The following is a 57,671-nucleotide window of genomic DNA, read 5'->3' as shown; positions in this document are numbered from 1 at the left end:
AGTGAGCACCACCACCGCTGAGCTCCTCAAGGGGGCCGCCGAGCTGTTCCCCGACGAGGTCGTCACGCAGGCGCACGTACGCCACCTCGACCTCCCCCAGGGTGCCGGGCGCTTCGCGCTGATCACGCTGGACAACGGCTTCGACCACACCAAGCCGACCACCTTCGGCCCGGCCTCGCTGGCGAACCTCAACGCCGCGATCGACCAGGTCGAGAAGGAGGCGGCCGAGGGCGCGATCGTCGGCGTCGGCATCACCGGCAAGCCGTTCATCTTCGCCGTCGGCGCCGACCTCAAGGGTGTGGAGCTGCTCAAGCACCACGAGGACGCGCTCGCCATCGGCAAGGGCGGCCACGAGGTCTTCAAGCGGCTCTCGGGCCTTGCCGTGCCGACCTTCGCCTACTACAACGGCGCCGCCATGGGTGGTGGCGTCGAGGTCGGTCTGCACTGCACCTACCGCACCGTCTCCAAGGCGCTGCCCGCCTTCTCGCTGCCCGAGGTCTTCCTCGGCCTGGTCCCGGGCTGGGGCGGCTGCGCGCTGCTCCCGAACCTGATCGGCGCCGACAAGGCCGTCTCGGTCATCATCGAGAACTCGCTCAACCAGAACCGCCAGCTCAAGGGCAAGCAGGTCTTCGAGCTCGGCATCGCCGACGCCCTCTTCGAGGGCGCCGACTTCCTGGAGCAGTCGCTGATCTGGACGGCGTCCGTCCTGAACGGCTCGACCGAGGTCGTCCGGCCCGAGATCGACCGCGGCGAGGGCTGGGACGCCGCCGTCGCGCGCGGCCGTGCCATCGCCGACTCGAAGGTGCACGGCGCCGCTCCGGCCGCCTACCGCGCCCTGGAGATCATCGCGGCCGCCAAGGACGGCGACCTGCAGAAGGGCTTCGACGCCGAGGACGTCGCGCTCGCCGACCTCATCATGGGCGGTGAACTGCGCGCGGGCATCTACTCGTTCAACCTCGTGCAGAAGCGCGCCAAGCGCCCCGCGGGCGCCCCGGACAAGAACCTGGCGCGCCCGGTCACCAAGGTCGGCGTCGTCGGCGCCGGTCTGATGGCCTCGCAGCTCGCGCTGCTCTTCCTGCGCCGCCTGGAGGTGCCGGTCGTGCTGACCGACATCGACCAGGAGCGCGTGGACAAGGGCGTCGGCTACGTCCACGAGGAGATCGACAAGCTGCTCCTCAAGGGCCGTATCAACCAGGACAAGGCGAACCGCCTCAAGGCGCTCGTCTCCGGTGTCCTGGACAAGGCCGAGGGCTTCTCCGACGCCGACTTCGTCATCGAGGCCGTCTTCGAGGAGATCGGCGTCAAGCAGCAGGTGTTCGCCGAGGTCGAGGCCGTCGCCCCGGCGCACGCGATCCTCGCCACCAACACCTCCTCGCTGTCGGTGACCGAGATGGCGTCGAAGCTGAAGCACCCCGAGCGGGTCGTCGGCTTCCACTTCTTCAACCCGGTCGCGATCCTGCCGCTCCTGGAGATCGTGCGCGGCGAGCAGACCGACGACGCCTCGCTGGCCACGGCCTTCGGCGTCGCCAAGAAGCTGAAGAAGACCGCGGTGCTCGTGAAGGACGCCCCGGCGTTCGTCGTGAACCGCATCCTCACCCGCTTCATGGGCGAGATCCAGAACGTCATCGACGAGGGCACCCCGGTGGCCGTCGCCGAGAAGGCCGTCGAGCCGCTCGGTCTGCCGATGTCGCCGCTGGTCCTGCTGGAGCTGGTCGGCCCCGCCATCGGTCTGCACGTGTCCGAGACCCTCAACCGCGCCTTCCCGGAGCGCTTCACGGTCTCCCCGAACCTCGCCGCCGTCGTCAAGGCCGGCAAGCGCGGCTTCTACGTGTACGACTCCGGCAAGCCGGAGCTGGACCCCGAGGTCGCCGCGCTCCTGAAGCAGGGCGACTCCGTCCTGACCGAGGAGCAGGTGCGCGACCGCGTCCTGGACGCCGTGGCGCAGGAGATCGGGCTCATGCTCGACGAGGGCGTCGTCGCCGAGGCCCAGGACATCGACCTGTGCCTGATCACCGGCGCGGGCTGGCCCTTCCACCTGGGCGGCATCACGCCGTACCTGGACCGTGAGGGCGTCAGCGAGCGGGTGAACGGCAAGCGGTTCCTGGCGCAGGGCGTCGCGAGCGTCCCGGCGTAACCTTTCGGCTCGGGGCCGCGAAGCCTCGAAGCGTCGATACGGCTGGGCCGTACGGGAGTTGATCCCGTACGGCCCCTTCGTGTTCCGGCCGTCCGTACGGCGGCGCGGTGGCCCCCGGCCCGCGCGGGTCCCGCGCAATCGGGACTTCCGTCCCGAGGAAAGGGACCTTCTCCCCGAACCCGCCGCCGCGGCGCACCGTCGAACTGGACGGGGCGTCGTGCGGCGTCCGTTCGGAAGGGACGATCATGGCCAGGCAACCCCGTGGGAAGAAGCGCGGGCGGACGGTCCGCAGAGTCGTGTCCGGGACCCTCGTCGGACTGCTCGTGCTCGGCGGGGGCCTCGGCTACTGGGCGTACCGGCATCTGATGGGCAACCTCAGCACCGTCGACATCAGTTCCGCGCTCGGCAAGGACCGCCCCGCCGACGACGACAACGGCACCCAGGACATCCTCGTCCTCGGCTCCGACTCGCGCTCCGGCGCGAACAAGGGCCTGGCGGGCGGCGACACCGGCGGCACGGCGCGCTCCGACACCGCGATGGTGGTGCACCTGCCTGCGGGCGGGGCGAGGGCGACCGCGGTGAGCATCCCGCGCGACACCCTGGTGACGCGGCCGCAGTGCGCCACGCGGTCCGGCGAGGACCTGCCCGAGGCGCGGCGCGTGATGTTCAACTCCGTGTACACCAGCGGCGGTCCGGCCTGTGTCGTCAAGACGGTCGAGGCCATGACCGGCATCCGCATGGATCACTACGTCGAGATCGACTTCGCCGGGTTCAAGGATCTGGTGGACGCGCTCGGCGGGGTGACGATCACCACCGACCGGGCCATCCACGACAAGGACAGCGGCCTCGACCTGGCGGCCGGCACGCACCGCCTCGACGGCACGCGGTCGCTCGCCTTCGTCCGCACCCGGCACGGCGTCGGGGACGGCAGCGACCTCGGCCGCATCGGGCTGCAGCAGAAGTTCGTGCTCGCGGCGCTCGCGGAGATCAAGCAGCAGGGGGTGCTGACCAACCCGGCGAAGCTGTACAAGGTCGCGAACGCTGCGACCAAGGCGCTGACCACCGACTCGGGGCTCGGCTCCTTCACGGACCTCATGGAGTTCGCCAAGGGGCTCGGCAGGCTCAGCCCGTCGACGACGGACACGGTCATGCTGCCGGTGGAGTACGACAAGCGGGACCCGAACCGCGTCGTGGCGGCGGAGCCGCAGGCCGATGAGGTGTGGCGGGCCCTGAAGGCGGACGAGCGGGTGCCCGCGGCGGCCAGGAAGTCACCGGCGCGGGGCGGGAGTTCATGAGGAGCCGCACCGCCTGAGCCACTGGCCTGGGCGCTGGTGCGGGTGGGCTGGTTCGGGGGCGCTGTTCGGGGGCGCTCGTGCGGGTGGGCTGTCCGGGGGCGCTGGTTCGGGTGGGCTGATGCGGCTGGGCTGATGCGGCCGGGTGCGGTTCTCCGTGGTCAGGCCCTGCCCCACGCCCCCAGCGCCAGCCCCGGCTCCGCCGTCTGGCGGGCCAGGCGCAGTGTGCCGTCGAGGCCGATCGCGGCCATCACCACGCGGCCCCGCGCGTCGAGCGCCAACGCCGGTGCGCCCAGGCACGGTTCGCCCGTCTCGGCCCACCACAGACCCGCCGCCTCGTCCTCCGTGGGGAACGCGGCGAGCGCCGGCCGGCCCGTGGTCGTGCGGTGGGCGAGGACCGTGCAGTCGTGGCCGTCGACCGTCGTCCGCAGGGCCGCCATGGGGCCCGGCCCCGGAGAACCGCCGAGGGGGATCGCGGGACCGCCGTCGGCAGGGCGCTGGGCGAGGACGCCGTCGCCGCCGACGGCGGCCGCGTAGTACGTGAGGCGGTCGGGGGCGGTCTCCAGGGCCGTGCCGGAGCCGGGGGCCGGGGCGAGCGGGATGTCGTCCGCGCGCCGCACCTCACCGCCCTGTTCCTCCTGGGCCCAGCGCAGCGTGGCCTTGGCGGCCGGGGCGAGGACCTCCACGCGGCCCGCCGCCGTGGCGAGCGCGACCGTGCCGTCCAGGGTGTCGCGGACCTTGAAGTCCTTCCACCCCTCCCACTTGCCGCCCTTGCCCTCGCGGCGCATCCGTACGCTGCCCACCGCGTCCCGCACGAAGACGTGGACGGTGCCCGCGGCGTCCACCGCGGCGCAGGGCGCCCCCAGGTGCGGGGCGCGCTCGACGAGCTTGGTGTGCGGATTGCCGAGCGAGCGCCAGTCCATGAGGGGCCGACCCGACTGGTACTGGATGGAGTGCACGATGTCGACGACGGCCTTTCCGGCGTCGGCTCCCTCGCCCCGGCGCTCCCTGCGCCCCAGGAAGTGCACGTATCCGTCGGCGCCTTGGGCCAGCGTGAGGTAGGTGAGGTCGGGCGCCTCGAAGAAGTCGGGGCCCGACCACTGCGGGCCGCCCGGCCTGGTCTCCGTCCAGCGCAGCAGCCCGCCCTTCGCGCGGGCGTACGCGCTGAGGCGTCCGTCGCGGCCGCGCAGCAGCCAGCGGGCGGTCTCCGGGGCACCGGTGCTGGTGGACCTCGACGGCATGGCTCGGCGCCACCCTTTCCACTTCCACGATCAGGATCGCCTGCGCGCAGGCACAGGGTTCTGCCGATTAGTTTACGTTTGCCGCATGACAACTCTCGTCGTCGTCGACGCCGCGAACGTGGTCGGCTCCGTCCCCGACGGCTGGTGGCGCGACCGCCGCGGGGCCGCCGAGCGCCTGCGGGACTCCCTCGTCGCGTACGCATCGGAAGGCCTGCCCGGGCACCCGGGCCCGCTGGACATCGTGCTCGTCGTGGAGGGCGCAGCGCGAGGCGTCGGGTCCGTGCCCGGTGTACGGGTGGACTCGGCGCCCGGCAGCGGCGACGACCGCATCGTGGAACTGGCCGCCGAGTCGGCGGGCCGGCCGTGCCTGGTGGTCACGGCCGACCGCGAACTGCGGCGCAGGGTGGGCGAGTCGGGGGCGGAGTGCGCCGGTCCCCGGACCGTGCGGCCCTGAAGTACCGCCGGAGCCCCTGGAACCGCTAGATCCGCTTGGCGCTGCGCAGCGTCGACGCGTAGTACCCGTTCCCGTCGAGGCGGGACGTGCCGCCCTTGTCGCCGATCGTCGGACCGTTGACCTCCTCGCGGCTGGAGATGAAGATCTTGTGGCCGTCGGCGTCGTGGCCGAGGAAGATGCCGACGTGGTCCAGGCGCTGCTTGGTGCGGGCGTCCAGCTTGAAGAAGACCAGGTCGCCCGGCTGCACCACGTCGATGGACTTGGGGCGGTCCGCCGCGCCGACGCCCTTGAGCTCGATGACGTCGGTGCCGACCTTGCCGCGTGCCATGCCGTTGGCGGTGCGGGGCAGGCCGTCGCCGACCTTGTCCGTGGCCATCAGGGGGTAACGGGCGCGGTAGCCGAAGACCGTGCGGATGAAGCCCGAGCAGTCCATGGAGCGGGCGCGCGCCTTCTCCGGCTGCATGGTGGTGCCGTTGCGGAAGGTGTACGGGATGCCGAGGTAGTCGTAGAAGTCGGACTCCTCCAGACGCAGGTCGTTGCCCGCGCTGCCGTTCGGGTTCAGCGGGCCGAAGTTGGCGTCGCCCGCGTACGCGATGCCTTCGTCGTCCTTCTTGACCGGGGCCCCCTCGACGTACTGGAACGCCGTCGCGAAGATGTCGTCCTCCTCGCTGCCGGAGAACTCCTTGTACCAGTCCTTGAACCACTTCTCCTTCTCCGCGCCCTCGCGCCACGTCTCCGGCATCAGCCGCACCCAGTCGTTCGTGACGACACGGGACTTGGTGTTGGCGGGCTCGGTGAAGGTGCGGCTCGGTCCGGTCAGCGTCGCGGTGCGCGCGCCGTCCGTGAAGGTGGCGAGGACCTTGCCGCCGTCGGTGCGCAGGACGGAGCGGTCGGGGTTCTTCAGGCGCTCCCAGGTCTGCTTGCCACTCCCCTGCTGCCCCGTGCTGTTGCTCAGCCCCGGGGTGTCGGTGACGGCCTGCACCTTGGGCGCCTTGGCCTCCTCGTCCTTGCGCAGTTCCACGGTCAGGTAGGCGCTGCCGGCGAGCAGGGCGAGCACGGTCGCCGCGTGCAGGACGGGACGCTTCTTCTTGGGCGGCATGAATGACTCCTGGGAATCAGGCGGACGGCATGAAGCCGAGGAGGATCCCGGCGGTGAGGACGACGTAGGCCATGAGCGTCACCGAGCCCGTGGCCAGCAGCGTGGGCCCCTTGGGCTGGCGCACGAGCTGGTAGGCGATCAGGCCCGGCACGATGAAGCCGAGCGTCTGGTTGCTGTACATCAGCGGGAACTCCAGCGAGAGCACGATCATGACGGTGGCCTGGAGCGTCACGCCGAGCAGCACGACCGCGGCGAAGAGCCGCTTGCCGTAGAGGATCACGAACCGCTGCATGAGCAGGGTGCCGACGTACGTCAGGACGGTGACGCCGACCACCATGGCCGCGCGCTGGAGGTCCTCGACGAGGGTCAGCGCCAGCCAGCCCGGCGTGATCATGCCGCCGGGCGAGAGGTTGGTCGTCAGATAGCAGACCAGGGAGAAGAGCAGCCCGAGCGCGATGCCGACCGCGGCGATCTCGGGGGTGAGGACGGAGGGAATCAACGGGGCTCTCCTGGGCTGTGCCACTGCTGGTAGTCGTCTGCGGCGGGCGGTGCGGGCGGCACCCGCGGCTCGAACAGGCCGCGGGTCCTGGGGGGTTCGGGAGGCTGGGCGTACGTCTCCTGGGGCGCGTAGGCCTCCTGGGACGCGTACGTCTCCTGAGGCGCGTAGGCCTCCTGAGGCGTGTAGGCCTCTTGAGGTGTGTACGTCTCGTGCCGCTGCTCCGGCACGTACACCTGCGGCAGCGGCTCCGTGTACCGCGTCTCGTACGCCTCCGGATAGTGCTGGTAGGGGTCGATGCGCGGCACGTACAGCTGCATCGTCTCCACCGGGTCGCCGGTGTTCCCCGCGGGCTGCGCGGCTGCCCGCGCGGGCTCCTCGCTCTCGTCGGCGGGGAGTTCGGCGAGGTGCTCCAGGAGCAGTTCGCCCTGGCCGTGGATGTTGCCGATCGCCACGAGCGAGGAGTCGGGGGCGAGCTGCGCGAGCATCTGGCCCACGAACTCCTCGGGGTCGCGCCGGTCGCCGCCGAGGTCGACGGCGCGCGAGCGCCAGTCGGCGGGGATCGCGTCGATCGCGGACTTGGCGGGGTGGCCGATGACGAAGACCTTCTCCGGCTTCAGGTCCGGGATGATCTCGCCCATCTGGCCGTTGCGCTCGACGCGGTCGGGACGGCAGTTGATGACGACGTTGAGCGGACGGTGGATGGCGCCGAGGTCGAGCAGCTGGTTGATGTTCATCAGCGTCGACTCGGGGTCGTTGGCCGCGAAGACGTTGGCGAAGCGGAGCTTCTTGCCGTCCTCGGTCGCGTACCGCTCCACGGAGAGGACACCGGGGTCCGGCGGAGCGTCGTACATGCCCTGGAGCGCCGTCTTGCGCTCCACGCCGAGGAGTTCGGCGACCTTCAGCGCGATGGCCACGTTCTCCTTGAAGGTGAACCAGCTGAAGCCGCGCAGCTCCTCGTCCGTCACCGTCTCCGGGTCGGCGTAGATCAGCTCGCAGTTCCGCGCGTCCGCTTCCTCCTTGAGGATGTCGAAGCGGTCCTTCTCGGCGGTGACGCAGATGCCGCCCTCCGGCATGGAGCGCGAGAGCGAGCGCGCCACGTCGTCGAGGGTCGGGCCCATCTCGGCGAGGTGGTCCTCACGGACGTTGCAGAGCACGCCGATCGTGGAGCGGATCAGCTTGGACTGGTTGATCTCCTGGAGCGCCGGCATGACCGCCATGCACTCGATGACCAGGGCGTCCGGGTTGTACGCGGCGGCGCGGCGCACGATGCCGATCTGCTCGACGACGTTGGCGATGCCGAACTTGCGGTACACGGGCTCCTCGGTGGCATCCGGGTGGATGAACCGGGCCGCGGTGCCGGTGGTCTTGGCGACCGTGGTGAGCCCGCCGCCGCGCAGCGCGCCCGCGCACAGGCGGGTGATGGAGGACTTGCCGCGGATGCCGTTGACCAGGACACGGGTGGGGATGTGCGCCAGGTTGGTGAAGTGCCGCCGCTGTTCGACGACTCCGGCGGCCAGCAGGATCGCGCAGCACACCACGAGCACGGTGTAGAGGAAGAGCACGGGTTCAGTTCCTTCCGGCGAGGCCGGCCGTGACGCCGTCCCGTTTGCGCTGCGTGCCCGTCGGCAGCTGCTGCCTGATGAGTTCGAGGCTGCGGGTGACGGCGCCGACCTCGTCGTGGTGGCGCGGGTAGAGGACGGTGCGGCGGTCCCCGTCGGCGAGCGCCTCCGCCTGGTCGGCGAGGTGCCTGAGCGGACGTACGACGACGATGTGCAGCCAGCCGAGGCAGGCGGCGGCGGCCGTGATGCCGAGCAGTCCCGCGAGGACCGTGCGGTTCTGGTAGCTGTACGCGGGGATCGCGAGGGAGGACGCGGGCTGCCAGCTGACCACGGTCCAGCCGAGCGAGCGGGCCGCGCCGCCGCCGACGAACGGCGCCGCGGCGGCGATCTGGATGTCGTCGCCGTCGCGGTAGAGGACGCCGCTGGGGCGGGGGCTGAGGCCGACCTTCTGTCCGGTGCCCTCGGCGAGCGCGTTCAGGCGGCCGCCGGGCAGCTCCTCGAACTCGCGGTACCCGGTGTTGGCGCCGATCACCCGGCGCTCGTCGTCGACGACGCGGACCTCGCCGAGTCCTGGGCGCTTGAGCAGCGAGTTGAGGAAGTCGATGCGGAACTCGCCGACCACGGCGGCCCCCTCACGGCCCGGCACCTCGGCCGTGCCGAGGATCACCGGCTCCTTGCCGCCCTCGTCGACGACGCGGATCGGCTGGTCGGACGGGCCCTTGCCGGAGGGGCTGCGGGGGTCGCCGCCGGCCTTGGCGACGATCTTGCCGTCGGCGCCGAGGACGTAGAGCGACTGGTAGCGGCCGTGCTGGTTCAGGGTGCTCTGGAGGACCTTGGTCATGTCCGACGGCTCGGTGCGGTCGCCCATGAGCGAGGCGACCGAGGTGAGGTCGGCGTGGCCTTCGTTGAGGGCGCGGCGGACCCGGTCGGTGAGGGTGTCGGTGCGCTCGCGCTGGTCGTTGACCATCTGCTGCGGTACGACGACGGTGTCGCCTGCGCGGTTGAGGAGCAGCAGGAGCGGCGCGGACCAGGCGAGCAGCAGGGCCGCGCAGAGCGCGATCAGGGTGCGGCTGCCGAACCTGCGGCGGCGGGCGGGGCGCTGCTCCTGGCGCTCGGCGGGTTCACCGAGGAGCTGGCGGCGCAGGCGTTCGAGGGCGGCGCCGACGCGGGCCGCCTCACCGTGCCTGGGCACGGTGACCGGCCGGTCGAGGTCGCCGCGGGTGAGGCGGCGGCCTTCCAGGAAGAGCTGGATCAGCGGGCGCTGCACGGTCCTCAGGAGCAGGAAGACCGTGAGCCCGCCGATGAGCAGGAGGGCGCCCGCGGCGATCAGGCCGAAGGCGGAGTCGCTGGTGGCCGTGGGGTCCTCGGCGACCGGGACCATCGCGACGACGGTGAGGCCGAGCCGGGTCGCCACGGTGGACTCGCCCGCCTCGGGCCCGGCGAGGTTCGCGTATCCGCCGATGGCGCGCTCGCCGAGGTAGCGCTCGCCGGTGAGGTGGCCGCTGACGCCGAGGAAGCCGCCGGAGCCCGGCTCCTTGGACATCAGCGGATGCGTGCGCGCCTTCTTCGCGGCGGTCTCGGCGAACGCCTTGAGCTGCTTGTTGGACTGCTTGACCTCGTCGCGCTGCAGGTCGGTGAGGACCTGCTCGGGCTCGGGGATGCCGTCGGTGCTCAGCACGTGGCCGTCCTGGTCGACGACGGCGATGGAGCGGAACTTGCCGAGGCTGATGCCGGGGAAGCGCAGGCTGCTGGAGGCGACCAGGAGCTGCTGCGGCTGTCCCTTCCAGGTGAGCAGGGCGAAGGAGAGCAGCCGGGTCTCGCCGTTCTCCAGGCGCACCATGCGCGGCGCGAGGCCGTCCTCCTTCGCGAGCTCGCCGCGGTCGATGGCGGTGAGCGGGAGGTTCTCGCCGCGGGCGGCGAGCAGCTTGCCGGAGGCGATCTCGACGATCGCGGTGCCCATCCACTTCTGGTAGACGCTGCCGGTCTTGTCGAGGACGGCGTCGGCGGGCACCGGGTCGCCCGCGCTGAAGAGTTCGGCGGTGCGGGTCAGGTCGGTGACGGACTCGTCGATGGAGGCGCGCAGCGCGATGGCGCCGTCCTCCGCGAAGTGCTGCTGGGACAGCTTGACGGCCTTGGGCACGGCCTCCTGGCCGGCCCTGCCGAGGGTCAGGGCGGTGATGCCCGCGAGGGCGAGGAGCAGGACCGACAGCACGGCGATGGGCGGACGAATGCCACCCAGCAGGGACATGTCGGTCCTTCGGCGGACCTTGTGCCGCCGCTTCGAACGCGAAGCGGCCAAGGGGTGCTCCTCTCCTGGAGTGACGTGGGGGGTGGAACGCGCACAGTGATGCGTTCCGGAAAGCTTTGACCCGGGACACCCGAGGAGGGATGTAGGAAGTAAGTGAAATGTGAGCTAGCTCGCGTCGGGCAGGGGTTTGACACGCGCCGTGAACGTTTCGTTCACGGCGCGTGCGGCGCCCGTTCAGCCTGCGGGCAGTTCCTCCAGCGGCGCCAGCCCGTCCTTGCTCGCCCCGCGGTTCAGGAGCGTGCCCTGGGTGCGCTCGAAGGCGAGGCGGTAGCGCGAGCGCTGCTGCTCGCCGAGGTCGTCGCCGTCCTTGAGCGCGGCGGCCACGTCGAGGAGCCGGTGGTCCTTCACCGCGTCCTTCGGCAGGGCGCCGGTCTCGTCCGGGTCCGGCGGGATCTCCACGAAGGTGGGCACGTACTTGGCGTCGACGTCCCACTTCCCGCCGCGCTCGACGAACTCGAACCAGCCGATGACGCCCTCCTCGGTCAGCCCGCTGGGCACGTCGTGCCGGGCGATCTGGTTGCCGAGTCCGTACGCGATCCAGGTGCCGTCGACCTTCTCCATCGGCTGGACGACGTGCGCGTGGTGGCCGATGACCAGGTCGATCCCGGTCTCACGCGCGATCTTGCGGGCAAGGGCGAGCTGCGGGGAGCTGGCGTTGGGCTGGTTCTCGCGGCCCCAGTGGATGCTGAGGATCACGACGTCGGCGCCCGCGTCGCGCGCCTTCTTCTCGGCCGCCGCGATCGCGTCGAAGTCGTTCTGGTTGACGATCCAGGGCTTGTTCTTCGGCACCTCACGGCCGTTGAACCCGAAGGCGAAAGCTATCTGCGCGACCTTGACGCCCTTCACATCGGTGATGAGCGGTTTGTCCGCCTCTGCGGCGTTCCGTGCCGAACCGGTGTGCCGCAGGCCCGCCTTGTCGAGGGTGTTCAGGGTGCGGGTGACGCCCGCGGGACCGTGGTCGAGGGTGTGGTTGGACGCGGTCGAGCACTGGTCGTAGCCGACGCCCTTGACCGCCGTGGCGATCTGCGGCGGCACGAGAAAGTCGGGGTAGCTCTGGAAGGGGCCGCCGGGCTTGCCCACGACCGGCTCGAAGTGACAGATGCCGAGGTCGGCCTTGCTGACGACCGGCTTGACGCCCGCCATCATCGGACCGAAGTCGAGGCCCTTCTCCCCCTTGCCCGTGACCTTGGCGTCCTTGCGCGCCTGTTCGGTCAGCTGCGGGTGGATGAGGATGTCGCCCGCGGCGGCGACGGTGAACGAGCGGCCGGACGCGGCGGCCTTGTCGTCGTCGCCGAAGGGGGCGCAGGCGGCGGTGGCGACCAGCAGGAGCGAGGATGCGGCACAGGTCACGAAATGCCTGCGGAAGGGACGTGTCATCACAGGGATATCTTTATACGACCATGATGAACTCCCGCACCCGGCCGATCGCGAACGCAAAGAAGCTCGGGGTTCTCGCCCTCGTCACCGCCGCCGTCCTGAGCCTCGCACAGTGCGGGGGCCCTTCGGGGGGTGACGGAAAGCACGGGGGCGACGAAGGCCGCCCCTCCACCGCGGCCCCGGGGGGCCGGAACGACGACAACGCCGAGAACACCGACGACCTGACGGAGCTCATCACCGGATACACCGCGGGCTTCCACGAGGACAGCGGATACCGCAGCCCCTCGCGCACCGACCGCCGCACGATCACCGAAGGGGTCGCGCTCCTCCTCGACCACCGGCGATCCGAGGCCGAACGGCGCCTGTCCGACGTGGACTTCGCGGTCCGCACGGTCACCGACAAGGCGGACGGACGGCGGTACGCGGAGATCGCCGACCGTTCCGAGGACGGCGCGGCGCCGCGCGGCTGGGGCCGGGTCTACATCGACCTCGACGGCCCGGCGCGCTGGTCCGTGCAGGTGCCGCACCCCGTGGCCGACCGGAACACCGAACGGCTCGGCGCGGAGCTCCTGCGCCGCTCGCCCGGCGGCATCCTCGTGATCGCGGGCGCGCATCGCAAAGCGGGCCGCGGCGACGGGGCGGACGTCGCGCACCGCAGGGACACGGTGTTCCACGCGATCTGCGCCGAGCTGGTCCGGCGGGGGCTGCCGGGTGTCCAACTGCACGGCATGGCGGACGACTCCGCTCCCGGGTACGACGTGGTGGCCTCCACGGGCAGCGGCGACAAGGCGGTGCGGGAGGCTCGCGCCTTGGCGGACGCCTTCAAGGACCGCGGCTACAAGGTCTGCCGTGCGTGGGCCAGGGACTGCCCCCTGGCCGGCCGCACGAACATCCAGGGCCGAGCGGCCGCCGCCCGCGACGTCCCGTTCCTCCACGTGGAGTTCGGCCCGCGCATCCGCGAGGACCGCGAGGACGGGCGACGAGCGGTTGAGGCCCTGTCGACGGTGGCGCGGGGGTGGCAACGCGGGTGAGGGCCTGCGGGGCGGTGGGGGCTTGCCGCGCGGTTCCCCGCGCCCCTGAAGGGGCGCCCAGTCGCGTCGTCGGGTGCGGGTGGTTCGTGGTTGCTCGCGCGGTTCCCCGCGCCCCTTACGGGGCCGATCCACCGCCCGTCAGGTTCCGTGCCCCGATAGGGGCGCGGGGAACCGCGCGACCAGCCACAACCAACCCGCGGACGAAAACCCACACGTCACGCCCCCACACCTACCCCTCCACCCGCACATACACCACCGCCCCCTCCACCCACATCACCGGCTCATACCCCACCGCCAAGACCCGCCGGAGCGAAGGCACCCGCTCCGGCGCGAACGGCTTGCCCCGGGAGTCGTCGACGACCATCACCGGCGGGCGAGCCCGCAACTCCTCACGGAACACGGGCCAAGCGCCGGCGACCCCGTACTTCTCCCCCACCTGCGGCCCGTTCCGCCCCCCGCTGTAGTTCGTGAGCAGCCCCGCCGTCAGATAGCGGCTGGCGGGCGCCCGGTCCGCCAGCCAGTACGCCTCCGGATGCATCCCCCAGAACAACACCCGGTCCCGCGGAGCGGTATGCGCACGGACCGTCTCCGCGAGCCGTACCGCGTGCGCCAGTTCCGGCCGCGGCACAAGCAGCCCCCACGCCAGGAACACCGCGCACCCGCACCCCGAGGCGACGATCGCCCGCACCGTCCGCTCACGCGGCAGGATCTGCAGCGCCGCCGCGCCCAACAGGGCGAGCGGAGGCATGAGTTGAAGGTAGTAGTGCCCGAAGAAGTGGAAGCCGAGCAGCACCGCGCCCACCGAGGAGGCGAGCCACAGCCACAGCTCCCCCGCCCCGGTCCGCGCGACCCGCAGGACGCGCACCACCGGCGGGATGATCCCCGCGCAGGCCACCGCGAGGATCGCCGCGTTCACCAAACCCCGCCCCAGGACGTGGAGTTCGGAGCCGGTGAAGGAGGCGTACGCACCCGATCCCGTCACCGTCCAGAACAGGAACCCCGAGGGCGTCGTCAGCAGGGCCGCGGCCAGGACGGGACCGCACAGCCCGGCCGCGAGGCGGAGCACGTCCCGCCGCGCGGCCCCGCTCTGCCACAGCAGCCAGGCGACCGGCAGCAGCACCGCTCCCCCGGTCTGCTTGGCGAGGAAGGCACAGGCGACGGCGGCGCCCGCGGCGCCCCATCTGCGGCGGTCCGCGCACCACACGGCGGCCGCCGTGCACGGCAGCATGAAGATCTCGAAGGTGGCCGCCTGGGCGTCCTCCGGGTTGAGGCCGATCGAGATCAGCAGGTAGAGGACGCCTGCCGTACGGCCCGCGCCGTCGCCCCAGCGGCGCCGGGCCAGTGAGACCAGAAGCACCGCGGTCAGCAGTTGCGCGGCGACCGCGAGGATCTTCAGCGGCAGCAGCGAGGCGTCGCCGAAGAGCGCGAAGGCGCCCGCGTACAGGCAGGGGACGAGCGGCGGCTTGCGGTCGACGACCGTCTCGTAGAGCTCACCGCCGTGCGCCAACATCCGTGCCTGGACGGCGAGATACCCCTCGTCGGGGTTCCACAGCGGCCACCGGAAGGACGGCAGCCGGGTCACCCACGCCAGGGCGGCGAGCAGCGGGAGGAGCCGGGGCCAGTACGGGTCCCGGATGCCCCCGTCGGGGACGTACTCCTTGCGGGGGCCCGGCACCCGGAGATTGCGTACGGAGCGTAGTGATGCGGAGGGCGCGGCGAGCATACGGTGCACGCTATCCGGCCCCGCACTTCCCGACGGATCGGGACATACGGGGCTGGAGAAGAAGGCGTACCGAAAGAGACGGCTACAGTGCGTCACCCGCGTTCGGGTCCCGCTGCAGCAGCCTGCTGTGCGAGCGCCCGTACGCGAAGTAGATGACGACGCCGAGCACCATCCACACGCCGAACCGCAGCCAGGTCTCCGCCGGCAGGTTCAGCATCAGCCACAGCGAGGCGAGGACCGACAGGATCGGGACGAGCGGCACCAGCGGCGTGCGGAAGGCGCGCGGCAGGTCGGGGCGCTGCCTGCGGAGCAGGATGACGCCGAGGGCGACCACGACGAAGGCGAACAGCGTGCCGATGTTGACCAGTTCGGCGAGTTCGTCGATGGACGTGAAGCCCGCGACGACCGCCACGACGCCGCCGAGCAGGATCGTCGAGCGGTAGGGCGTGCCGAACTTGGGGTGGACCTTGGAGAAGGTCAGCGGCAGGAGTCCGTCGCGGCTCATCGCGAAGAAGACGCGGGTCTGGCCGAGCAGCAGGATCATGCAGACCGAGGTGAGACCGACGGCCGCGCCGAAGCTGATCAGGCCCGCCCAGAAGGGGTGCCCGACGGCCTTGAAGGCGTCCGCGAGCGGCGCGTCCGTGGAGAGCTCGGTGTACTTCTGCATGCCCGTGACGACGACGGAGACGGCGACGTACAGGATCGTGCAGATGAAGAGCGAGCCGAGGATGCCGCGGGGCACGTCGCGCTGCGGGTTGTGGGTCTCCTCGGCGGCGGTCGCGACGATGTCGAAGCCGATGAAGGCGAAGAAGACGACGGCCGCGGCGGTGAAGATGCCCATCACGCCGAAGTTGGAGGGCGTGAACCCGAAGATCAGCTGGACCAGCGGCGCGGTGATGCCGCCGCCGCCCTCGACGTGCTCGGTGGGCGGGATGAACGGGTCGTAATTGGCACCGGTGATGAAGAAGGCGCCGACGACGATGACCAGGAGCACCACGGTGACCTTGACGGCCACGATCACGCTGGTGACCCGCGAGGAGAGCTTCATCCCGGCGACGAGGATGCCGGTCAGGACGAGCACGAGCAGACAGGCGAGGAGGTCGAAGCCGAACTGCCCGTCGTGCGTCCCGCTCAGCGCCTGCGGCAGATGCATCCCCGCGGTGTCCAGCAGGGAGCGCAGATACCCGGACCAGCCGACGGCGACCACGGCGCAGCCGAGCGCCAGTTCAAGGATCAGGTCCCAGCCGATGATCCAGGCCGGGAACTCACCGAGTGAGGCGTACGAGAAGGTGTACGCGGATCCGGCCACCGGCACCGTGGACGCGAACTCGGCGTAACAGAGCGCCGCGAGGCCGCAGACGAGGCCCGCGACGACGAAGGCCAGCGCGACCGAGGGCCCCGCGGTCTCCTTGGCGATCTTCCCGGTCAGGACGAAGATGCCGGTGCCGATGATGACGCCGACGCCGAAGACCGTGAGGTCGAGTGCGGACAGCGACTTCTTGAGCGCGTGCTCCGGCTCCTCGGTGTCCCTGATGGACTGCTCGACGCTCTTCGTCCTGAAGAGGGTGCTGCTCACGGGCGTACCTCCCACGTTGTCGTCCCCGACATGATCGAGAGGCCGAGTACCGCGTAAGCCCCGGCACGGGCCCATTCACGCGAATGGGCCGGTCCCACCACCCGTACAGGGTGTGGAGACCGGCCCTTCGGCGGTGCGGGTTGACGTCAGTCGCGGGCGGGCTCCACGGAGTCCACCGCGGCCGCGGCGGAGCGCTCGAACCTGCCGTCCAGCTTGGCGACCAGACCTGTCACCTGGCGAGCGATGTCCGGCGCGGTCAGACCGATCTCGGCCATGATCTCCTTGCGGGAGGCGTGGTCGAGGAAGCGCGGCGGGATGCCGAAGTCGCGCAGCGGCACGTCGACGCCCGCGTCGCGCAGGGCCTGGGCGATCGCCGAACCGACGCCGCCCGCGCGGGAGTTGTCCTCGACGGTGACGACGACGCGGTGCTGCTCGGCGAGCGGCGCCATGGCCTCGTCGACCGGCTTGACCCAGCGGGGGTCGACGACGGTCGTGGAGATGCCCTGCTTGTCGAGCAGGTCGGCGATCTCCAGGCACATGGGCGCGAGCGCGCCGACGGAGACGAGCAGCACGTCGGGCCGGTTGACTCCGGGCTTGCGGAGCACGTCCATGCCGCCGACCTTGCCGACGGCCTTGACCGCGGGGCCGACCGCGCCCTTGGAGTAGCGCACGACGGTCGGGGCGTCGTCGACCTCGACGGCCTCGCGCAGCTGCAGTCGGACCTGGTCGGCGTCGCGCGGGGCGGCGATCCGCACGGTCGGCACGCACTGCAGGATCGACATGTCCCACATGCCGTTGTGCGAGGCGCCGTCGGTGCCGGTGACGCCCGCGCGGTCCAGGACGAAGGTGACGCCGCACTTGTGCAGGGCCACGTCCATCAGGAGCTGGTCGAAGGCGCGGTTGAGGAAGGTCGCGTACACCGCGAAGACGGGGTGCAGACCGCCGGTGGCCAGGCCCGCCGCCGAGACGGCCGCGTGCTGCTCGGCGATGCCGACGTCGTAGACCCGCTCGGGGAACTCCTTGGAGAACTTCTCCAGGCCGACCGGCTGCAGCATGGCGGCGGTGATCGCGACGATGTCCTCGCGCTCCCGGCCGAGCTTGACCATCTCCTCGCCGAACACGGACGTCCAGTCCATGCCGCCCGCCGCGACGGGCAGGCCGGTGTCGGGGTGGATCGGGCCGATGCCGTGGAAGTGGTCGGCCTCGTCCTCCTCGGCGGGCTTGTAGCCGCGGCCCTTCTCGGTGAGGCAGTGCACGATGACCGGGCCGCCGAAGCGCTTGGCGCGCTGCAGGGCGGACTCCAGGGCCTCGATGTCGTGGCCGTCGATCGGGCCGACGTACTTGAGCCCGAGGTCCTCGAACATGCCCTGCGGGGCGATGAAGTCCTTCAGGCCCTTCTTGGCGCCGTGCAGGGTTTCGTAGAGCGGCTTGCCGACGACCGGCGTGCGCTCCAGGATGTCCTTCCCGCGGGCCAGGAACCGTTCGTACCCGTCGGTGGTGCGCAGCGTCGCCAGGTGGTTGGCGAGACCGCCGATCGTGGGGGCGTAGGAGCGCTCGTTGTCGTTGACGACGATCACCAGCGGGCGGTCCTTGGCGGCCGCGATGTTGTTCAGCGCCTCCCAGGCCATGCCGCCGGTCAGGGCGCCGTCACCGATGACGGCGACGACGTGGTCGTCCTTGCCGCGCACCTGGTTGGCCTTGGCCAGGCCGTCGGCCCAGCCGAGGACCGTGGAGGCGTGGCTGTTCTCGATCACGTCGTGCTCGGACTCGGCGCGCGAGGGGTAGCCGGAGAGGCCGCCCTTGCCCCGCAGCTTGCCGAAGTCCTGGCGGCCGGTGAGCAGCTTGTGCACGTAGCTCTGGTGGCCGGTGTCGAAGAGAACCTTGTCCTGGGGCGACTCGAAGACGCGGTGCAGGGCGATGGTGAGCTCGACCACGCCGAGGTTGGGGCCGAGGTGGCCGCCTGTCTTGGAGACTGCGTCGACGAGGAAGCCGCGGATCTCGCCGGCCAGCTGGTTCAGCTCCTCGGCGCTGAGCCGGTCCAGATCGCGCGGTCCCGTGATGCGGGTCAGCAGCGGCACCCGTGCCTCCTTGCAGTAGAGCTGACATGTGCTGTTCGAGCATTGCCGGGTCTGTCGAGTCTAATGTTCCGTCACCGGGCCCCGCGTCCGGGAGGCAATTTCCCGGTCACACGAACAGATGCACCGCAAGGGGCACAATTGTTCCCCTCGCGGTGCATCAGCCGCGCCCCTCAAGGGGCGCGGGGAACTGCGCGACCAGCCCGAACGGACCCGCAGACGACGAGCGGCCCAACCAGCGGAGCGCCTACGCCCGCCCCGCCGACTTCTGCGTACGCCGCGAAACAGAGTCGATGACCACCGCGGCCAGCAGCACCGCCCCAGTGATCATGTACTGAATCTCACTCGCCATCCCCAGCAGGTTCAGCCCCTGCTGAATCGACTGGATCACGAGCATCCCCAGCAGCGCGGACCACACCTTGCCCCGCCCGCCGAAGAGGCTCGTGCCGCCGATGACCGCCGCCGCGATCACCATCATCAGCGTGTTGCCGCCGCCCAGGCTCTTCGTCGCGCCACCGGACTGGCTCGCGATGAAGAGACCGCCGAAGGCGGCGAGCATGCCGGATATGGCGAAGACGGTGATGCGGACCCGGTCCACGCTGATGCCGGCCCGCCGCGCGGCCTCCGCGTTGCCGCCGACCGCGAAGACCTGGCGGCCGAAGGTGGTGCGCCGCGCCACGAAGTCCGCGACGACCAGGACGGCGAGGAAGAGCACCAGGGCCAGCGGCAGGCCACGGGCGCCGACGGGCTCGTTCAGCTCGTACGCCGCGCCGCCCGCGAGGACGGCGACGACGACGGTGCGCAGCACGATCTCGCTGACCGGGCGCGAGGGCAGCCCGGCGGCCTTGCGGCGCCTGCTGTCGAGCAGCAGGGATCCCGCGTACGCGATGATCGCGACGGCCGCGAGACCGTACGCGGCGGCCTTCTCGGCGAAGAAGTGACCGGTCAGGTCCTCGACGACGCTGCCTTCGGGAGTGTTGATGCTCCCCTCGCCGCCCATCAGCCAGATCTGCAGACCGCTCCAGCCGAGGAAGCCCGCGAGGGTGACCACGAAGGCGGGCACGCCGATCTTGGCGAAGAAGAAGCCGTGGACGGCGCCGATGACCAGGCCGGACGCGATGGCGATGAACACCGCGAGCCAGTCGTTGAGGCCGTGCGTGACGCTCAGCACCGCCCAGACCGCCGCGCCCATGCCGGCCACGGAGCCGACCGAGAGGTCGATCTCGCCGAGCAGCAGGACGAAGACGATGCCGACGGCCATGATGCCGAGGCCGGAGGTGAAGACGGCGATGTTCGCGAGGCTGCTCGCGTCCAGGAAGTGGTCGTTCTTCGCCTGGAAGATGATCGCGATGACGATCAGGCCGATGACGACGGGCAGCGAGCCGAGCTCGCCGCCGCGCATCTTGCGCTTGAACTCGGTCCAGTAGCCGGCCAGGCCCTCCTCGCGGACGAGCAGGCGCGGGTCGACGGCCGGGACGGGCGCCGCCGACTCCTCGGCGGCCGGGGCGTTTGTTGCGGACTTCGGGGTCTTGGCGAGGTCGCTCACCTGGCGTCCTCCTTCGTCACCGTGGCCGTGCGCGCCTTGCGGCGGGTGACGGCGTTGTCCGTGGCGCCGGTGATGGCGGCGATGATCTCTTCGTTCGTGGTGTCGGCGACGGAGAAGACGCCGTTGTTGCGGCCGAGCCGCAGCACCGCGACCTTGTCCGCGACGGCCTTCACGTCGGCCATGTTGTGGCTGATGAGGATCACTCCGTGGCCGCGCTCGCGCAGGCGCTCCACCAGGTCGAGGACCTGCGCGGTCTGCTCGACGCCGAGGGCCGCGGTGGGCTCGTCGAGGATGACGACCTTGGGGTCGCCGACCAGCGCGCGGGCGATGGCGACGACCTGGCGCTGGCCGCCGGAGAGCGCCGCGACCGGGATGCGGACGCTGGGGATGCGGATGGAGAGGGTGTCCAGGAGCTCCCTGGCCCGCTTCTCCATCTTGATCTCGTCGAGGACGGAGGCGCTCTTCAGCTCGCTGCCGAGGAAAAGGTTGGCGACGACGTCGAGGTTGTCGCAGAGCGCGAGGTCCTGGTAGACGGTGGCGACGCCGAGGTTCTGGGCGTCGTGCGGGCGTCCGATGCGGACCCCCCTGCCCTCCCACTCGATGGTGCCGTCGTCGATCGGGTGAACACCCGAGATCGTCTTGACGAGGGTGGACTTTCCGGCGCCGTTGTCGCCGACCAGGGCGACCACCTCACCGGTGTGGATGTCGAGGTCTACGTCCGTGAGCGCCTGGACGGCGCCGAACCGCTTGGAGACCCCGCGCAACGCCAGCACGGGCGTAGCGGACACGTGAATCATCTCCTTCGCCGCCTGACCGGCGGGGATGGTGGTGCGTCAAGGGCAGGGCCGGTGCCCGCCCCTCCGATTGCGGGGCGGTTTGTGGGGCGGGCACCGGACCGGTACTGGAGTCCGTCGCACGTACGCCCGGGGAGCGCTCTCACGCCCCGCGGAACTCACTTCGTACGAACGGCTTTACCGCAAGCGGGAGTTACTTGATACCCGCCGCGTCGCACGCCTTCTTGTACTGGGCCGTGCAGATCTCGCTGACCTTGTAGACCTTGTCCTTGACGATCGTGTCGGCGACCTCGTCCTTGGTGATCGCCTGGGCGTCGTACAGCTTGGCGGGGATGTCCTTGAAGTCACCGCTGAGCGAGTCGACCTTCTGGTCGGTGACGTCGTCGATGGCCTTGTCCTGGAGCAGGCGGACGGCGATCTCGGCGGTGGTCTGGGCCTCCGGCTTGATCTCCTTGTAGATCGTGTAGTCCTGGTCGCCGCTCAACAGGCGCTGCACGCCCGCGAGTTCGGCGTCCTGGCCACCGACGGGGACCTTGATGCCGCGCTGCTTGAGCGCGGTGATCACGCCGCCCGCCATGCCGTCGTTGGCGGCGTAGACGCCCTGGATGCCGTCCTTGCCGAGCTTGTCGATCGCGGAGGACATCTTGCGGTTCGCCTCGTCGGGCGACCAGTCCGGGATGTCCTGCTCGTACGCGATGTTCTTGACCTTCTTGTCGAGCACCGAGTGGGCGCCCTTCTTGAAGAAGGGGGCGTTCGGGTCGGTCGGCGAGCCGTTGATCATGACGACGTTGGCGTCCTTGGCCTTGGCACCGAGCGCCTTGACCATGGCGCCGCCCTGCAGGCGGCCGATCTTCTCGTTGTCGTAGCTCACGTAGGCGGCGAGGGGGCCCTCGGCGAGGCGGTCGTAGGCCACGACCTTCACACCCTTGGCGTCCGCCTGCTTGACCCAGGACTTGGTGGACTTGTAGTCGACCGCGTCGAGAATGATCACCTTGACGCCCTGCGTGATGAGGGCCTCGAACTGCTTCTTCTGGGTCTCGATGTCCTGACCGGCGTTGTTGTACTTGACCTCGCAGTCCGAGCAGAGTTCCTTGATCTTCGCCTCCATGATGGGGCGGTCGAAGGTCTCGTACCGGGTCGTCTTGTTCTCGGGGAGCAGCAGACCGATGGTCTTGTTGTCGCCGCCGCCCTTTTCTCCGTCGCCGTCTCCGGCCTTGCCGCACGCGGTCATGGCGAGTGCCATCGAAACCGCGGCCGTGCCTATGACGACGCGACGCGTCATTGCGTTCATGGTGGGGTGCCTCCCTGACGAGGCCGCGTCGTTGCGGCCGAGGTGGCTCGAAGTCAACTCGGCCGCCACACCAGCGTCAAGGAGTAAATCCTTAACGAGATGACAACGGTGCCATGCGTTATCTAAGTGAAGGCAGGGGCGCTCGCGGGCAGCGTTCCGTCCAAAAGGGTCGAATCCCCCATCTCGCTGAGCGCGAGGGCCAGCGCGCCGAGCACCTCGGCCCGTCCCCCAAGTGCCCCGGGAAGTACGGACAGTTGACGCGCCGCGCTCGGGATCGCGTACCGCCCGACCGACTCCCTGATCGGGCCGAGCACCAGCTCACCGGCCTCCGCGAGGTCGCCGCCGAGGACGACGCGGGAGGGGTTGAGGAGGTTGCAGAGATTCGCGACGCCGCTGCCGATGTGCCGCCCGACGTCCGCGATCACCCGGCGGCACCCCGGGTCGCCGTCGCGCGCGAGGCCCACCACGCGCTCCATGGTCAGATCCGTGCCGTGGCTGGACTGGAGCAGCGGCAGGACGTAGCGGGCGGCGGTGAAGGTCTCCAGGCAGCCGCGGTTGCCGCAGCGGCAGACGGGCCCCGACTCGTCGAGCGTGATGTGCCCGATCTCGCCCGCGGTGCCGCCGGGCCCCCGGTAGATCCGCCCGCTGATCACGAGCCCGGCGCCGACACCGCTGGCGACCTTGATGTACGCGAGGTCCTTGACGCCCCGGCCGCTCCCCCAGACCAGCTCGCCGAGCGCGCCGAGGTTCGCGTCGTTGTCGACGTGCACGGGGACGCCGAGGCGGGCCCCCAGCTCCTCGGCCGGCTTGGTGCCGGTCCAGCCCGGCAGGATCGACGTCGAGCCGAGGGTCCCGGACTCCACGTCGATGGGCCCCGGCACGCCGAGCCCGACGCCCGCGATCTTCGTGGGGTCGACGCCCGTGGCCGCGATCAGCCTGCTGACCAGCTGCTCGGCCCGGTCGAAGCCCTGCGCGGCGGACGCGTCGACGTCCAGCGGCTCGGCCTCCTCCGCCAGCACCTGGTGGGCGAGGTTCCCCACGGCCACGCGCAGGTGCGTGTGGCCGAAGTCGACGCCGATGACGATGCCCGCGTCCCCGCTGAGCGAGACGCTGCGGGCCCGCCTGCCGCCCGCCGAGGTGGGCGTGACCTCGACGGTCCCGCCGTCCTTCAACTCCCGGACGATGTTGGAGACCGTCGCGGCCGACAGGCCCGTCGCCCTCGCGATCTCCGCCTGCGTGAGCGATCCGGCGAGCCGCACCGCGCGCACGACCCGCTCCAGATTGGCCCGGTGCAGAGAGGACTGCGACCCCGGAGTCTCCATTGACTCATCCACCCTTTGCCGTATGACGTACGGCACTCAGCCGCCCGTACAAGTTGTGAACTCCAAGCTCCGATGAACGGGTTCGCGCAGTCAAGTCCTTGACTGAAAAACAGTCGACGGGAGCACGGAAAGGGCCGGGGCGCGGCGGGCAGCGTTCCGCTTGCCCCTGGCGCCCCGGCCCACACGATGCCCTCCCTACTTCACCGACCCCGCCGTGAGCCCCGACACCACGTGCCTCTCGATGAAGGCGAACAGCACGATGACAGGGACGATGGCGACCACCGACGCCGCGAACAGGTAGTTCCACTGCACCGTGTAGTTACCGATGAAGTTGTTGATGCCGACCGTCAGCGGCTGCTTGTCCGGCTCCGTGGTGAGGGTGAGGCCCATCACGAACTCGTTCCAGGCCGTGATGAACGTGAAGATCACGGCCGTCACCACGCCCGGCAGCGCCAGCGGGAGCGTCACCTTGATCATGGCGCCGAAGCGGCTCGTGCCGTCCACCATCGCGGCCTCCTCCAGCTCCGGCGGGATCGAGCTGATGTAGGCCGTCAGGATCCAGACCGCGAAGGCGAGGTTGAACGCCGCGTTGGTCAGGATCAGCGTCCAGACCGAGTTGAGCATGTCCAGCTGGTGGAACTCCCGGTACAGGCCGACAAGGAGCGCCGTGGGCTGGAACATCTGCGTGACGAGGACGAGCAGGAGGAACAGCTTGCGGCCCCGGTAGCGCATGCGCGCCGTGTAGTAGGCCGCCGGGAGCGAGACCAGCAGGACCAGCAGCGTCGCGCCGCCCGCCACCAGCAGCGTCACCTGCAGGTTCTGGCCGAGCTCCGACTCCTTCCATACGTCGACGAAGTTCGCCCACTCCAGGTTCTGGGGCAGGTAGGTGCGGTCCCGCAGCTCCTCCTTGGGGCGGAGCGCGGTGACGATCATCTCCAGGTACGGCGCGAGGAAGACCGCCGCAAGGAGCCAGGCGCAGGCCGTGATGACCAGCGTGCGCGGCCGGAAGGTGCGCCTGGGCCGGGAGCCGCGGCCCTTCTGCGGCGCCGGGCGGGTCGCCGTCGCGGTGGCCATCAGTCCTCCTCGTTCCACCGGCTGACCTTCAGGAAGATCAGCACGAGCACCACGACCATCAGGAAGTTGACGACCGACATGGCCGCGGACTCACCGATGTCGGTCTCCTTCAGCTTGTACATGAACACCATCGACGTGGAGGTGTCGTAGCCCGGACCGCCCTGGGTCATGGCCCAGATGATCGGGAAGGAGTTGAAGACGTTGATGAGGTTGATCACCACGCCCACGAGGAACGCGGGCCGCAGCATCGGCAGCGTGATGTGGCGGTACGTCTGCCAGGGGCCCGCACCGTCGATCCGCGAGGCCTCGTAGACGTCCCGGGGGATGGTCTGGAGCCCGGCGAGCAGCGTGTACGTGGTGAAGGGCAGGGAGACGAAGACGGCGACCGCCATCATCCACGGCCAGGCGGTCTCCGGCTTGCCCAGCCAGTCCTTGGACCCGTCGATCAGACCGAGGTCGAGCATCAGCGTGTTGAGCACGCCCGCGGTCTGGTTGAGCATCCACTTGAAGCCGATGGCGGTCATCAGGACGGACGCCGCCCAGGGGGCGATCAGTGCCCAGCGGGTGATGCGGCGGCCGGGGAACTTCTGGTTGAACAGCTGGGCGAGGGCCAGCGAGAGCAGCATCGTGACGCCGACCACGACGACCGTCCACACCACGGTCCAGAGCAGGACGGAGCCGAAGTCGCTCTCCTCGAAGAGCTTCTCGAACTTGTCGGTCCCGGCGCTGCCGCGCACCTTGCCGGCGATGGAGATGTTGAGGAACGAGGTGCGGATCAGCTCGATGACGGGCCAGACGACCACGGCGAGGATCAGCAGGATGACGGGCGCTATCCAGGGCAGCGGGCCGAGCCGGGCGATGCCGGTGCGGCGGCTCACCGGCCCGGGTGCGCGCCCGCCCCGTCCCCGGCCCGAATCGGCCGGGGACGGAGGGGCCTTCAGCGACACAAGGACTCCTTGCGAACTGGGCGTACTGGGTGAACGGGGCGAACTGGGTTGCGGCGCGGCCTACTTGGCCTCGGCCGCCGCCGACTCCGCCTTCTTCTGGAGGTCGCCGAGAACCTGCTTCGGGTCGTCGGAGACGGCCTTGCCGCCGGTCTTCTTCATCTCGGCGGAGACGACGTCCCAGGAGGTGTCGCCCAGCGGGTAGAACTTGGCGTTCGGCAGGACCTCGAAGAACGGCTCCAGGTCCTTGTGCTTGCCGTTGGTCTGCATCTCCTTGAGCGCGTCCTGGGTGACGGGCATCAGGTTGTACATCTCGTCGAACGCCAGCATCTTCTTGGAGTACGTGAAGTCCAGGAACTTCTTCACGCCCTCCTTCTCCGCGCCGCCGTCCTTGAACGCCATCATCCAGTCGGCCACGCCGAGGGTGCTCTCCAGCGGGCCCTCCCTGCCGGGGATGGGCACGACGCCGTAGTCGACCTTGCCCTCCTTGGCCATCTGGATCAGGCTCGGGTGGCCGTTGAGCATGCCGACCTTGCCGGCCGCGAAGTCCGCGAAGGCCGTCTTGCGGTCGGTGGAGGCCGGGTTGGCGTAGGTGAGGCCGGGCTTGACCAGGTTGGCCTTGAGCCACTCGAAGGTCTCGACGTTCTTGGCGCTGTCGATGGTGTACTTGCCGTCGGCGTCGGTGTAGCCGCCGCCGTTGCCGAGCTCCCACATCATCGACTCGCCCTGGGTCTCCTCGGGGCCGAGCGGCAGGGCGTAGGGGGTGTCCGCGGCCTTCTTGTCCTTGATCTTCTTCGCGGCGTCGGCGAGTTCGTCCCACGTCTTCGGCGGGGTCTTGATGCCCGCCTTCTTGAAGACGTCCTTGTTGTAGAACATCACGCGGCTGGAGGAGACCCACGGGATGCCGTACTGGGTGCCGTCGACCTCGCCTGCCTTGGCGAAGGAGGGGATGAGGTTCTCGCGCGTCTTGGCGGACATCACCTCGTCCGCCTTGTAGAGCAGGTCGTCCGCGACCTTGTCCGCGTAACCGCCGGTCTGCAGCAGGTCGGGCTCGTTGCCCGCCTGGATCATGTTCTTGACCTGCTTGTCGATGTCGTTCCAGTTGATGACCTGGACATCGACCTTGTAGCCCTTGTTGGCCTTCTCGAATTCCTTCTTGACCTCCGCCCAGTACACCTTGGAGGCGTTGGAGGCCTTGTCGCCGTAGTCGGCCGCCACGAGCTTGATGGTCTTGCCGTCACCGCTGTCGCCGTCCCCGCTGCAGGCGGCAAGTCCCAGCGCCATACAGAGCGTTGCCGCACCGGTGGCGACTATTCGATTCCTCATTGCTGTTCAACCCTTCGACATCGGTGTCGACTCGAGCGCGTACAGTCGCCCCCCGCAGCGCCGTGGCGCCGACACTACTCACGGCCCGTTTTGCCTCGACAGGCGTAGACCACTTTCGTGGCCAAGCTGAAATCACCTTCTCCACCAGGTCACTTGATGGCTCCCGCGGTCAGACCGGCCTGTACCTGTCGCTGGAAGACCGCGTACACGACGAGCACCGGCAGCATGGCGATCGTCAGGCCCGCGAAGAGCGCGCCCCAGTCGCCGCGGTACCCCTGCGAGACCGCCAGCGAGGCGAGGCCCTGCGGCAGCACGTAGCTCTTCTCGTCCTCGTTGTTGAGCAGCAGCGGGAGCAGGTACTGGTTCCACTGGCCGAGGAAGTTGAAGATGCCGATGCTGACCAGGCCCGGCTTGGCCATCGGCAGCATGATCTGGAAGAAGGTGCGGGTGTGCGAGGCCCCGTCGACCATCGCCGCCTCCTGCACACCGGTCGGCAGCGTGCGGAAGAAGGAGGTCAGGAAGAAGGTCGTGAAGGGCAGCGAGTACGCGATGTACGCGATCATCAGGCCCGGCCGGGTGTCGAGGAGGCCGAAGTTCTCCATGACCGCGAAGAGCGGGACGAGCGCCAGGATGACGGGGAACATCATGCCGCCCGCGAACAGCATGAAGACGACCCGGTTGCCCGGGAAGGTGAAGCGGGCGATGACGTAGGCCGCCATCGAGCCGAGCAGCATGGTGCCGGTCAGCGAACCCGCCAGGATGATCAGTGAGTTGAGGGTGTACTGGCCGATGTTGGCCTTGTTCCACGCGTTGGTGAAGTTCTCCCAGTGGAAGGAGGCGGGCCAGCCCATCGGGTCGCTGAGGATCTCGGCCGAGGGGCGGAACGCGGTGAGCGCGACCCAGATCAGGGGTCCCGCGGCGAGGATCACCCACAGGACGAGGAAGGCGTGCGAGAAGACGTTGAGCGTGCCGCCCGTCTCCTTCTGGCGGCCGGACGCGGCGGTCTCGGGGCGGGGCGCGGCGGCGGTGGTCGAGGTCATGATGCAGTGGCTCCCGCGGTCTCAGTATTCGATCCGGTCGCGATTCCCGACCCGCATGACGATCAGGGAGAACAGCATGCTGAGGACGAGGAGGACGACGCCGATGGACGTGGCGTAGCCGTACTGGCCGTCACGGAACCGTTCGTAAAGGAAGACCGGGGTGACCTTCAGTACGTGCGGAGGCACCATGACGAGGCAGATCGCGAAGGTGTCGAGCGCCTGGATGCCCATGTAGATCCAGCCGGTGCGCACCGTGTCCCAGATCAGCGGGAGCGTGACGCCGAAGAAGGTGCGGGTGCGGCCCGCCCCGTCCAGGAGCGCCGCCTCGTAGATGTCCTTGGGGATCGAGCCCATCGCCGCGGAGAACAGCACCACGTAGAAGCCGACGAAGCTCCAACTGATCACGGTGAGCAGGGAGATCAGGCCGAGGGTGTGGTCGCCGCCCAGCCAGGCGGGGCCGTCCACGCCGATCTTGTCCAGACCGCCGTTGATCAGGCCGCTGTTGGTGTTGAAGACGCGTCCCCACACGACCGCGATGATGGCGACGGACAGGACCTGCGGGAAGAAGTAGACGACCTTGTAGAAGGACGACCCCGCGATGCCCGCGATGGCCTGGCCCCTGCGGTGCCGGCCGCCCGAGGTGATCATGTAGGCGAAGAAGACGCCGAGCACGAGGGTGACGAGCGGGGCGATGACGAGCAGGAGGGCGCTGACCTCCAGGGAGTCCCAGAACCTCTCGTCGTTCCACATCTTCCGGTAGTTGTCGAACCCGATGAAGTTCGCGACCGGACCGCCGGACCAGTCGGTGAACGAGTAGTAAATCGCCTGCAGGAAGGGCGAGATGACGAACAGCGAGTAAAACGCTAGCGGCACGGCCAGGAAGCCGACGATGAAGCGGTACTTGTCGAGCGTGCGGTATCTGCGGTCGTACCGCACCCGTTCGGGGGTGAACCGCGGCGGCAGGAGCACTGCCGCCGCGAGCAACAGTCGCCCTGGCGGGGCGGGTTCGTCCCGCTTCCGGCCGGACATGGTCTTCGAGGGCGGAGGTCCCTCCACCCGGGTCTTGGTGCTCACGACGTCACGACGCTCCGGTTCAGGCCTTCTTGACCTTGGTGATGTCGGGGTCGTTCTTGATCCGGTCGGTGGCCTTCTGCATGGCGTCCATCGCCTGCTTGGTGCCGATCTGACCCATCATGAACTTGTGGATCATGTTGTTGAAGTCCTCGCGGAACAGCTCGTTGTACCAGTCGACGAACTGGGGGATGACGACGTTCTCGCCGGCCGCCTCGATCGCCGCCTGGGCGCTCGCGGTGCCCGAGGGCAGCTTCACCCCGTCGATGGCGCCCTTGACGACGGGCATCGAGCCGACCTCCTCGAAGAGGTTGCGGGCGGCTTCCTTGCTGTACATCATCCGCATCCACTCCAGGCCGCCCTGCCGGTTCCTGGCCCTGGCGGGGACGATGAAGGGCTCACCGGCCGGGGCGTAGAGGGTGCCGAACGGCAGCTTGTCGTCCTTGTCGAGTGACGGGGTCGCGCCGACCGTCATCGCGAAGTCCTTGGGCGTGGTGTCCTTGGCCTCGTTCTCCACCCACGAACCGTTGGGCACGAAGAGGCACTTGCCCTCCTTCGTCCACGCGGTCTGCATCTCGGTGTGCGCCTCGGTGCCGTCGAAGCCGGTCAGCACGTACTTCTTGGCGACCAGTTCCTCCCAGGCCTCGAAGACGTCCTTGACCGCGTCGTGCTTCCAGGCGTCCGGCTCCAGGTAGTCCATCGCCGTGGTGACGTCGCGGCCGCCGCGCTGGGCGAACATCGCGTACATGCTGAAGAACATGTACCGCGGGTGGCCGCCCGGGTAACTCCAGCCGTGGATGCCCTTGGCCTTGGCCTTCTTGCAGACCGCGAGCATCTCGTCCCAGGTCTTCGGGTACGCGGAGTCCAGGCCGTCCTCCAGGAGCTTCTTGGAGTACCAGTTGCCGTACACCGTCAGCGTGATGTTGAGCTGGTAGCACTCCTCGCCGCCGAAGCGGCCCATCTGCTCGACGACGGGGACGAGGGTCTCGCGCACCGTCACGTCCGGGTCGTCCCACGAGGGCGCGTCGAGCACCTCGCCGAGGTCGGCGACCTGCTTGTTGTGCACGAGCTTGCCGATGTTCATCAGGTCGGCGCCGGAGTTGTTGACGACGTCCGCCGTGGGGTTGCCACGGACGATCTTCGGCTGCACCTGGGTGGCGATCTTCGTGGTGGCCTTCTGGCCCGGATCGGCCTCGGGGTACTTCTCGGCGTACATGTCGGTGACGAACTGGGCGTACTTGTCGCCGTATCCGCCGTTGAAGATGTAGACGGACAGGGCCGCGTCCTGCTTCACACCGAGCGGGTTCTTCTTGGACTTCTTGCCCTTCTCGGCCTTGTTGTCCTCGCCGCCCCCGCTGGCGCAGGAGGTGAGCGCCCCGACGGCGGGCACCGCGAGCAGACCGGCGGCTGCCGCCCGCTTCATGACATCACGACGGTTGACGCTGGTGGATCCCATGCTCAAGTCCTCGCCTTCTCCAGGACTCAGGCGGTGAACCGGACCCTCCCCGGCACCGCGGTGGTGTGAAGCTGGGGTCGTGCGGTGAAACCGGGCCCGCGACCGGCCGAACGGCCGTGCGGACGCCGACAGGTATAGTCCACTCGCCATCAGGTGGGCAAGATCGAATACAGGTTTGGTCTGCAGGCTTGTCCGAGTTGAGACCTGCGGCGTTCCCCCTCGAAACCTCTCGCACATCCCCGTACGAACGCGTGGACTTTCGCGCCGGTTTCCATGGACTTTCCCGCACGACCCCGCACGACCGATCAGCGGCGGGGACCGGCGGTCACTTCCTCATCGGCTTGCGGGACGGGTTGTACAGACCCCTCGGCAGGAAGGTGGACGTGGGCACCTTCTTGGTCACGCAGTAATCGAAGAGCGACTGGCGGGGCCTGGCCTGCTTGCCCTCCTTGGGCGGAGCCACCTCCGTCGTCGTGTACGGGATGTAGACGAAGTCGCCCCGGGTCTGGGCCTGGGTCTGGGACAACGCCTTGTCGTAGTACGTGTACCCGCCACCGGTCTCGGCGGCCAGGAAGTCGCGGTACTCGCGGTTCCTGACGGCGGCGACCGGGAGCTTGAAGAAGGTGTACTTGGTGATGTGCTCCCGCCTCAGCTTCGCGTCCGCGGCGAGCTGATCAACCGTCATGCCGTCGCCCACCTCGGTCCACTTGGCGGGGTCGAAGTCGGCGACCTTCTCGTTCTTGGTGAGGGCCAGGATCTCCTTGAGGGTCCTGACGGTCTCGTCGCTCTCGATGCCCCGCTTCTTGAGGTTCGCCCCGAGCTCGGTGAGCTTGCCGAAGTCCTTGTCGCTGAGCGAGGTGAAGTACTTGCCGTCCGTGTCGATGTCGTCGCCGCTCGCCGAGGGCTCCGCCCGCAGCGAGGTGTTGGGGCCGATGAACTGGTTGCCCGCCTGCCACTCGTAGAAGGAGTGGCGGATGTCCTGGAAGGAGATCCCGCGCTCGGTCGCGGAGTTCGGGACCGACTTGTCGGCCAGCCGCCTGCGCAGGTCCTTGCGGTACGCGGGGGTGTTCTCGGCGGCCGGCACCAGCACCTTGAGGTTGGTGAGCATCTGCTCGGTGAGCGTGGAGGGAATCGCGGCGGTGAGGACGTCCATCTGCTGCTCCTCGCTCAGCCTGCCGAGGGAGTTGGTCAGCGTCGAGTGGGCCACGATGTGGTGCGCGGTCGTCGTCCACCCGTCCTGGTCGGACGCCTTGGCGTAGGGGTTGTCCTCCCGCCGCTGCACGGCGGGTGACGCCGGGCTCGACGTGGCCGCGGACCGCTGAGCCGTCACGGGTCCGTCCGGCGCGGGACCCGAGAGCACCCGCGTGGCGTTGGCCTCCGCCTCGCGCTCGAACCGGTCGGAGGGGTCGGAGACGCTCAGGCCCGCGCCGTTGTCGGTGCCCGCGACCGGGCCCTGGCGCTGCTGGATGACGTGGGTCAACTCATGGGCGAGGGTGTGCCGGTCGTTGCCGCCCTCGCCGATGACGACATGGCTGCCCGAGGTGTAGGCACGGGCGCCGACCTCCGCCGCCGAGGCCTTCGCGGCGGCGTCGGTGTGGAGGCGTACGTCGGAGAAGTCCGCGCCGAGGCGGGCCTCCATGTCACCGCGTACGGAGGCGTCGAGCGCCCGGCCCGGCGAGCGCAGCACGTCGTGGACGGCGGAGCGCTGCACCTGCGGCGGCTCGGCCTGCCCGTGGCCGCACCCGGGGCCGTGCTGATGCCGCTCCCGCTCACCGTCCCGGGCGCCGGGGTGGCCGGCCGTGCGGAGCATCTGGAGGACGGCGGCGTTGCCCGCGGTGCCCTGCAGGGCGAGAAGCGCGGATCGCGGGGTCCCGGCGCCGGCGGCCGGACCGGCGGAGGGCCTGCGGTCCGGCGCACGGCCCTCCTTCTCGGACGCCGGTCGTTGGACGTTGCCTTCAGCGCGCATGGACCCTCTTCCACGGGGAGCGAATGACCTTTCCTGCATACCGGGTTCCCTCACGCGAGGACAGGGCCCGGAGGGTAGCGTCGGACGATCACGACGGGTACGGGAGGGCAGCATCCGGCGTTCGCGAAGGCAACGCGCGTGCCCGTACGGACACGGGTGCGCGGGGCACCTCTCCCCCGGTGCCACCTCCCTCTACACCATCGGATCCCCCTCCAACAGCCTTGACACCACTCACCACTTGACGCCCTACTAGACCTTGCGCAGCGACCGTGACAACGTTGTCCAACTCGCAAGGAGGGGCTCGGGGATGCCGCACTCGGCACGCAGACCTCGTTTCAGACACCACCGCCCGCCCGGTCAAGGACCCCGCTCGGCCGCCGCCGTCGGGGCACTGGCGCTCGCGCTCGTCGCGTCGGCACAGGGGGCCGCCGTCGCCGAGCCCGGGCAACCTCCCGCCGGGCAGCGGGAGTTCGCCTCCTCCTTCGAGGCGGGCGACGCCCGGCCGGACTGGCTGAGCACCGTCGAGACGGGCCCCGACGGGAAGAAGAAGGCCGCGGGCGTGAACGGCGCGTTCAGCTCCGGCCTGCCCGGCAGCGTGAACGACCGCGTCACCGACGTCCGCGCGAGCGGCGAGAACGCGGGCTCGGGCGAGGTGGCGGAGAACCTCGTCGACGCCGAGGCGACCAGCAAGTGGCTGACGTTCGCCAAGTCCGGGTGGGTGGAGTTCGACCTCGACGCGCCCGCGAAGGTCGTGACGTACGCGCTGACGTCCGCCAACGACCACGCCGAGCGCGACCCGAAGGACTGGACCCTGAAGGGCTCCACGGACGGCAAGGACTGGAAGGTCCTCGACGAGCGCGCGGGCGAAACCTTCGACGGCCGCCACAGGACGAAGAAGTACGACGTCGACAACAGCGGGGAGTACACGCACTACCGCCTGGACGTCACCGCGAACAACGGCGCCGACGACGCCCTCCAACTCGCCGACGTACAGCTGTCGGTGGGCGGCACCGAGGCCCCCGCCCCCGAGGACATGCTGAGCCTCGTGGACCGCGGCCCCAGCGGCTCGCCCACCGCCAGGTCCCGCGCCGGCTTCACCGGCACGCACGCGCTGCGCTATGCGGGCACCCACAAGGTGGACGGCCGCGGCTACTCGTACAACAAGGTCTTCGACGTCGATGTGCCGGTGCGGCGCGACACCGAGCTCGGGTACCGCGTCTTCCCCTCGATGGCCGAGGGCGACCTCGACTACGCCGCCACGAACGTCGCCGTGGACCTCGCGTTCACCGACGGCACCTACCTCAGCGACCTCGAGGCCACGGACCAGCACGGCTTCCCGCTGAGCCCGCGGGGCCAGGGCGCGTCCAAGGTGCTCTACGTCAACCAGTGGAACAACGTCGCCTCCCGCGTCGGCGAGGTCGCCGCGGGGAAGACGGTCGACCGGATCCTGCTGGCGTACGACTCGCCCAAGGGCCCGGCGAAGTTCCGCGGCTGGCTGGACGACGTGTCGCTGAAGGAGAAGGCCCCGCCGAAGCCGAAGGCGCACCTCTCCGACTACGCGGACACCACGCGCGGCACCAACTCCAGCGGCGGTTTCTCGCGCGGCAACACCTTCCCGGCCACGGCCGTCCCGCACGGCTTCAACTTCTGGACGCCGGTGACCAACGCGGGCTCCCTGAGCTGGCTCTACGACTACGCGCGCGGCAACAACGACGACAACCTGCCGACCATCCAGGCGTTCAGCGCGAGCCACGAGCCGAGCCCGTGGATGGGCGACCGGCAGACGTTCCAGATGATGCCCTCGGTCGACAAGGACACCCCGAGCGCCGCGCGGACCAAGCGGGCGCTGGCGTTCCGGCACGAGAAGGAGACGGCGCGCCCGCACTACTACGGCGTGACGTTCGAGAACGGCCTGAAGGCCGAGATGGCGCCGACCGACCACGCCGCGATGATGCGCTTCACCTACCCCGGCGACGACGCGAGCGTGATCTTCGACAACGTCTCGGAGAAGGGCGGCCTGACCCTCGACGAGGAGAAGGGGGTCGTGAGCGGCTTCTCCGACGTCAAGTCCGGTCTGTCGACGGGCGCGACGCGCCTGTTCGTGTACGGCGTCCTCGACGCGCCCGTGACGGCGGGCGGCAAGCTGGACGGCGGCGGTGGCGGCGACGTCACCGGGTACCTCCGCCTCGATCCCGGCAAGGACCGCACGGTCACGCTCCGCATGGCGACGTCCCTGATCAGCCTGGACCAGGCGAAGGCCAACCTCGGCCAGGAGATCCCGGCGGGCACGTCCTTCGACCGCGTGAAGGACCGCGCCCAGAAGCAGTGGGACGACATCCTCGGCAGGGTGGAGGTCGAGGGCGCGAGCGAGGGGCAGCGCACGAGCCTGTACTCCTCCCTCTACCGCCTCTACCTCTATCCCAACTCCGGCTTCGAGAAGGTCGTTCCGGAGGGCGGCGGCAAGGCGACGTACAAGTACGCGTCCCCGTTCTCGCCGCAGACCGGACCCGACACCCCCACCCACACCGGCGCGAAGATCGTCGAGGGCAGGCCGTACGTGAACAACGGCTTCTGGGACACGTATCGGACGACGTGGCCCGCCTACTCCCTGCTGACCCCCAAGAAGGCGGGCGAGCTGGTCGACGGCTTCGTGCAGCAGTACAAGGACGGCGGCTGGACCTCGCGCTGGTCCTCGCCGGGGTACGCGGACCTGATGACGGGCACCTCCTCGGACGTGGCGTTCGCCGACGCGTACGTCAAGGGCGTGAAGTTCGACGCGGAGGCCGCGTACGACGCGGCGCTGAAGAACGCGACGGTGGTGCCGCCGAGTTCGGGCGTCGGCCGCAAGGGCATGGAGAAGTCGCCGTTCCTCGGCTACACGCCCAGCGAGACCCACGAGGGTCTGTCGTGGGCCCTGGAGGGCTACCTCAACGACTACGGCATCTCCCGCATGGGCGCCGCCCTCTACAAGAAGACGGGCAAGAAGCACTACAAGGAGGAGTCGGAGTACTTCCTCAACCGCGCCCAGGACTACGTGAACCTCTTCGACGACAAGGCGGCGGGCGCGGGCACGGACCCCGGCTTCTTCCAGGGCAGGAACGCCAAGGGCGTATGGCGCGTGCCGTCGGAGAAGTTCGACCCGCGCGTGTGGGGCCACGACTACACGGAGACCAACGCCTGGGGGTACGCCTTCACGGCCCCGCAGGACTCGCGCGGCCTGGCCAACCTGTACGGCGGCCGCAAGGGCCTCGGCGACAAGCTCGACACGTACTTCGCGACCCCGGAGACGGGCTCCGCCGAGTTCGCGGGATCGTACGGCGGCGTCATCCACGAGATGACGGAGGCCCGCGACGTGCGGATGGGCATGTACGGCCACTCCAACCAGGTCGCCCACCACGCGGCGTACATGTACGACGCGGCCGGGCAGCCGTGGAAGACGCAGGAGAAGGTCCGCGAGGTCCTCGCGCGCCTCTACACCGGCAGCGAGATCGGCCAGGGCTACCACGGCGACGAGGACAACGGCGAGCAGTCGGCCTGGTACCTCTTCTCCTCGCTCGGCTTCTACCCGCTGGTGATGGGCAGCGGGGAGTACGCGATCGGATCCCCGCAGTTCACCAAGGTGACCGTCCACCTGGACAACGGCAGGGACCTGGTCGTCAAGGCACCGAAGAACAGCGCGAAGAACGTGTACGTCCAGGGCCTTGAGGTCAACGGCAAGAAGTGGGCGTCAACCGCCCTTCCCCACAAGGAGATCGCGCGCGGCGGAGTCCTGGAGTTCGACATGGGCCCGAAGCCTTCGGCGTGGGGTTCGGGCCGCGGCGCCCAGCCGGCGTCGATCGCGCGGGACGACAAGGTGCCGTCCCCGAGGAAGGACGTGCTGAAGGGCGAGGGCGCGCTCTTCGACAACTCCTCGGACACGAAGGCAACGTCGGACTCGGCGGTGGAACTGCCGGTGGACGGGAAGACGAAGGCGGTGCAGTACACGCTGACGTCGTCGGCCGACAGGGCGAAGGCGCCGCGCGGCTGGGTCCTGCAGGGCTCGAAGGACGGCACGAAGTGGAAGGACCTGGACGAGCGGTCCGGCGAGTCCTTCGCGTGGGACCGGCAGACCCGGGCGTTCACGATCGACGACCCGGGGACGTACGGGCACTACCGGCTCGTGCCGCAGGGTTCGGCGACGCTGGCGGAGGTGGAGCTGCTGAGCTGATCCGTCCGCACGGGCGGCAGTGAGGGGAAAGGCGCGTCAGGGGCGGGAGTGGCGAGTTCACTCCCGCCCCTGAGTCGGCTCAGCGGGCCAGAGCGCCGTCGACGCGGTGGGTCATCAGGTGTTGCGCGGACTCGGGGGTGCGCAGGCCGAGGGCCACGTCCGTGGCCAGGCTCTCCGCCAGGCTCCAGCAGATGTCCGCTTCGGCGAGGGCGTCGAACTGCCCTGCCTCGACCCCGCGTTCACGGCGGGCCTCCGTGAGCAGCGAGGCCGTGAACTCGCGCAGTGAGTCGTCCTGCGCGGTGAAGACCTGGGCCAGTTGGGGGTCGGAGACGGCACGGCCGAGGCCTGCCACCGAGAGCAGGACCAGTCGGCGGGTCTCCTCGTCGGGGGCGAGCAGGGCGTGCAGACAGGTGCGCAGGATCGCCTCCGGGGCGGTGGAGCCGGACGATTCGACGCCTGCCCGCACCTTCGCGTCGACGGAGCGCTGGGCGCGGGTGAAGGCGTCGCGGATCAGCTCCCGCATCGACGCGTAGTAATGCTGCACCTGCCCCATCGAGACCCCGGCCTCGGCCGCGACCTTGCGCAGCGTCACGCCTTCCAGGCCCTCGCGGACGGTCAACTCCCAGACCGCCTCGACCAGTCGGCCTCTGCGCTCCTCGTGGTCGACGACCTTCGGCATGTTCCTCTCCCCCGTCCTCCGCTGCCGTGGCTCGCCCGCCTCGCGCACTCGGCCACCTCCGCCCTTTGCCATGCGGGCGCATTGCATCATAGCCGCCGGCGTTATTACCATGCGGTCGCATTGCAAAAGCGGTCACGTATGTGCCGCGCATACGACGTGCCGTGCGCAGGTGCCGTGTACACCTGCCCCCTTCCGAAAGGCTGCGCCCATGAGGTCCGACCAGATCGCACGAGTGAGGCGGGCGGTGGTGCGGGGGCTGGTCGCTCTCGGCGTCACGGCGGCGCTGGCGTCCTGCGGGCCGCCCGGCTCCGCCCCGGCGGCCGCTCCCGCGCGGGACGCCGACGCCACCGCCTCCTCCCCCGTCGTCCGCACCACCGGCGGAGCCGTCCGCGGGACCGCGGCGCGCGACGGGTTACGCCGCTTCCAGGGCATCCCCTTCGCCGCCCCGCCCGTCGGCCCCCTGCGCTGGCGGCCCCCGCGGCCCGCCCGCCCCTGGAGCGGCGTACGCGACGCCTCACGGCCCGGCCCCGTCTGCGTCCAGCCCGACGCCCCGGAGATGCCGGACGGGCTGCCGCAGAGCGAGGACTGCCTGACGCTGAACGTCACCGCCCCGCGCCGCCCGCCCGAGCCCGGCAGGACCCGCCCCGTCCTCGTGTGGATGCCCGGCGGCGGATTCGTCACCGGCGCGGGCTCCGTCGACGACCCGGCGCGGCTGGTGAAACGCGGCGACATGGTCGTCGTGACGCTCAACTACCGGCTCGGCGTCTTCGGCTTCTTCGCCCACCCCGGCCTCGGCCGCCAGGGCGACTTCGGCCTCCAGGACCAACTCGCCGCGCTGCGCTGGGTGCACGCCAACATCGCCCGCTTCGGCGGCGACCCCGGCCGCGTCACGCTCGGCGGTGTCTCCGCCGGGGCCATGAGCACCTGCACGCTGATGACGTCCCCGCGCGCCCACGGCCTGTTCCGGCAGGCGGTCGTGCAGAGCGGATCGTGCCTGACCGACTTCCCGGCCGGCGGGTTCGGCCCCGGCTCCGGCCCCGTCAACGGCTGGCAGCCGCTGACGACCGTCCAGCGGACCGGCAGCGGCCTCGGCAAGCGGCTCGGCTGCCCCGACGTCACCTGCCTGCGTCGCCTGCCCGCACGCGAACTCGTGAAGCACCAGGCACAGTTCAGCATCGTCGCGTACGGAACCGACCTGGTGCCGCGCCGCCCCGCCGAGGTCTTCGCCGCCGGACGCGAGGCCCCCGTGCCCCTTCTCCAGGGCACGACCCGCGACGAGCACGTCGAGTTCGCCCTCGGCGTGTACCCGGACGGCCTGACCGCGTCGCAGTACCGCGATCTGCTGCGCGGCGCCTTCGGGAACGACACCGCCGGGCAGGTCGAACGCCGTTATCCGGTCGGGGACTTCCCCTCCCCCATGGCCGCCGCCGCGCGGATGTTCAGCGACCGCTCCTGGACGTGCCCGGCCTGGCGGGCGGCGCGCCTGCACGCCCGTACGGCACCCACGTACAGCTATCTCTTCGACGACGAGGCCGCGGTCCCGCTCAGCGGCCACCCGCTGCCGAGGCACGTCCGCCCCTCGGTCGCGCACGGCGCCGACGTCCCCTATCTCTTCGACTCCGTCAACGCCCCGCCGCTCACGGCAGAGCAGCGGCGGCTCGCCGACCGCATGGTCGGGCACTGGGCGCGGTTCGTGCGCTCCGGCGACCCGAACGGGGTGCACGCGAACGCCTGGCCGCGCACCAGCGCGCGCGGCACGTCGTACGCGCTCGACCTCGCGCCCGGTCCGCGCGGCCCGCGCCCCGTCGACCTGGACGTCAACCGGCAGTGCGGCTTCTGGCTGCGCTGACCTCGCGCCGGGCACCCGGCACCCGCCCCGCATCCGCCGCGAAGTCCGCCATTCTCCGTCCGTCGCGGTCCGACGCCGTCATCTTCGATCGCTTTCCCTCCTACCGTCCCGCCGTGTGACGCGAGTCGCCAAGCTGCCCTTCGTTCCTGGTGGTTGCCGGTCGCGGACTGGGAGGCCGACGTGACCGAGCGGAAGCAGTACGCGGGAGGTCTGCCTGCGGAGACGACGGAACTGATCGGGCGGCGGGCGGAGTTGGCGGAGGTCCGCCACCGGCTCGCAAAGGCGCGCCTGGTGGCGCTGACAGGGGTCGGCGGCGTGGGCAGGACACGCCTCGCGCTGCGGGCCGCGCACGAGGCGCAGCCGTCCTTCCGGGACGGCGCCTGATGGGTGGAGCTCTCCCCGCTGCGGCACGGCACCGTGCCGGCACACGCCATCGCCGAGGCCCTGCCGCTGGCGGACCAGACGACGCGCCCCATGATCGACGTGGTGGTCGAGCGCACCACTCACGCAGCCCTCGACGGCCCGTTCGTACTCCTCGAAACGCCTGAGCACCAGCGGCTCGCCCCCACAGAATCCCAGCGCGGAAGTCAACTGATCGCTGATCCGGACGAGGTGGCGATCCTGACGCGGAAATGTGCGATGCTGCGGACGCAGGCCCTAAATCCGGAGGACACCAGGGACCTGCTTGACCGTCTGCTAGGAGAGCAATGAGCGGCACCGCGCTTATGTGGTTCAAGTCGACCTACAGCGGCAGCGAGGGCGGCAACTGCCTCGAAGTCGCCGCCCACCCCACCGCCATCCACATCCGCGGCTCCAAGAACCCCGACGGCCCCCACTTCACCGTCGCCCCGGAGACATGGACCGCCTTTCTGAACCTCCCCCAGGACCACGCCTGACGCAACGAACGACGTGCGGTACTACCTCTACGTTTCCGGCGCCAAGCTGGACATGCTGTACGAGCAGATCCCGTCCAAGCTGCTCAAACGCCTCGCCGTCGAGGCGAAGGTCGACCTGAAGGTGCTCAGCGTCTCCGTGCAGTCGCCGCGCGCGGAGGCCAGCGCGTACGACCGGCTCGACATCGTCGAGGCCTACCTGGAGCGGGAGTTCGACGTCAGCTGGATGACCGAGCCGAGGCCGTGGTTCCGAGGGGATCTGGGGCTGCGGATCGCGGGGTACGGCTCGCCCGCGGGGCCGACGTTCATGACGGGGCGCGAGGGCGACACCGTCGTCGCGCTCATCGGCTCGGCGCACCATCTGATCGGACAGCGGACGGCGCCCGACACGCTCCAGGCGGCGTTCTCCAACCTGCCGTCGCTGTTCCAGCTCGTACGGGAGGACGCGCGGGCGACCGGACGGACCGTGGACGAGGACGAGGCGATGCGCCAAGTCCTCATGTTCTCCGAGTCGTTGACGGTGCCGCCCGTCTTCGGCGAGTTCCTCGCGCGGCGCCTGGTCAGCGGAACAGTCACCGGACAGGACGGGCGGGAACTACAGGTGGTCGTCGGGACGCCGCTGTACGTGGCGATGGCGGACGAGCCGCGACGGCAAGGGCGAGGACCTGAATGAAGCCGGACGCGACGGGCCCCGAGATGGCCGGAATGCGGCTGGCGGGAGACGTGGAGGGCCTGAGCCGCGTCATGCGGTCCGGCGACTTCACCACCGCTCTTCGGGCCGTCGGGCTGATCGCGGACATCGGCGGCCCGGCCGCCGCCGACGCGCTCCTCGACTGCCTTGAACGGCCGGACCACTACACCCGCCATCTCCACCTGTGGGTCGTCTCCCCCTTGGCGAAGCTGGGCGAGCGCCGCGCGGTCCCCCTGCTGCTGCGGCGGCTGCGCGAGGGGAAACTGGAGAACTACGGCCAGGGGGAGACCCTGTTCCGGGCCCTCGGCGCCCTCGGCGGGCCCGAGGTCGTGCGTGAACTGGTCGACAGACTGGCCGAGCCGCGCCCCGCGAAACCGGTGCTCGACGCGGTGGCCGCGCTGCGCCCGCCGGAGGCCGTGCCCGCGCTGGTGGCCGCGCTCTGGACGCTGCTGCCGGGGGACGAGATGCACGCGGTGCAGGTGCTCGGCGCGATGCGCGACCCTCGTACCGGACCGGCCCTGCTGTTCCTCGTGGACTCGAAGGCCACCTCGCCCGGACTGCGCAGGGCAGCCGTCCGGGCGCTCACCGAGCTCCCCGAGGAGTCCTGGCCGCCGCCGGCGGGCTGGATCCCCGAGATCATGCTGCGGCGCGCGCTGCGCGATCCGGACGCGGCGACGGCGGCGCCCGCGGCCGAGCTGCTCGCCCGGACCAAGAGGGGGCGGGACGTGCTGCGGGGCGACCTCATGGACAGCGTGCCGGGGCGCCGCGCCCCCTACCGGGCCCCCGACTGTGCCGCGGTCACGGTCTGCGCCTTCGTCCAGAAGCGGCCCGAACTCTTCGGCGGGGCGCAGGACTACCGGGACGTGCCGACCCTGATCCAGCTGCTCGGCGCAGGGGCCGTGCCGACCGTGCGCAGGGCGGCGGCCGGAGCGCTCGGAGCCGTCGGGGGCGCGGCGGCGACCGACGCGCTCCTCGCGGCCCTCGGCGACCCGCGGGTCGGCGAGGCGGCCGCGCGGGCGGTGGCGCGCCTGCCGCAGCCGCCCGTGCCGGAGCTGCTCACGCTCCTGACAGGGGACGGCAATGCGCGTCAACGACGGGGTGCGGCCCTGTCGTTGGGCCTGGCGGGCCACACGGAAGCCGCGCCGCTGCTCCTTGCCGCGGTCGGGGGCGGGGAAGGGTCCGGGGCCGGGGAGTCGCCAAGACTGCTGCGCACCGCGGCCGTCGACGCGCTCGCCGCGCTGCGCCACCGTCCGGCGGCCGCACGCCTCGCGGCCCTCGCGTCGGACGGGGAGGAACCCGGCACACTCCGGGCCCGCGCCCTGCACGCGCTGGGCATCCTCGGGGCACCGGAGTCCCTTCCGGTGGTACTGGCCGCCGTACGGGACCCGTCGGCACCGGTGCGGCTCCAGGCGGTGCGGGCGGTGGGCGGCTTCGCCGGGCAGGCGGTGAGCGAGACCACCCGAGAAGACGAAGCACCCGGGACAAGCGAGGCAGCCGAGGCGCGCGAACCGACCGACGCACACGAGGCGCGTAAGCCGACCGACACACACGAGGCGCGTAAGCCGACCACCCCGAACGAGACGCACCGGCCGACCGACACGAGCGAGGCACACGAGAGGCGCGAGCCAACCGACACACGCGAGACGGGCGAACCGACCACCCCAAACGAGGCACGCGAACCGACCAACGCGCACGGCGCGCACCAGCCGACCACCCCAAGCGAGGCAGCCGAGGCAGGCAAGGGTGCCGAAGTGGGCCAGGCGGCACAGGTGTTGGGGGCGCTCGTCGGGCGGGAGGCCGACCGCGACATCGCGCGCGCCGCCGTCCGCACCCTCGGCCTGCTCGGCGCGCCCGCCGGACCCGTCCTCGCCGCCCTGACGCAACCGCTCCGGCCGGACGTCGTGGGCGAGCTGATCGACGCGCTCGCCCGGTGCCCCGGCCCCGAAGCGGTCGTCGGGCTCGGCCGGCTGACCGGGCCCGACCTCTCGGAGGACGTCCACGTGACGGTGGCCCAGGCGCTGGGCGAGAAGCGCGCGCCGCAGGGCGCCGGACCCCTGGCCGTGCTGCTCGCCGACGACCACCCGTACGGCTGCCGCGACGCCGCCCTGCGAGCCCTCGCCGCACTGGACACCGAGGAGGCCGACGCGCACATCCTGGCCCACCACCCACCGCCCCACTTCGACGACGCGAGCTGGCGCGCGGCCCTCACCGTCCTGGCGGGGCGCCGGGGTCCCTCCGCCCAGGACCCCGCCTGACCCCGACCGCGCGCGGGGTCAGGCGGGCGACGGCAGTCGCGGTCAGGCCGTGTGCAGCCTCAGCCCGTACCGCTGCAGGATCTCGTTCACCGGCTGGTACCACGTCTCGCCACCGCTGCCGCAGTTGCCCCAGCCGCCGGACGTCACGCCCTGGGCCTGGTCGCCGCTGATGAACGAGCCGCCCGAGTCGCCGCCCTCGGCGCAGACGCTGGTCTTGGTCAGCTGGCGGACGACGGCGCCGCCGGAGTAGTTGACGGTCTCGTTCTTGGCGAGGAGCTTTCCGCAGTGCCACTTCGTGGTGGAGCCGGACCGGCAGATCGACGAGCCGACCGGCGCCTCCGCAGAGCCCCGCACCAGCTGGTCGGGGATGGTGCCCCAGCCGAGCACGACGGGCACGGTCCACCAGCCGCTCCCCACCGACACCCACGCGTAGTCGTTGTCGGGGAACGAGGAGCCCTGGAACGTGCCGATGTGGGAGCCGTCCCAGCCCCGCACCGCCGCGCCCGCGCCACCGCAGTGCCCCGCCGTGACGAAGCCGCCGTGCACCGAGAAGCCGATGGAGCAGCGGACGTTGCCGGTGTAGTACGGGTCGCCGCCCACGGTTCCTGCGGCGAAGGTGCTGGGCGCCTCGGCGACCGAGCCGACCTGGACGGGCGCGGTGGCGCGGGCGCGCCGCAGGAAGGCCGCGACATCGTTGTCGCCGCGGCGTCCTTCGACGACGTCGACGACGACGCGGTTCGCCTGCGCGTCGACCCGCCAACTGGCCACGCCCGAGGGCGCCTTGAGCTTGTCGATCCGCTTCTTCGCCGCGTCGAGCCGCGCCGCCGAGTGCGCGACGAACCGCACGTCGGCCCCGGTCTCGCGCACGTCGGCCGCGACCCGCCGCTCGGTGACGGCGACGGTGAGCCTGCCGCGCCCGGCGTCGAACCAGGCCCCGCCGTACGCGGCACCGGCCGCCTTCCGCGCCGCACGCTCCACCTTGACGGCCCGCCGCTCGTCCGCGAGGCGCTCGCGCGCGGCGGCGGGCGCCAGGCCGAGGTCGCGACCCATGGCTTCGAGGAGGGCGGCGGATGCGGGCGCCTCGGACGCGGGCTCGGACGCGGAGTCGGCACCGTCGTCCGCCGCCGCGGCGGCGGGCACGAGGCCGGTGGCGGCGCAGGCGGCGGTCAGGAGCACGGCGGACAGGCGGAGGCGTGCGCTGGTCTTGCGTCTCACGGGAGGACCTCTCGTCGTTCCAACAGGGCTGTGATGGACCGGAGTTGAGATCTGAGAGCGCTCTCAGCTCATGGTGCGGCCGAGCGTAGAGAGACCACGCGGCCAAGTCCAGACCCACGGCACCCGGGGGAACGGTTCCCGGCCTACGGCGCCGGGTGCCCCTGTCCGGCCTGCGGACCACCGTCCTGCCCGAGTCCGGATCCATGCCCGGAAGGCATGCGGCTCTTCGATGGCGGCGGCCGCACCCCGCACGCCCAACACCCGGACACGGCAGGCCGTTCCAGCGGAAATCCAGATGCGCACCCGCCCCGCGGGTCCGTGGCACGGAAGCGCCCTGCCTTCCTCGGCCCCCGCCGCACACCGGCCAGGGGCCGACCTGGAGTGGCAGCGGCGGCAGGCCCGGCGCCGACCGGCCGCCTCCGGAAGCAGCGGCTCGACAACGCGATGTCGCCGTGCCTAAGATCCACGGCGACATCGCGTGCCGGTCACCGGCCGGGTGAGGCATGGAGGTGTCGGGAGATGCCTTATGGAGGCATTCCTTGCCAGTCGAGCTGAACCACACGATCGTCCACGCCCGGGACAACCGGGAGTCCGCCGAGTTCTTCGCGGACCTGCTGGGCCTTGAAATCACCGGTGAGTGGGGCCCGTTCGTCGCGGTCGCCCTGAGCAACGGAGTCACCCTGGACTTCGCCGCCGTCCCCGCGGAACACATCACCCCGCAGCACTACGCCTTCCTCGTCTCCGACGCGGAGTTCACAGCGGCGTACGAGAAGATCACGGCCCGCGGCCTCGCCCACTGGGCCGACCCGCACCAGAAGCAGCCGAACCGGATCAACCACAACGACGGCGGCCGTGGCGTCTACTTCCTGGATCCGGCGGGCCACGCCATGGAGCTCATCACCGTCCCGTACGGAGGCCGGCCCCAGGCGTAGCCGCAATCCCCTGATTTCGGGATACCGGGGTGCGGGGTGCCCCTGGGACCTTCGTCGCAGGAAGTGCGGGACGGTTCCAGAGCGCAGCCCGCACCCGGACGGGAGAACCGAAATGAAACGATGGACGGCCCTGCGCGTGTGGCGACCCGCACTCGCCCTCGCGGTCGGCATGGGCACCTTCCTGGGCACGGCCGGGCCGGCCCCGGCGGCCCCGAACGAGCAGGCGGGAGCGGCCGCCTCCGGCTATCTGAACCTGCACCAGTGCGCGTACTACGCGAGCAGCCTCGACGACCACTTCAGCACCTTCGTGACGCCGAGCGGCGACGGACGCTACTCCACCGGCACGAAGCGCTCCACCACCGCCGACACCACGGCCGCCTGCGGCGCGGGGAACGGCAATCACGTACCCGTCCCGCTCCTGCACGGCGTCAAGGCGCTGGACCTCACCGCGGGCCGCTACCTCAACCTCCAGCAGTGTGACTACTACCGGAGCGCGAGCACCGACCGCTTCACCACCCTGGTGACGCCGAGCGGCGACGGGCGCTACTCCACCGGCACGAAGGTCTCCGACACCAAGGAGACCACGCCCACTTGTGGCCCGGGCAACGGCAACCACGTGCCCAACCCCGGCCTCTCGGGCTCCCTGCCCCTGGATCTGACCGCGGGCAGCCGCCTCAACCTGCACCAGTGCGTGTACTACTCGGAGCGGCTCAAGAGCCACCTCACGAGCGTGGTGCCGGCCCCGGACCAGCGGTACACGACGGGCACGAACATCTCCGACACCATCGACACCCGTCCGGTCTGCGGCCCCGGCAACGGCGACTACGTCCCCGTACCGCTCCTGTCGGCCGTCAAGAGCATCCCCCTGAGCTGATCACCCGCGGTGACGCGCGCGGTGGGCGCGTTGCCGACAGGCGCGTGAGCAGTACGTCCGGGGCAGAGCACCGGGCTTTCGTCACACGGAGGGCGGGCCGCCGCGTTTTCGTCACGCGGGGGTCCGCCCTCCGCGCCGTCACGGGCCGTGCGGGCGGCGGTGACGAGGTCGGCGCCCGGGAAGCGCCCGCGCGGTGTGTACGCGGACAGTTCGGCGTCCAGGACGGGGCAGTTCCCCGCGATGTCGTCGTCCGTGCAGTGCAGCGCATGGCGCAGGTACCTCCGGGCCACCTCCAACTGCGCGATCTGCCGCTCCACTTGGGCGAGCCGGGCGTCGACGGCGCGCTGCCAGGCCTCGCGCGTGGCCTTCCCCGAGATGACGACGGCGGCCCGGTCCGGCGGGTCGAGCACGCCCTGCCGCTCCCACCACCGCACCGCGGACGGCGCCAGGCCGTACAGGGCCGCCGCCTCACCGATGAGGACCGCACTTCGCCGCGCCATGAACCCAGTTGACATCAAGGCGACTTGAGGAGGAAAGGTCTTACTCAGGCAAGCCTAAGTAGCCGCGTTCTCGCGGCAGGAGGGTTCGGCCATGTCAGCAGGCGAGTACGTCGCATACGACGCTCACGACGAGTACGCGGAGACCGTCGTCATCGGCGCGAGGCAGCAAGGGTGCGGAGCGGCCGGGGCGCTCCAGGAGCGGGGGCGGGAGGCGCTCGTCCTGGAGCGGGGAGAGATACGCCGGGCTCCCGGACGGGAACTCGCTCGCCACCGTGGGCATCGAGGCGAATGTGGCGAACGGCCGGTCCATCGCCCGCCCGATCCACGTCGACCACCTGATGCGCTCCGGTTCACCGGCGCCCCTCCTCACCGTGTGACCCGACGGCGAGAGGGCCGTACCCCCGGTCGACACCGGGGGCACGGCCCTCAACTGCCCGCTCTGACCGCTTACTTGCGGATCAGGCTGCGCAGCACGTACTGCATGATGCCGCCGTTGCGGTAGTAGTCCGCCTCGCCGGGGGTGTCGATGCGGACGACCGCGTCGAACTCGACACCGGTGTCGGTGGTGACCTTCACCGTGCTCGGCGTGGTGCCGTTGTTGAGCTCGGTCACGCCGGTGATGGAGAAGGTCTCCTCGCCGGTCAGGCCGAGGGACTCGGCGTTCTGGCCCTCCGGGAACTGCAGCGGCAGGACGCCCATGCCGATGAGGTTCGAGCGGTGGATGCGCTCGTACGACTCGGTGATGACGGCCTTGACGCCGAGGAGCGCGGTGCCCTTGGCGGCCCAGTCGCGGGACGAGCCGGAGCCGTACTCCTTGCCGCCCAGGATGACCAGCGGGATGCCCTGCTCGATGTAGTTGCGCGAGGCGTCGTAGATGAACGACACCGGCCCGTCGGCCTGCGTGAAGTCGCGGGTGAAGCCGCCCTCGGTGCCCGGCGCGAGCTGGTTGCGCAGGCGGATGTTGGCGAACGTGCCGCGGATCATGACCTCGTGGTTGCCACGGCGCGAGCCGTAGGAGTTGAAGTCACGGCGCTGCACGCCGTGCTCCGTGAGGTACTTGCCGGCCGGGGTGTCGGCCTTGATCGCACCGGCCGGGGAGATGTGGTCGGTGGTGACCGAGTCGCCCAGCTTGGCGAGGACGCGGGCGCCCGTGATGTCGGAGACCGGGCTGGTCTCCATCGTCATGCCCTCGAAGTACGGGGGCTTGCGGACGTACGTCGACTCGGTGTCCCACTCGAAGGTGTTGCCGGTCGGGATCGAGAGCGCCTGCCACTGGGCGTCGCCCGCGAAGACGTCCTGGTAGGACTTGTTGAACATGTCCTCGCCGATGGAGTTGGCGACGACGTCGTTCACCTCGGCCTCGGAGGGCCAGATGTCCTTGAGGTGGACCGGGTTGCCGTCCTGGTCGGTGCCCAGGGCCTCGGTCGTGATGTCGATCTTCATCGAACCGGCGATGGCGTACGCGACGACCAGCGGCGGGGACGCCAGGTAGTTCATCTTGACGTCGGGGTTGATGCGGCCCTCGAAGTTCCGGTTGCCGGAGAGGACGGACGTCACGGCCAGGTCGTGGTCGTTGACGGCCTTCGAGACCTCCTCGGGCAGCGGGCCCGAGTTGCCGATGCAGGTGGTGCAGCCGTAGCCGACGAGGTTGAAGCCGACCTTGTCGAGGTACGGGGTCAGACCCGCCTTGTCGAAGTAGTCGGTGACGACCTTCGAGCCCGGGGCGAGGGTGGTCTTGACCCACGGCTTGCGGGTCAGGCCCTTCTCGACGGCCTTCTTCGCGACGAGCGCGGCGGCGACCATCACGTACGGGTTCGAGGTGTTGGTGCAGGAGGTGATGGCCGCGACCGTCACCGCGCCGTGGTCGATCTCGTAGGTCGAGCCGTCGGGGGCCGTGACCGTGGTCGGGTTCGACGGCACGCCGTTGGTGGTGGCCGGGGCGTCGGAGGCCGGGAAGGACTCCTCGCCCGCCTCGTCGGCGGTGGAGACGTAGTTGCGTACGTCGAGGGCGAACTGCTGCGCGGCGTTGGCGAGGACGATGCGGTCCTGCGGACGCTTCGGACCGGCGATGGAGGGCACGACCGTGGAGAGGTCGAGCTCCAGCTTCTCGGAGAAGTCCGGCTCGGCGGCCGGGTCCAGCCAGAGGCCCTGCTCCTTGGCGTACGCCTCGACGAGCGCGACCTGCTGCTCGTCACGGCCCGTCAGGCGCAGGTACTTCAGCGTCTCGTCGTCGATCGGGAAGATCGCGGCGGTGGAGCCGAACTCGGGCGACATGTTGCCGATGGTGGCGCGGTTCGCGAGGGAGGTGGCGGCGACGCCCTCGCCGTAGAACTCGACGAACTTGCCGACGACGCCGTGCTTGCGCAGCATCTCGGTGATGGTCAGCACCAGGTCGGTGGCGGTGGTGCCGGCGGGCAGCTCACCGGTCAGCTTGAAGCCGACGACGCGCGGGATGAGCATGGAGACCGGCTGGCCGAGCATCGCGGCCTCGGCCTCGATGCCGCCGACGCCCCAGCCGAGGACGCCCAGGCCGTTGACCATCGTGGTGTGCGAGTCGGTGCCGACCAGGGTGTCGGGGTAGGCCTGGCCGCCCCGCACCATGACCGTGCGGGCCAGCTTCTCGATGTTGACCTGGTGGACGATGCCGGTGCCCGGGGGGACGACCTTGAACTCGTCGAAGGCGGTCTGGCCCCAGCGCAGGAACTGGTAGCGCTCCTTGTTGCGGCCGTACTCCAGCTCGACGTTCTGGCCGAAGGCGTCGGCGGTGCCGAACTTGTCGGCGATGACGGAGTGGTCGATGACCAGCTCGGCCGGGGCCAGCGGGTTGATCTTCGCCGGGTCGCCGCCGAGCTCCTTCACGGCCTCGCGCATGGTGGCGAGGTCCACCACGCACGGGACACCGGTGAAGTCCTGCATGATCACGCGGGCCGGCGTGAACTGGATCTCCTGCGACGGCTGCGCCTGGGAGTCCCAGTTGCCGAGCGCGCGGATGTGGTCGGCGGTGATGTTCGCGCCGTCCTCGGTACGGAGCAGGTTCTCCAGCAGCACCTTCAGGCTGTAGGGAAGGCGTGCGGAGCCCTCGACCTTGTCCAGCTTGAAGATCTCGTACGACTCGTCGCCCACGCGCAGCGTGCTGCGGGCGTCGAAGCTGTTCGCCGACACGACAGTCTCCTTCAGATTTTTTCGCGCGTTCCGTACATCCTGCCGCCACGACTCCTCGTCGGTCCGCTAAGGTAAGGCTTAGTTAGGTAACCCTTACCGAGTGGCGGCTTCTGGTGCGCCTCGGCAGATATCTCGATGTCGAGATAACCCTAGTACATCACCCGTGGGTACGACGAGGCGTGTCCGCATGCCCTGGGTCACGCGGCCCTGGGGCGCGCGACCCCGAGGCACGCGCCCCCGGGGAACGCCGCAGCCGCCACGCGCCGAGGAGGGTGAGCACGACGTAGCCGCCGAGGGCCAGGCCCCCCAGGCCCGCGAGTATCCGCTGCCACCAGATCCAGTCCATGCCCCCGAGCGCCCCGGCGATCAGGAGCCCGGGGGCCAGGATCAGGAACATCGTCTTCCTGAACGGGTCGGGGCCCCAGGACCAGCCGCGCGCAAGGCGTTCCGGAAGCCGAGCCGAGTGCCTCCGGTGCTTCATCGGGGGCCTGCCGCCGCGGCGGTGACGGCCACCGTCGCGTACCGCATCGTGAAGCTGCCGCCCAGCGCGTCGACGGCGGCGCCGACCGCGGCGAGGACCTCGGACCGCGCCCGCGCCGGGAGCCGGGTGAGCGCGCCCTGGGTGGGGAGCTGGTCCAGCCACGCGTCGCGGGTGTAGGTCCACTCCCACTCGAAGCGCCACCGCTCGGGCTCGCCGAAGCCGCCTGCCGCGCGGATGCCGTCGACGGCCTTGGCGAGCAGCGGCTGATGGCTGTCCCGCGCCTGCCCCGGCCTCGGCCTGACGTCGATCGGCGCGTCGGGCGCGACCTTCCGGAAGGCCTCGGCGAAGGCCTCGGCCACGGCGAGCGGCGGCTCGTGGACGTTCCAGAACGCGACGAGGGCACCGCCGGGCCGGAGCACCCGCGCCGCCTTGGCCGCCCCCGCGACCGGGTCGATCCAGTGCCAGGCCTGTCCCGCGACGACCGCGCCGAAGCTCCGCCCCGCCGGATCCCAGTCCTCGAAGGTGCCCGGCTCGACCTCGGTCCCGAGCCGCCGCGCGAGGTCGGCCATCCGCTCGTCGGGCTCGACACCGAGCACCTCGCATCCGGCGGCCCGCAACTGCCGGGCGACGATGCCGGTGCCGCAGCCGACATCGAGAACGGCGCCCCCTCGGGCGCCCGCGGCGACGCGCTCCACGAGGGCGTCGGGGTAGCGGGGCCGGGCCCGGTCGTAACGCTCGGCGTCCACGCCGAAGGATTCGGCCGTCAGACGGTGTCGGTGCGGCTCGTTCTCGGGGATAGTGGGCATGCGCCCACTTTGAGTGGGCGCATGCCCACTCGTCAACCGAGCGGGCAGGGGAAGCGGAAGAAGGGCGGGACGTACGTGCCTACAGGGGTGGCCATCCGCGACGTGCGCGAGCAGCTGTTCGACGCAGCCGAGCGCATTCTGCTCAGGGCCGGGCCGAACGCGCTGACCAGCCGCGCGGTCACCACGGAGGCGGGCTGCGCCAAGGGCGTCCTGCACCGGCACTTCGCCGACTTCGACGCCTTCCTCGAAGAGCTCGTCCTCGACCGCGCGGGCCGGATCGACGAGCGGTCCGCCGCCCTGCGCGCCGCCGCGGGGACCGGCACCGTCGTCGGCAACGTCACCGACGCCCTGACCGAGCTGTTCGGCTCGGTGGCCCTGAACGTCCTCGGTCTCGTCACCGCGCGGGACGCGCTGCGGGCGCGGCTGCGGCGGACCACCCCGGCCGGAGTCCCCCTGTTGACCGAGGCCTCGGCGGGCCTCGCCGCCTACCTCACGGCGGAGCGCGACCTCGGCCGCCTCGCCCCGGACGCCGACGCCGAGACGCTCGCGCTCACGCTGATCGGGAGCGGGCATCTGCTCTTCGCGGGACGGGAGGGCGAGAAGCCACCGGCCGCGGACGTCCACCGGGTCGTCGGTACGGCGCTCGCGGGGGCGACGCCTCGAAGCGGCTGAGACACGACACCGCTCCCGCCACGTACCACCAGGGCGGCGCCGAGGGGTGCGGCGGCTAACCCGCCGCGGGCCGAGCGCCCGACGACGCCCGCACCACGAGCCCGGCCGGTACCGCGACCGGGCCCGAGGGCGCGGTGCCGTCGTCCTCGATCAGGGCGACGAGGACCGCCACCGCGGCGTGCGCCATGTGTTCGGGGGCGAGGGTCACCGTCGTCACGGGCGGGGTGGTCTCCGCGTACCCGGGGTCCTCGCTCGCGCAGACCACGCGCAGGTCGTCGGGGACGCGCAGGCCGAGGCGGGCCGCCGCGGCCAGGAGTTGACAGCCGCCCGGGTCGTAGGCGGCGTAGACGGCGTCGACGCGGTCCTCGCCCCTCAACAGGGCGTCGAACGCGTGGCCTTGGGCGTCGGTCGCGTCGAAGGGCACGGCCAGGGGCATCATGGCGTGCTCCGCGCACCAGCGTTCGTACGCGGCCGTCACCGCGCGGGCGTAGTGCTCGTCGCCGTTGCCGGACTGCAGGGCGATGCGGCGGGCGCCGGACGCGGTGAGGTGGTCGAGGACCTCGCGGGTGGCTCGCTCGTGGTCGTTGTCGACCCAGTGGTCGCCGGGGCGCGGGTCGCCGGGCACGCCGTCGAAGACGAGCGGGATGCCGCGGGCCCGCAGCGCGCGGACCATCGGGTCGCCGCGCGGGCTGTCCATGATCAGCATGCCGTCGACGGCGAGGCTGTGCCAGGAGTCGTCCGCGGCACGGTCGGCGGGGAGCGTGACGAGGGCGTAGCCGCGCGCGTGGGCGGCGGAGGTCGCCGCCGTGACGGCACGTGAGAAGTAGGCGATCTCCGTGTAGTTCCAGGCGGCGGGGAAGGTGGTGACCGCGATGCCGATGGTGCGGGTGCGGGGTGGGCCCGGCGTGCCGTAGCCGAGCCGGGTCGCCGTCTCGCGGACCCTGCGGCGGGTGGCCTCGCCGACCCTGCCGGTGCCGTTCAGGGCGTGCGAGACCGTCGCGGTGGAGACCTCCGCCGCGCGGGCTATGTCGGCGAGGGTCGGCTCCGGCACGGGGGTCATCGTACGGAATTCGTGGTGGGCGGTGGGTTCTGGTTAACGCGTTACTCGTCGAGGGTCTGGTGCGGGTCGGGGGCTTTCCCGGACCGCCGCCTCACGGCGGACGTCCCCCGTCCACCCGCCCGTTGCCCCCTACGTGTTGGAGTGGCCGTCACCATGTCCCCTTCGTACGCTTCCTCAACCTCCCGGCGCGAAGTCCTCGCCGCCGGGGCCGCCGGAGTCGCCGTCGCCGTCGGCGCGCACGGCCCCGCCGTCGCCTCCTCCCCCCGCCGCTCCGCCGCCCTCGTCCTGCACAACGCCCGTGTCTTCACCGGGACTTCGGGCCACCTGCGGGACGAAGCCGTGGCCGTGGGGCGGGACGGGCGGATCCTCGCCGTGGGGACGGACGCCGCCGTCCGGCGTTTCGTCGGGCGGGACACCGAGGTCGTGGACGCGCGGGGCGGCACCGTCATGAGCGGCGTCCACGACGGGCACGCCCACCCGATGGACGCCGCGAGCCGTTCGCTGCGCCCCTCGCTCGCCGGTGCCGAGCAGACCGTCGAGGAGCTGCAGAAGACGCTGACGGGGTTCCTCAAGGACTCCGCCGAGCAGGAGCCCGACGGATGGCTGGTCGTGGAGGACTGGAATCCGGTCGGACTCCTGCCCCACGGCACCGCCCCGCACCACTCCATGCTCGACGCCCTGCCGACCCGCCGCCCCATCGCCCTGCGCGGCGGCGACGGCCACAATCTGTGGGCCAATCAGCGCGCCCTGGACATCGCGAAGATCACCGCGAGCACCCCCGACCCGGTCGGCGGGAAGATCGTCAAGGGGGCCGACGGCAAGCCGACCGGGGTGCTCAAGGACGACGCCCAGCCGCTCGTCTCGCGGCACATCCCCGAGCCGGACGAGACCCGGTTGGCGGACGCGGCCGCGAAGGTCCTCGCCGAGGCCGCCGCGTCCGGGATCACCACGTTCATGGAGGCCGTGGTGGGCCGCGCCGAGCTGAAGCTCTACCGGCGCCTCGCCGAGTCGGACCGCCTGCTCCAGCGCATCGTGCCCGCCCTGCGCCTGGAGAGCGAACAGACCAAGGACCCGGCGGCCGCCCTCGCGTACGCGAAGAAGCTGCGCAAGGACTTCGAGGACGTACGCGGACTGCGCTTCGGCACGGTCAAGGTCTTCCTCGACGGCGTCGTCGAGTACCCGGCGCAGACCGCCGCGCTCCTCAAGCCGTACCTCGACAAGGACGGCAGGCCCACCGACCACCGCGGCGACCTGTACGTGAGCGCCGCCGACTACGGCCGGCTCAGCGCCGCCTTCAACGCCGAGGGCTGGCAGATGCACGCCCACGCCATCGGCGACCGCGCCGTGCGCACCTCACTCGACGGGTACGCGTACGCCCTGCGAAAGACCGGCCGCCGTGATCTCCGCAACACCACCGCGCACCTCCAACTGGTCGATCCCGCCGACCTGCCCCGCTTCGCCGCGCTCGGCGTCGTCGCGTGCATGCAGCTCCAGTGGGCCAGCCGCAACACCTGGACCATGGACGCCCTGCTGCCCTACATCGGTCCCGAACGCCACCGGTGGCAGTACCCGGCGCGCAGCTTGCACAACCGGCGCGCGGCGCTCGCGGGTGGCTCGGACTGGCCGGTCGACCCTCTACAAGTCTGGAATCAGATCCGCACCGCGATCGACCGCGAGGGCTTCGAGGGCGAGGGCGACCTCTACCGCGGGCAGGAAGGCCTCAGTCGTACGTCTTCCCTGCTCATGCACACCTTGGGCACCGCGCGTCAACTTCGCATGGAGCACGTCACCGGGACCGTCGAGAGAGGAAAAGCGGCCGATCTCGTGCTGCTCGACCGCGATGTGACGCGGTGTCCGGTGGCTGATATCAGCTCCGCCGGGGTGCGCCTCACGCTCGTCGGGGGCACAGTGGTGCACGACGCCGAGTCGTCGGCAGGTCGCGCGGCCGCCGCCCGAGTGACGCGGGCGGCGGCGGGGCCCCGGCCCACGTCGTACGCGTCGGTGCACGGCGGGCGGCACGCCTCGTGCGGCTGCGGCTGAACTCCCTTGCGAGGAGCGGCCGCCGGACGGCCGCTCCTCATATGGCCTACCCCAGCGCGTGCGTCATCTCATATCTGAGATAACCTGCGACACATGGCAGACGACTACCTCGTACGCATCGGCAAGCTCATCCGTGATGCCCGGCAGCACAGGGGCTGGACACAGACGCAGCTCGCCGAGGCGCTCAGCACCAGCCAGAGCGCCGTGAACCGCATCGAGCGCGGCAACCAGAACATCAGCCTTGAGATGATCGCCCGAATCGGCGAGGCTCTCGACAGTGAAATCGTCTCGCTCGGGTACGCGGGCCCCATGCATCTGCGAGTCGTCGGTGGCCGCCGGCTCTCCGGCTCCATCGATGTCAAGACGAGCAAGAACGCGTGCGTGGCGCTGCTCTGTGCGTCCCTGCTGAACAAGGGCCGCACGGTGCTGCGCCGGGTGGCCCGCATCGAGGAGGTCTACCGCCTCCTCGAAGTCCTCAACTCCATCGGCGTGCGCACCCGTTGGATCAACGACGGCGTCGACCTGGAGATCGTGCCGCCCGCGCAGCTGGACATGGAGGCCATCGACGCGGAGGCCGCCATCCGGACCCGCTCGATCATCATGTTCCTCGGCCCGCTGCTGCACCGCATGGACCGTTTCAAGCTGCCGTACGCGGGCGGCTGCGACCTGGGCACCCGCACGATCGAGCCACACATGATCGCGCTGCGCCGGTTCGGCCTCGACATCGCGGCGACCGAGGGGCTGTATCACGCCGAGGTCGCCCGCGACGTCTCCCCCGACCGCCCCATCGTCCTCACCGAGCGCGGGGACACCGTCACCGAGAACGCGCTGCTCGCCGCGGCCCGCAGCGCCGGCACGACCGTCATCCGCAACGCCTCGTCGAACTACATGGTCCAGGACCTGTGCTTCTTCCTGGAGGCGCTCGGCGTCAAGGTCGAGGGCATCGGCACGACGACCCTGACCGTGCACGGCGTCCCGAACATCGACGTCGACGTCGACTACTCCCCCTCCGAGGACCCGGTCGAGGCGATGAGCCTGCTCGCCGCGGCCGTCGTCACGGAGTCCGAGCTGACGGTCTGCCGGGTCCCGATCGAGTTCCTGGAGATCGAGCTCGCGGTCCTGGAGGAGATGGGGCTCGACCACGATCGCACGGCGGAGTACTTCGCCGACAACGGCCGTACGCGCCTGATCGACCTCACGGTGCGGCCCTCCAAGCTGGAGGCGCCGATCGACAAGATCCACCCGATGCCGTTCCCCGGCCTGAACATCGACAACGTCCCCTTCTTCGCGGCCATCGCGGCGGCGGCGCAGGGCAAGACGCTGATCCACGACTGGGTGTACGACAACCGCGCGATCTACCTCACGGACCTCAACCGCCTCGGCGGCCGCCTCCAGCTCCTGGACCCGCACCGGGTCCTGGTCGAGGGCCCGACCCGCTGGCGCGCCGCCGAGATGATGTGCCCGCCGGCGCTGCGGCCCGCGGTGGTGGTTCTGCTGGCGATGATGGCGGCGGAAGGCACCTCGGTGCTCCGCAACGTCTACGTGATCAACCGCGGGTACGAGGATCTGGCCGAGCGGCTCAACTCCGTCGGGGCGCAGATCGAGACGTTCAGGGACATCTGAGGCGCGCAGGGAGCGCCCCGAAAGGGGCGCGGGGAACTGCGCGACCAGCCACGGCGGACCCGCGGATCAGGATGTCGCCCGCACGAACTCACGGATCGCCCCGGCCAAACCGTCGGGGCGATCCAGGGGAATCAGCGTGCGGCAATCATCCAGTTCCACCAACCGCCCCCGCGGCAGCAACTCCGCGAGCCTGCGGCCGTGTTCGGGCGGCATCATCCGGTCCTGCCTGCCCCACACCACGAGTGCGGGACGGTCGTAGGCGCGCAGTCCCTCGGCCGCCTCCATCATCTCCGAGGGACGCACGGCCTTCAGATAGCGGACCAGGACCTCGCGGGAGGCGGGGTTCTTGCGCAGCGGCTCGATCCAGCGGTCGATCAGGTCGTCCGCCACCGGCTTGTGCGCCATGACCGCGTACCCCGTGCCGGGGACCCGGCGCAGCGGGCGGACCGCCAGGGAGTGCATCAGGGCCGCGATGCCTCCGGGGACCTTCGCCGCGGCCGCCATCATCTTTCCGCCCGCGCGCGGCGGGTAGTTGTCGAAGGCCTCGCAGCCCGCGATCACCAACCGGCCCACGCGCTCGGGCCGTTCGGCCACCAGCTGCTGGAGGCGGCCCGCGTCGTTCTCCACGAAGACCGCGTCGTCGTCGAGCTTCAGGGCGTCCGCGAACTCCCCGATGAGCAGGGCCATGGTGCGCGGCGTGAGTTCGGCGCCGGGCCGCAGGGGGACGCGGTGGCTGCCGTACGGCAGGGTGGGCACGAGACAGCGGAACTCCGCGCCGAGCTCGTCGACCACATGGCGCCAGACCGAGCCGTCCTGTGCGGGACCGTGCAGCAGGACGAGGGGGACGCCGTCGCCGCCACTGTCGTCGTACGCGATGGGCCCCACGCCTGTCTCGATCCGCGCCATGCCGCGCTCCCCTCGCCGGCCGGCTCAGTCGAGCACGGCCACCCCGTCCAGCTCCACCAGGGCTTGATCGTCCCACAGCCGTACGATGCCCACCACCGCCATCGCCGGGTAGTCGCGCCCCGCCAACCGCCGCCAGATACGGCCCAGTTCGGGGGCGACCTCGCGGTAGCCGGCGACGTCCGCGGCGTAGACGGTGACGCGGGCGAGGTCGGCGGGGGTGCCGCCCGCGTGCCGCAGGGCGGTGAGGAGATTGGTCAGGGCCACCTCGAACTGCTCGGGCAGATCCGCCCCGGTGACCTTGCCCTCACCGTCCAGAGCGGTCTGCCCGGCGAGGAAGACGATGCGGGACCCGGTGGCGGTGACGGCGTGGGAGAAGCCGGTGGGAGGGGAGAGCTCGGGGGGATTGACGCGGTTCAGGGACATCGGTCACAACTCCTCGGGCGGATGGAGAGCCCCGGTCAGGGGCGCGGGGAACTGCGCGACCAGCCACAACAGGCCCGCAGCCGACGAACACACCTGCCTCACCCGTACAGATCCTTCGCGATGATGGACCTCTGCACCTCACTCGCCCCCTCATAGATACGAGGCGCCCGCACCTCGCGGTACAGGTGCTCCAAGAGGTGCCCGC

48 protein-coding genes (2 of these 48 cut by a window edge) are annotated in these 57,671 nt (G+C 70.7%); 17 read left to right on the top strand and 31 right to left on the bottom strand.

The annotated features are described in order from the left end of the window. The 3 genes from ACZ4D5_RS29290 to ACZ4D5_RS29280 form a co-directional block, all read left to right on the top strand. Positions 1–5, top strand: the final stretch of a protein-coding gene (locus tag ACZ4D5_RS29290) for a thiolase family protein (protein ID WP_467775441.1). 1,222 nt of this gene lie to the left of the window's left edge; only the last 5 of its 1,227 coding nucleotides appear in the window; its start codon lies beyond the left edge, outside the window; it ends in the stop codon at positions 3–5. Further along, positions 2–2,134, top strand: coding sequence for a 3-hydroxyacyl-CoA dehydrogenase NAD-binding domain-containing protein (locus ACZ4D5_RS29285; protein WP_467775440.1), 2,133 nt, complete (start codon positions 2–4; stop codon positions 2,132–2,134). Before ACZ4D5_RS29290 ends, ACZ4D5_RS29285 begins: the two co-directional genes overlap by 4 nt. Positions 2,135–2,379: 245 nt before the next feature. Continuing rightward, entirely contained in the window at positions 2,380–3,429 is a 1,050-nt protein-coding gene (locus tag ACZ4D5_RS29280) for an LCP family protein (protein ID WP_467775439.1), read from the top strand. Between the two features lie 158 nt (positions 3,430–3,587). Here the strand turns inward: ACZ4D5_RS29280 and ACZ4D5_RS29275 are convergent, their stop codons facing one another. Beyond that, complete coding sequence (locus ACZ4D5_RS29275) at positions 3,588–4,667, bottom strand: PLL family lectin (protein ID WP_467775438.1); 1,080 nt, start codon at positions 4,665–4,667, stop codon at positions 3,588–3,590. 85 nt (positions 4,668–4,752) lie between these two features. Here ACZ4D5_RS29275 and ACZ4D5_RS29270 point away from each other — a divergent pair, with 85 nt between their 5' ends. Further along, the gene (locus ACZ4D5_RS29270; RefSeq protein ID WP_467775437.1) at positions 4,753–5,121 is read left to right on the top strand and encodes an NTP pyrophosphohydrolase; all 369 of its coding nucleotides are present in this window, start codon (positions 4,753–4,755) and stop codon (positions 5,119–5,121) included. Between the two features lie 25 nt (positions 5,122–5,146). Here the strand turns inward: ACZ4D5_RS29270 and ACZ4D5_RS29265 are convergent, their stop codons facing one another. From ACZ4D5_RS29265 to ACZ4D5_RS29245, 5 genes are all read right to left on the bottom strand, one after another. Then, on the bottom strand, positions 5,147–6,220 hold the full coding sequence (locus ACZ4D5_RS29265; protein ID WP_467775436.1) for a C40 family peptidase: 1,074 nt from the start codon (positions 6,218–6,220) through the stop codon (positions 5,147–5,149). Between the two features lie 16 nt (positions 6,221–6,236). After that, entirely contained in the window at positions 6,237–6,719 is a 483-nt protein-coding gene (locus tag ACZ4D5_RS29260) for a poly-gamma-glutamate biosynthesis protein PgsC/CapC (protein ID WP_037664152.1), read from the bottom strand. Continuing rightward, the gene (gene pgsB, locus ACZ4D5_RS29255; protein ID WP_467775435.1) at positions 6,716–8,281 is read right to left on the bottom strand and encodes a poly-gamma-glutamate synthase PgsB; all 1,566 of its coding nucleotides are present in this window, start codon (positions 8,279–8,281) and stop codon (positions 6,716–6,718) included. The genes ACZ4D5_RS29260 and pgsB overlap by 4 nt, the downstream gene beginning before the upstream one ends. 4 nt (positions 8,282–8,285) lie before the next feature. Then, the gene (locus ACZ4D5_RS29250) at positions 8,286–10,526 is read right to left on the bottom strand and encodes a HAMP domain-containing protein (protein ID WP_467775434.1); all 2,241 of its coding nucleotides are present in this window, start codon (positions 10,524–10,526) and stop codon (positions 8,286–8,288) included. Between the two features lie 234 nt (positions 10,527–10,760). After that, positions 10,761–11,963, bottom strand: a complete 1,203-nt coding sequence (locus ACZ4D5_RS29245) for a CapA family protein (protein WP_467775433.1) — start codon at positions 11,961–11,963, stop codon at positions 10,761–10,763. A 26-nt stretch (positions 11,964–11,989) separates the two neighbouring features. On the opposite strand from ACZ4D5_RS29245, the gene ACZ4D5_RS29240 reads away from it, so the two are divergent. After that, positions 11,990–12,994, top strand: a complete 1,005-nt coding sequence (locus ACZ4D5_RS29240; protein WP_467775432.1) for a hypothetical protein — start codon at positions 11,990–11,992, stop codon at positions 12,992–12,994. 229 nt (positions 12,995–13,223) lie between these two features. On the opposite strand, the gene ACZ4D5_RS29235 is transcribed toward ACZ4D5_RS29240, so the two are convergent. The 14 genes from ACZ4D5_RS29235 to ACZ4D5_RS29170 form a co-directional block, all read right to left on the bottom strand. Then, a complete protein-coding gene (locus tag ACZ4D5_RS29235) occupies positions 13,224–14,717 on the bottom strand; it encodes an ArnT family glycosyltransferase (RefSeq protein WP_467775431.1) in 1,494 nt (497 codons plus the stop codon). An 82-nt stretch (positions 14,718–14,799) separates the two neighbouring features. After that, the gene (locus tag ACZ4D5_RS29230; protein ID WP_467775430.1) at positions 14,800–16,368 is read right to left on the bottom strand and encodes an amino acid permease; all 1,569 of its coding nucleotides are present in this window, start codon (positions 16,366–16,368) and stop codon (positions 14,800–14,802) included. Between the two features lie 71 nt (positions 16,369–16,439). Next, complete coding sequence (gene dxs, locus ACZ4D5_RS29225) at positions 16,440–18,371, bottom strand: 1-deoxy-D-xylulose-5-phosphate synthase (protein WP_467775429.1); 1,932 nt, start codon at positions 18,369–18,371, stop codon at positions 16,440–16,442. Between the two features lie 244 nt (positions 18,372–18,615). Beyond that, positions 18,616–19,914: a sugar ABC transporter permease gene (locus ACZ4D5_RS29220; protein WP_467775428.1), complete on the bottom strand. Its 1,299-nt coding sequence runs from the start codon at positions 19,912–19,914 to the stop codon at positions 18,616–18,618. Further along, positions 19,911–20,711 (bottom strand): ATP-binding cassette domain-containing protein, encoded by an 801-nt coding sequence (locus tag ACZ4D5_RS29215; protein WP_467775427.1) that lies wholly within the window; start codon positions 20,709–20,711, stop codon positions 19,911–19,913. Before ACZ4D5_RS29215 ends, ACZ4D5_RS29220 begins: the two co-directional genes overlap by 4 nt. Before the next feature lie 190 nt (positions 20,712–20,901). Continuing rightward, positions 20,902–21,999: a substrate-binding domain-containing protein gene (locus ACZ4D5_RS29210; protein WP_467775426.1), complete on the bottom strand. Its 1,098-nt coding sequence runs from the start codon at positions 21,997–21,999 to the stop codon at positions 20,902–20,904. Between the two features lie 122 nt (positions 22,000–22,121). Next, positions 22,122–23,321, bottom strand: a complete 1,200-nt coding sequence (locus ACZ4D5_RS29205; RefSeq protein WP_362334652.1) for an ROK family transcriptional regulator — start codon at positions 23,319–23,321, stop codon at positions 22,122–22,124. Positions 23,322–23,516: 195 nt separating this feature from the next. Next, entirely contained in the window at positions 23,517–24,395 is an 879-nt protein-coding gene (locus ACZ4D5_RS29200) for a carbohydrate ABC transporter permease (RefSeq protein ID WP_467775425.1), read from the bottom strand. Continuing rightward, positions 24,395–25,342 carry a carbohydrate ABC transporter permease gene (locus ACZ4D5_RS29195; protein WP_467775424.1) on the bottom strand — a complete coding sequence of 316 codons (948 nt, stop codon included), beginning with the start codon at positions 25,340–25,342 and terminating at the stop codon, positions 24,395–24,397. Before ACZ4D5_RS29195 ends, ACZ4D5_RS29200 begins: the two co-directional genes overlap by 1 nt. Before the next feature lie 60 nt (positions 25,343–25,402). Continuing rightward, positions 25,403–26,623 carry an extracellular solute-binding protein gene (locus ACZ4D5_RS29190; RefSeq protein WP_467775423.1) on the bottom strand — a complete coding sequence of 407 codons (1,221 nt, stop codon included), beginning with the start codon at positions 26,621–26,623 and terminating at the stop codon, positions 25,403–25,405. 191 nt (positions 26,624–26,814) lie between these two features. Beyond that, complete coding sequence (locus tag ACZ4D5_RS29185; protein ID WP_467775422.1) at positions 26,815–27,705, bottom strand: carbohydrate ABC transporter permease; 891 nt, start codon at positions 27,703–27,705, stop codon at positions 26,815–26,817. A gap of 21 nt (positions 27,706–27,726) precedes the next feature. Further along, positions 27,727–28,779 (bottom strand): carbohydrate ABC transporter permease, encoded by a 1,053-nt coding sequence (locus ACZ4D5_RS29180; protein WP_467775421.1) that lies wholly within the window; start codon positions 28,777–28,779, stop codon positions 27,727–27,729. Positions 28,780–28,798: 19 nt separating this feature from the next. Continuing rightward, the gene (gene ngcE, locus ACZ4D5_RS29175) at positions 28,799–30,232 is read right to left on the bottom strand and encodes an N-acetylglucosamine/diacetylchitobiose ABC transporter substrate-binding protein (RefSeq protein WP_467775420.1); all 1,434 of its coding nucleotides are present in this window, start codon (positions 30,230–30,232) and stop codon (positions 28,799–28,801) included. A gap of 325 nt (positions 30,233–30,557) precedes the next feature. Then, entirely contained in the window at positions 30,558–32,198 is a 1,641-nt protein-coding gene (locus ACZ4D5_RS29170; RefSeq protein WP_467775419.1) for an eCIS core domain-containing protein, read from the bottom strand. Between the two features lie 307 nt (positions 32,199–32,505). Between ACZ4D5_RS29170 and ACZ4D5_RS29165 the strand changes: the two genes are divergently transcribed. Beyond that, a complete protein-coding gene (locus ACZ4D5_RS29165; RefSeq protein ID WP_467775418.1) occupies positions 32,506–36,405 on the top strand; it encodes a GH92 family glycosyl hydrolase in 3,900 nt (1,299 codons plus the stop codon). Positions 36,406–36,484: 79 nt separating this feature from the next. On the opposite strand, the gene ACZ4D5_RS29160 is transcribed toward ACZ4D5_RS29165, so the two are convergent. Continuing rightward, complete coding sequence (locus ACZ4D5_RS29160) at positions 36,485–37,084, bottom strand: TetR/AcrR family transcriptional regulator (protein ID WP_467775417.1); 600 nt, start codon at positions 37,082–37,084, stop codon at positions 36,485–36,487. 208 nt (positions 37,085–37,292) lie between these two features. On the opposite strand from ACZ4D5_RS29160, the gene ACZ4D5_RS29155 reads away from it, so the two are divergent. From ACZ4D5_RS29155 to ACZ4D5_RS29130, 6 genes are all read left to right on the top strand, one after another. Then, positions 37,293–38,933 carry a carboxylesterase/lipase family protein gene (locus tag ACZ4D5_RS29155; RefSeq protein ID WP_467775416.1) on the top strand — a complete coding sequence of 547 codons (1,641 nt, stop codon included), beginning with the start codon at positions 37,293–37,295 and terminating at the stop codon, positions 38,931–38,933. Positions 38,934–39,113: 180 nt separating this feature from the next. Continuing rightward, positions 39,114–39,317, top strand: a complete 204-nt coding sequence (locus tag ACZ4D5_RS29150) for a hypothetical protein (protein ID WP_467775415.1) — start codon at positions 39,114–39,116, stop codon at positions 39,315–39,317. 3 nt (positions 39,318–39,320) lie between these two features. Next, on the top strand, positions 39,321–39,644 hold the full coding sequence (locus ACZ4D5_RS29145) for a Scr1 family TA system antitoxin-like transcriptional regulator (RefSeq protein ID WP_467775414.1): 324 nt from the start codon (positions 39,321–39,323) through the stop codon (positions 39,642–39,644). Beyond that, positions 39,641–39,829, top strand: coding sequence for a DUF397 domain-containing protein (locus ACZ4D5_RS29140; RefSeq protein WP_467775413.1), 189 nt, complete (start codon positions 39,641–39,643; stop codon positions 39,827–39,829). Before ACZ4D5_RS29145 ends, ACZ4D5_RS29140 begins: the two co-directional genes overlap by 4 nt. Positions 39,830–39,842: 13 nt before the next feature. Continuing rightward, complete coding sequence (locus ACZ4D5_RS29135) at positions 39,843–40,499, top strand: DUF7019 family protein (RefSeq protein WP_467775412.1); 657 nt, start codon at positions 39,843–39,845, stop codon at positions 40,497–40,499. After that, a complete protein-coding gene (locus ACZ4D5_RS29130; RefSeq protein ID WP_467775411.1) occupies positions 40,496–42,772 on the top strand; it encodes a HEAT repeat domain-containing protein in 2,277 nt (758 codons plus the stop codon). Before ACZ4D5_RS29135 ends, ACZ4D5_RS29130 begins: the two co-directional genes overlap by 4 nt. Positions 42,773–42,814: 42 nt before the next feature. Here the strand turns inward: ACZ4D5_RS29130 and ACZ4D5_RS29125 are convergent, their stop codons facing one another. Beyond that, a complete protein-coding gene (locus ACZ4D5_RS29125) occupies positions 42,815–43,987 on the bottom strand; it encodes a S1 family peptidase (protein ID WP_467775410.1) in 1,173 nt (390 codons plus the stop codon). Between the two features lie 539 nt (positions 43,988–44,526). On the opposite strand from ACZ4D5_RS29125, the gene ACZ4D5_RS29120 reads away from it, so the two are divergent. Together ACZ4D5_RS29120 and ACZ4D5_RS29115 are read left to right on the top strand one after the other, a co-directional pair. Then, positions 44,527–44,919 (top strand): VOC family protein, encoded by a 393-nt coding sequence (locus ACZ4D5_RS29120; protein WP_467775409.1) that lies wholly within the window; start codon positions 44,527–44,529, stop codon positions 44,917–44,919. 112 nt (positions 44,920–45,031) lie between these two features. Continuing rightward, positions 45,032–45,793, top strand: coding sequence for a hypothetical protein (locus ACZ4D5_RS29115; RefSeq protein WP_467775408.1), 762 nt, complete (start codon positions 45,032–45,034; stop codon positions 45,791–45,793). Here the strand turns inward: ACZ4D5_RS29115 and ACZ4D5_RS29110 are convergent. The 5 genes from ACZ4D5_RS29110 to ACZ4D5_RS29090 all read right to left on the bottom strand — a co-directional run bounded on the left by ACZ4D5_RS29110 (position 45,742) and on the right by ACZ4D5_RS29090 (position 50,742). Beyond that, positions 45,742–46,293, bottom strand: coding sequence for a MerR family DNA-binding transcriptional regulator (locus ACZ4D5_RS29110; RefSeq protein WP_467775407.1), 552 nt, complete (start codon positions 46,291–46,293; stop codon positions 45,742–45,744). The two genes, ACZ4D5_RS29115 and ACZ4D5_RS29110, sit on opposite strands and share 52 nt — an antisense overlap. A gap of 94 nt (positions 46,294–46,387) precedes the next feature. After that, entirely contained in the window at positions 46,388–46,573 is a 186-nt protein-coding gene (locus ACZ4D5_RS29105; RefSeq protein WP_467775406.1) for a hypothetical protein, read from the bottom strand. Positions 46,574–46,740: 167 nt separating this feature from the next. Continuing rightward, the gene (gene acnA / locus ACZ4D5_RS29100) at positions 46,741–49,455 is read right to left on the bottom strand and encodes an aconitate hydratase AcnA (RefSeq protein WP_467775405.1); all 2,715 of its coding nucleotides are present in this window, start codon (positions 49,453–49,455) and stop codon (positions 46,741–46,743) included. 157 nt (positions 49,456–49,612) lie between these two features. Beyond that, positions 49,613–49,936 carry a hypothetical protein gene (locus ACZ4D5_RS29095; RefSeq protein ID WP_467775404.1) on the bottom strand — a complete coding sequence of 108 codons (324 nt, stop codon included), beginning with the start codon at positions 49,934–49,936 and terminating at the stop codon, positions 49,613–49,615. After that, the gene (locus ACZ4D5_RS29090; protein ID WP_467775403.1) at positions 49,933–50,742 is read right to left on the bottom strand and encodes a class I SAM-dependent methyltransferase; all 810 of its coding nucleotides are present in this window, start codon (positions 50,740–50,742) and stop codon (positions 49,933–49,935) included. Before ACZ4D5_RS29090 ends, ACZ4D5_RS29095 begins: the two co-directional genes overlap by 4 nt. A 75-nt stretch (positions 50,743–50,817) precedes the next feature. Between ACZ4D5_RS29090 and ACZ4D5_RS29085 the strand changes: the two genes are divergently transcribed. Continuing rightward, positions 50,818–51,414, top strand: a complete 597-nt coding sequence (locus ACZ4D5_RS29085; RefSeq protein WP_467775402.1) for a TetR/AcrR family transcriptional regulator — start codon at positions 50,818–50,820, stop codon at positions 51,412–51,414. A 55-nt stretch (positions 51,415–51,469) separates the two neighbouring features. Here ACZ4D5_RS29085 and ACZ4D5_RS29080 read toward each other — a convergent pair whose 3' ends face one another. Then, the gene (locus ACZ4D5_RS29080) at positions 51,470–52,474 is read right to left on the bottom strand and encodes a LacI family DNA-binding transcriptional regulator (RefSeq protein WP_467775401.1); all 1,005 of its coding nucleotides are present in this window, start codon (positions 52,472–52,474) and stop codon (positions 51,470–51,472) included. Between the two features lie 153 nt (positions 52,475–52,627). Here ACZ4D5_RS29080 and ACZ4D5_RS29075 point away from each other — a divergent pair, with 153 nt between their 5' ends. Together ACZ4D5_RS29075 and ACZ4D5_RS29070 are read left to right on the top strand one after the other, a co-directional pair. After that, complete coding sequence (locus tag ACZ4D5_RS29075; protein ID WP_467775400.1) at positions 52,628–54,514, top strand: amidohydrolase; 1,887 nt, start codon at positions 52,628–52,630, stop codon at positions 54,512–54,514. A gap of 93 nt (positions 54,515–54,607) precedes the next feature. Then, on the top strand, positions 54,608–56,137 hold the full coding sequence (locus ACZ4D5_RS29070) for a helix-turn-helix domain-containing protein (protein WP_467775399.1): 1,530 nt from the start codon (positions 54,608–54,610) through the stop codon (positions 56,135–56,137). Positions 56,138–56,203: 66 nt separating this feature from the next. Here ACZ4D5_RS29070 and ACZ4D5_RS29065 read toward each other — a convergent pair whose 3' ends face one another. The 3 genes from ACZ4D5_RS29065 to ACZ4D5_RS29055 all read right to left on the bottom strand — a co-directional run. Beyond that, positions 56,204–57,043 (bottom strand): alpha/beta fold hydrolase, encoded by an 840-nt coding sequence (locus tag ACZ4D5_RS29065; protein WP_467775398.1) that lies wholly within the window; start codon positions 57,041–57,043, stop codon positions 56,204–56,206. A gap of 24 nt (positions 57,044–57,067) precedes the next feature. Further along, complete coding sequence (locus ACZ4D5_RS29060) at positions 57,068–57,466, bottom strand: RidA family protein (protein ID WP_467775397.1); 399 nt, start codon at positions 57,464–57,466, stop codon at positions 57,068–57,070. A 98-nt stretch (positions 57,467–57,564) separates the two neighbouring features. Then, on the bottom strand, positions 57,565–57,671 hold the end of the coding sequence (locus ACZ4D5_RS29055) for an acyl-CoA dehydrogenase family protein (RefSeq protein ID WP_467775396.1). It continues 1,015 nt past the right edge of the window; only the last 107 of its 1,122 coding nucleotides appear in the window; its start codon lies off the right edge, out of view; the stop codon is at positions 57,565–57,567.

It is taken from the genome of Streptomyces sp. NPDC025651 (assembly GCF_055558735.1).
Note: the sequence above shows the minus strand (reverse complement) of the source record. Positions and strands in the feature narration are given on the sequence as shown.

Excerpts from the sequence above, each read along its gene's own strand:
- ACZ4D5_RS29280 (WP_467775439.1), top strand. The coding sequence starts at position 2,380 with ATGGCCAGGCAACCCCGTGGGAAGAAGCGCGGGCGGACGGTCCGCAGA.
- ACZ4D5_RS29275 (WP_467775438.1), bottom strand. The coding sequence starts at position 4,667 with ATGCCGTCGAGGTCCACCAGCACCGGTGCCCCGGAGACCGCCCGCTGG.
- ACZ4D5_RS29270 (WP_467775437.1), top strand. The coding sequence starts at position 4,753 with ATGACAACTCTCGTCGTCGTCGACGCCGCGAACGTGGTCGGCTCCGTC.
- ACZ4D5_RS29265 (WP_467775436.1), bottom strand. The coding sequence starts at position 6,220 with ATGCCGCCCAAGAAGAAGCGTCCCGTCCTGCACGCGGCGACCGTGCTC.
- ACZ4D5_RS29250 (WP_467775434.1), bottom strand. The coding sequence starts at position 10,526 with ATGTCCCTGCTGGGTGGCATTCGTCCGCCCATCGCCGTGCTGTCGGTC.
- ACZ4D5_RS29245 (WP_467775433.1), bottom strand. The coding sequence starts at position 11,963 with ATGACACGTCCCTTCCGCAGGCATTTCGTGACCTGTGCCGCATCCTCG.
- ACZ4D5_RS29240 (WP_467775432.1), top strand. The coding sequence starts at position 11,990 with ATGAACTCCCGCACCCGGCCGATCGCGAACGCAAAGAAGCTCGGGGTT.
- ACZ4D5_RS29235 (WP_467775431.1), bottom strand. The coding sequence starts at position 14,717 with ATGCTCGCCGCGCCCTCCGCATCACTACGCTCCGTACGCAATCTCCGG.
- ACZ4D5_RS29230 (WP_467775430.1), bottom strand. The coding sequence starts at position 16,368 with ATGGGCCCGTGCCGGGGCTTACGCGGTACTCGGCCTCTCGATCATGTC.
- ACZ4D5_RS29215 (WP_467775427.1), bottom strand. The coding sequence starts at position 20,711 with ATGATTCACGTGTCCGCTACGCCCGTGCTGGCGTTGCGCGGGGTCTCC.
- ACZ4D5_RS29210 (WP_467775426.1), bottom strand. The coding sequence starts at position 21,999 with ATGAACGCAATGACGCGTCGCGTCGTCATAGGCACGGCCGCGGTTTCG.
- ACZ4D5_RS29205 (WP_362334652.1), bottom strand. The coding sequence starts at position 23,321 with ATGGAGACTCCGGGGTCGCAGTCCTCTCTGCACCGGGCCAATCTGGAG.
- ACZ4D5_RS29200 (WP_467775425.1), bottom strand. The coding sequence starts at position 24,395 with ATGGCCACCGCGACGGCGACCCGCCCGGCGCCGCAGAAGGGCCGCGGC.
- ACZ4D5_RS29190 (WP_467775423.1), bottom strand. The coding sequence starts at position 26,623 with ATGGCGCTGGGACTTGCCGCCTGCAGCGGGGACGGCGACAGCGGTGAC.
- ACZ4D5_RS29185 (WP_467775422.1), bottom strand. The coding sequence starts at position 27,705 with ATGACCTCGACCACCGCCGCCGCGCCCCGCCCCGAGACCGCCGCGTCC.
- ngcE (WP_467775420.1), bottom strand. The coding sequence starts at position 30,232 with ATGGGATCCACCAGCGTCAACCGTCGTGATGTCATGAAGCGGGCGGCA.
- ACZ4D5_RS29170 (WP_467775419.1), bottom strand. The coding sequence starts at position 32,198 with ATGCGCGCTGAAGGCAACGTCCAACGACCGGCGTCCGAGAAGGAGGGC.
- ACZ4D5_RS29165 (WP_467775418.1), top strand. The coding sequence starts at position 32,506 with ATGCCGCACTCGGCACGCAGACCTCGTTTCAGACACCACCGCCCGCCC.
- ACZ4D5_RS29160 (WP_467775417.1), bottom strand. The coding sequence starts at position 37,084 with ATGCCGAAGGTCGTCGACCACGAGGAGCGCAGAGGCCGACTGGTCGAG.
- ACZ4D5_RS29155 (WP_467775416.1), top strand. The coding sequence starts at position 37,293 with ATGAGGTCCGACCAGATCGCACGAGTGAGGCGGGCGGTGGTGCGGGGG.
- ACZ4D5_RS29140 (WP_467775413.1), top strand. The coding sequence starts at position 39,641 with ATGAGCGGCACCGCGCTTATGTGGTTCAAGTCGACCTACAGCGGCAGC.
- ACZ4D5_RS29130 (WP_467775411.1), top strand. The coding sequence starts at position 40,496 with ATGAAGCCGGACGCGACGGGCCCCGAGATGGCCGGAATGCGGCTGGCG.
- ACZ4D5_RS29115 (WP_467775408.1), top strand. The coding sequence starts at position 45,032 with ATGAAACGATGGACGGCCCTGCGCGTGTGGCGACCCGCACTCGCCCTC.
- ACZ4D5_RS29110 (WP_467775407.1), bottom strand. The coding sequence starts at position 46,293 with ATGGCGCGGCGAAGTGCGGTCCTCATCGGTGAGGCGGCGGCCCTGTAC.
- ACZ4D5_RS29105 (WP_467775406.1), bottom strand. The coding sequence starts at position 46,573 with ATGCCCACGGTGGCGAGCGAGTTCCCGTCCGGGAGCCCGGCGTATCTC.
- ACZ4D5_RS29095 (WP_467775404.1), bottom strand. The coding sequence starts at position 49,936 with ATGAAGCACCGGAGGCACTCGGCTCGGCTTCCGGAACGCCTTGCGCGC.
- ACZ4D5_RS29090 (WP_467775403.1), bottom strand. The coding sequence starts at position 50,742 with ATGCCCACTATCCCCGAGAACGAGCCGCACCGACACCGTCTGACGGCC.
- ACZ4D5_RS29080 (WP_467775401.1), bottom strand. The coding sequence starts at position 52,474 with ATGACCCCCGTGCCGGAGCCGACCCTCGCCGACATAGCCCGCGCGGCG.
- ACZ4D5_RS29075 (WP_467775400.1), top strand. The coding sequence starts at position 52,628 with ATGTCCCCTTCGTACGCTTCCTCAACCTCCCGGCGCGAAGTCCTCGCC.
- ACZ4D5_RS29070 (WP_467775399.1), top strand. The coding sequence starts at position 54,608 with ATGGCAGACGACTACCTCGTACGCATCGGCAAGCTCATCCGTGATGCC.
- ACZ4D5_RS29065 (WP_467775398.1), bottom strand. The coding sequence starts at position 57,043 with ATGGCGCGGATCGAGACAGGCGTGGGGCCCATCGCGTACGACGACAGT.
- ACZ4D5_RS29060 (WP_467775397.1), bottom strand. The coding sequence starts at position 57,466 with ATGTCCCTGAACCGCGTCAATCCCCCCGAGCTCTCCCCTCCCACCGGC.